Here is a 54704-nt window from a genome sequence, read left to right as displayed (position 1 = left end):
CGCTCGACCACTCCGGCCGGCACATTCTCCAGTTTGAGGTTCTGGGCGAACTCGGCCATCTGTTGAGAAATCATGCGCTCTCCTCCTTCGCTCTACAGAAGCGCCAGCGATAGCGCTGGCACATAGGTGATGATCAGCAAGGCCACCAAACGGATGCCGTAGAAAGGCAGCACGCCGCGGGCCACTTCATGGACCGGCGTCTTGGCGATGCCGCTCATCACGAACAGGTTCAATCCCACCGGCGGCGTGATTGTGGCGATCTCGGAATTGGCCACCATGATCACGGCGAAATGGACCGGGTCGACACCGACCGCCTGGGCCAACGGGAACAACAGCGGTGCGGTCAAAACGACCAGGGCCACCCCGTCGAGGAACATGCCCAGGATGAGCAGGAGCACGTTCACCAGCAGCAAGAACTGCCAGGCCGCCAGATCCAGCCCGGTGATCAGACTGATCAGGTTCGCCGACACGCCCATGCGGGCCAGGATGAACGCGACCAGGCTGCCGCCCATCACGACTGCGAAGATCATCGTCGTCTGCAACAGCGAGTTACGCGCGGCATCCCAGACGTCGCGAATACGCACGCTGCGATACACGAACACGCACAGGAACGCGGCATAGGCTGCGGCGAATGCCGAGACTTCGGTGGGCGTGAGATAGCCGCCATAGATACTGCCGATGATCAGCACCGGCATCAGCAGAGCAGCCGTGGCGCCCGGCAGTCGGCGACCGAAACCCTTGAAGTCCGGCGCTTGTGCGATATCCCCGTACTGATTCTTCCAGGACAGGTAGGCCACCGTGATCAACAGGAACGTGGCCTCAAGCAGCGCCGGCAGGATGCCGGCCACGAAGAGCTTGTCGACCGGCAGGCCGACGATCGAGCCGATCAGAATGAAGCTCAGCGACGGCGGAATCATGATTCCCAGCGTGCCGCCGACGGCCACGATGCCGGCAGCAAAGTGGGTCGGATAGCGCTCCTTCTTGAGCCCGTCGATCGTCGCCACGCCGATCGCCGCCGCAGAGCCCACGGAGCTGCCCGACACCGCGGCAAAGAACACGCTCGACAACATGACCGTGATCGCCAGCCCACCGCGTACCGCGCGGACGAGGCTGCCGATGAGCTCGATCATAAGACTGGCCAGATTCCCCTTCATCATCAGGTTGCCGGCCAGCACGAACATCGGGATAGCCAGCATGGGATAGCTGTTGACCGACTTGAAAGCCGTCTGGGCGACCACCGTGGCCGGCACGCCCGCCACGGTGAGCACCAGGCCACCGGTCACCAGGCCCAGCACCACCGCGACGTGGGTGCCGATCGCCAGCAGCAGCAGCATCAGGCAAAGCGCAATAAGAATAGTCATGCCTGCTCCGATTTGCGCGGATTGGACGACAGGTCGTCGCTCATTTCCAGAGGTACGTCATCGTGGTGAGAGTCCACGAATGCGTCGTGGCCCGACAGCACGCGGACCAGACCATGCAGATAGAACACGCCCCACATCACCGCCCCGACCGGCAGCACCAGGAACAACACCCAGAGCGGCAGATTCAGCGACGAATCGGTGAGCATGCCCAGCGAGTGGTAACGCTCGACCTGGGGAATGGCGGCATAGACCAGCAGACCGCAGAACACCAGACCTAGAAGGCAAGCCACAGCGCTGGCGAACTGACGAACCGGACGTGGACAATGCTCGACGACCAGATCGGTGCGGATGTGCTGGCCGGCATGGCCAGCACATCCCAGGGTGAGAAAGAACGCCCACAGCACCAGATAGCGCACCGATTCTTCGGCCCAGAAAAAACTGGTGTCGAAAAACGTTCGACCGATGCCTTCCATGAGCATGATGGTGGTCGCCCCGATCAACATGATCGTGGCGACCGTGAGCACGTATCTCTTTTCGAATCGCACGTACGACTCGAACAGTTTCAGAACTCTATTGCGTTCTTTGGACATACCGATCCCGTGGTTGAAGACTGAACGCGACTCGAAACCGCCCTGCGCTTACTGGCAGGACGAATTGAGCGCCTTGAGCTTGTCCACGGCGCCGGGGTATTCCTGGGCGAACTGATCGACCACCGGCTGCATCTTGTCGCGCCAGCGCTGGATCTCGGCATCGTCGGCCACGGTGTAGGTCCCGCCTTCGGATTCCATCTTCTCGATGAGCTTCTGATCCTTTTCGACCGTGCTGGTCCACTGGTCGTCGGCGATATCCTCGACGCTGTCACGCACGATCTCCGCGTCCTTATCGCTCAGGTTGTCGTACCAGGACTTGTCGACGACGACCGCATAGGTGGCCAGTTCGAAGCCCGGTACGAAATAGCCGTACTGGGCGGACGTGCCCAGCATGTCGGCCCAGCCCGCAGCCGAACTCAGGACGCCGTCGATGGTGCCCTGCGCCAGCGCCGTGCTCATTTCGGAGGCCGGCATGGAAATCGGGTTGGCACCGGTAGCCTTCATGGTGGCCAGATAGACCTTGCCGCCGATGACGCGCACCTTGGCACCCTGCATACCCTTCAGGCTCTTGATGTCCTTATCGCCGAACAGGAAGATCAGATCGGCCGCACGCAGCAGAGTCAGGACCTTCAAATTGCGCTTGTCGACGAACGAGGTAAGCATGTCGGAGACCTGCTGGCGATAGCACGCCTTCTGCATATCTTCGGTCTTGAGCGTGAACGGCAGGCTCAACACGCCGGTGCGCGGGTCGATCGTCTCGAGCCGTACTGCCACCGGCCAGACCATCTGTACCGCGCCGGTTCCCAGGGCCGCGAGCGCGTCCTGGTCGTTGTAGATCTGGCCCGACGGGAACACGATCGGATTGATCTCGCCGTCGGTCTTTTTCTTGATCGACTCGCCGACCTCTTCCATGTACTGGGTCTTCCAGTGCGTGGTGGCGACTTCATTGGTCATGACCATGTCGGCCGCCGGTGCAGTAGCCGAGAACGCGCAGGCAAGCGCAAACAGCAAGGACTTCGTCTTAAGTGGACGCATCGTGGATCTCCTCCCGATTGGATCGTGGATTGTCGTTGGTCGAACGAACCGCAGTTCGCCGCTTATCAGTCGTCTACGGCGTGGCCGCGGGCCGGAATGAGCGAGGAACGCTCGAACGTCAGAAATACGGTGCCGTCCTCTTTGAGCCCCGTGGTGCGCGTGACCACGATTCCCTGACCCGGACGCGATTTCGACTCGCGCTTGCTCAGCACCTCGGTTTCAGCATAGATCGTGTCGCCGGGGAAGATCGGTGCAGTCAGCTTGATCTCGTTCCAGCCCAGGTTGGCGATCGCCTTCCCGCTGATATCGCCGACGGTCATGCCGAGAACGATCGCCAGCGTCAGGCCGCTGTTGACCAGGTTGTTACCGAACTCGCTGGCACGGCCGTAGGACGCATCGCAGTGCATCGGATGATTGTTCAGGGTCAACAGCGAGAACTGGATGTTGTCCGCCTCTGTGATCGTGCGGCCCGGCCGATGTTCGTAGATATCGCCGACCGTCAGCTCGTCGAAGTAGCGACCGATCTGCTGGCGTACGCGGTTTTGTGTCTCGCTCATAACGTCCTGTTCTCCATGCATTCCATAAAGCGCGGCAGGCCGGAAAATCGAGACGGCCGAACCGGTTGTCGAACTGAATGTCCGTTTGTCCGGACAAATTAGAATGCATACCTCAATCGCTGTCAAACCAGCCTTTGGTCGTAGCCGCTCAAATGCGCTGCTGGTGCGACCGGCCGCCTATCGACGTGCGCCGTTCACGCTCAGGTCTGCGCGTAGTGACCGCGACACGGGATATAAGCCGACTTCGCAAGAATCCGTTATCGGTTCGCATCGACCCGCTCGCGGCGGACTCAGGACGTCGGACGGCAACCTTCCCGACCGTTGGCCGGCCGGCTCGGCTACCGTCGAGCCCCATACGATGGTTACTCCCGGCGAGTTCGACCTACGCGCATGCCATGAGATGCGAGTCCCGCCTCTGATTACCGGATGCCGGTGACGCAGGGGCCCGGCCAGGTCTGGACGCAGGGCAGACGATCAGGGCGATATCCGCAACGAGTCAGCGGCCAGCCGATACTTGCGGGATCAGAGAAAGCCGCTCGGCCGGTAGATGGGTTCTAGGTTCGATACTCGATGGGGCGATACGCCGGCCGGGATCGCGTTCGACCAACCACGATGGGCCAGTTCATGTGAGCGGGGTACGCTGCGCTACCGCTGGCAGACGACCGCTCGTCCGGCCCGACCACCCGACTGATAAGAGAATTTAGCGTCACCCATGCAGCGCGTTGCACGATAGGCAGGGATTCCCGCAATCCGGTGCGTACGCAAGCCAAAAAAAAAGCCCTCCATGCTTGGAGGGCTTTTCGTAATGGCGCGCCCGGAAAGATTCGAACTCTCGACCTTGCGGTTCGTAGCCGCACGCTCTATCCAACTGAGCTACGGGCGCTTTGATCTCAATACGAAGCTCGAAAGCTTCTATTCGCCTCAACTTATTGAATGACAATAATATTTGAGGCTTTTCTCTATCCCTCGCCTTGGAATAGCGCGTATTGTACGCGACGCTCCCAACCGGGTCCAGTCACGATTTGTGCGTCGTCTTCGACAGTGCTAACAATAGCGGCCGAACTCATCTCAAGGCCATTCATGAAGCACTATCTCGTTATTGCCGCACTCCTGTTGCTGCCTTCCATCGCTCTCGCCGACAAACAGTGCGAGAAAGATGCCGACGGTCAGGTCGAGTGTACACAGGTCAGCGAAGAACAACCCAGCCAACCGGGCGCCGTGCGAGAAGGCGACGACGCCGACAGCTCCGACGCCTCGTCGACACAGGACGACGACAACGAACCGTCGGTCGGCGACCAGACCAGCCAGTCTCGCGACCCAGGCATGAAATACTAGCGCCTGACCGACATGCTCCGGGTCCGAATCCGGCCCCGGAGCAATTCGATAATGGCGGAGAGGGAGGGATTCGAACCCTCGAAGAGGCTATAAACCCCTTACTCCCTTAGCAGGGGAGCGCCTTCAGCCACTCGGCCACCTCTCCTGAATCTCCGAACCGGCACGGGTAGCACCCGCGACCGATCGAGGCCGCGAATACTACCGAGTCGACCCGGCCGGGTAAAGCCCCGGCAGGCTTCAAGCCTGTCGGGAACCGCTCGGCGCGAGCAGCCCGGGCGGCTTACCGTCGGCGGTAGCGCCGTTTTGCGCACCGGCATCGACCGCTTCGACCGCGATGTCGCGCGGCGCTACCACTTCCAGCCGGACCTGACCGTCGCGGGCGGCGACCACTTCGACAACGATCTCATCGCCGATACGTATCGCCTGGCCCACGCGGCGTTCGATGATCGGCATGCGGGCGCATCAATCCTGTTCCGCCGTCGGCGTGAGCTCCGACTCGACTTTCTTGGGATCCTCGTCCAGATCGAACTCGTCATGCAGCGCGCGTACGGCCAGTTCGAGATACTTGGTCTCGATGACGATCGAGATCTTGATCTCGGTGGTCGAGATCATTCGGATATTGATGCTTTCGTCGGACAGCGCCTTGAACATCCGAGCCGCGACGTTGGCATGCGAGCGCATGCCGACGCCCACCAGCGATACCTTGGCGATACCGGACTGGCCCGAGACCTCGCGCGCGCCCAGGTCCTTCGCCGCTTTTTCGAGCAGCTCCTTGGCCGCATCGAAATCGCGGGTATGCACGGTGAAGGTGAAATCGGTCAGCGTGTAATCGCTCGACGAGTCGCCGGACACGTTCTGAAGAATCATGTCGACTTCGATGTTGTGCTCGCCGATGGGCCCGAGCAGCGCATACGCAATCCCGGGACGATCGGGCACGCCCAACACGGTCAGCTGCGCTTCATCCTGGGTGAAGGCGATACCGGAAATGATCGGTTCTTCCACTTGAGTCTCCAATGTGATGAGCGTGCCGGGGCCGTCGTCGAAGGTGGACAGAACCCGCAGCGGTACGCCGTACTTACCGGCAAACTCGACCGCGCGAATCTGTAGCACCTTGGAGCCGAGACTGGCCATCTCCAGCATCTCTTCGAAGGTGATGGTATCCAGCCGCCGGGCACTCGAAACGACCCGCGGGTCGGTGGTATAGACGCCGTCGACGTCCGTGTAGATCTGGCACTCGTCGCCGCCCAGCGCGGCGGCCAGGGCCACAGCCGTGGTATCCGAACCGCCGCGACCGAGGGTGGAGATCTGGCCGTGTTCGGTGATGCCCTGGAAGCCGGCGACCACTGCCACCTTGCCGTCATCCAGCACGGCGCGCAGATTGTCCGGCTCGATCTTTTCGATACGCGCCTTGGAATGCGAATCATCGGAGACGATCGGCACCTGCCAACCGGTGAACGACTGCGCATCCACGCCGGCATGACGCAGCGCCATCGACAACAGCGCAATGGTCACCTGTTCGCCGGTCGACAAAAGCACATCCATTTCGCGCGGGATCGGACGGCCGTCCAGCTCCTCGGCCAGCCCCTGCAGGCGATCGGTCTCGCCGCCCATGGCCGATACCACGACGACGACCTGATCGCCATTGTCCCGATAGCCTTTGATCTTCTGGGCAATACGCTTGATCTTGTCGACCGACCCGACCGACGAGCCACCGTATTTCTGAACAATCAATGCCATGGAGAAACCTCTGATTTGGTCATGAACGGATCGCGCTCACCTGCCCTGCAGGCCACGCGTCCAGGCGTTGCGATGAGTAGGGTATTGGGTTGGGAACCGGGCCGATCAGCGCGTGCTCGAAAGCACACCGCCAGCCGTTGCGGACGCTGCGACGTCAATGATCCTTGGTCTGCGATCGGCACCGTTGTCTCCCTGTCCCCTGCCATGCGCCGCGTCGGCCATACGACGCGTCAGCCGCTTGATGCTGGTCGGGCGCACAGATGCGCCCGTGGTCGCGGATCCGATCAGCCGATGCGCTGCCCGACCCATTCATAAACGCTTGCGAGCGCGTCGTCCAGTCGCGTGGCGTCCGTGCCCCCGGCCTGCGCCATGTCCGGGCGCCCGCCGCCCTTGCCGCCGACCTGCTCGGCCACGAAATTCACCAGGTCGCCGGCGGGCACGCGCTGGCTCTGGGTCTTGGCGACGCCCGCAATCAGGGCCACCTTGCCGTCTGCGGCCGCGCCGAGCACGACCACTGCATTGTCGAGCTGGCTCTTGAGCGCATCCACGGTTTCGCGAAGCACCTTCCGATCGGCGCCGTCCATCCGCTGGACCACGACCCGGGCGGTACCGATCTCACGGGCGCCGGCCGCCAGGTCCTGGCCCTGGCTGGATGCGAGCTTCTGATTGGCGGCCTCGAGCTGTTTTTCAAGCCCGGCGACGCGTTCGAGCATGCGATCCAGCTTGTCCTCGAGCTCGCTCGGCGACGCCTTGAGACGGGTCGCGACGCGATGCTCGCGTTCGCTGGCATCCTGAACCCACGCCAGCGCGTGTGCGCCGGTCACCGCTTCCAGCCGCCGGACGCCGGCCGCCACGCCGCGTTCCTCCGTTATCTTGACCAGCCCGATCTCACCACTGGCACGGGCATGCGTGCCGCCGCACAGCTCGACCGAATAATCGCCAAAGCGCACCACGCGCACTTCGTCGCCGTATTTCTCTCCGAAAAACGCCAGCGCACCTTCGGCGATCGCCTCGTCGTAGCTGCGCGTATAGAACTGGCCGGCAATGTTCTGGCGTACGCGTTCGTTGACCTGCGACTCGATGTCCGCCAACACGCCCGGGGCGACCGATTCGTAATGGGCGAAATCGAAACGCAGCCGTTCCGGGGCGACCATTGAGCCCTTTTGCCGGACATGCGTACCGAGCGTCTCGCGCAGCGCCGCATGCAGCAAATGAGTCGCAGTATGGTTGAGTTCGATCGCCTGGCGGCGAGCGCGCTCGATCCGGGCGTGCACCGTCGCCCCGGCCTGCACCTGGCCGGCCTCGACATGGCCGAAGTGTAAAAAGACACCCCGCTGCTTCTGTGTATCGGTCACGACAAAGCGAAAGTGGTCACCCTCGATCACCCCGGTATCGCCGAGCTGACCGCCCGATTCGCCGTAGAACGGTGTGCGATCGAGCACCACCACCCCTTCGTCGCCGTCGGCCAGCGTGTCGACCGGCGCTTCGTCGCGCACCAGAGCCACGACCGACGCGTCGGCCTCGGTGTGTTCATAGCCGAGAAACTCGGTGGCCTGACTGACTTCGACCCGCGCCTGATAATCGGCACCGAACTGACTGGCCGCGCGCGCACGTTCGCGCTGCTCGCTCATTTGGGCGTCGAAGCCGGCAGTATCCAGGGTCAGACCGCGTTCTCGGGCCACGTCATTGGTCAAATCGACCGGAAAACCATAGGTGTCGTAAAGCTTGAAGACCGTCTCGCCGGGTATTTCGGTGCCGGCCATGGCCTGGATGGCATCCTCGAGAATGCGCATGCCCTGCGCGAGGGTCAGGGCAAAACGCTGCTCCTCCTGTTCGATCACGCGCTCGATCTGGGCCTGCGACTCGGCCAACTCGGGGAAGGCCTCACCCATCAGCGAAACCAGCGGGGCAACGAGCCGATAGAAGAAACTGTCGGTGGCACCCAGCTTATGGCCGTGGCGAATGGCACGGCGCATGATCCGCCGCAGTACATAGCCTCGCCCTTCGTTGGCCGGCATCACGCCGTCGGTTATCAGAAAGGCCGTCGCCCGGATATGATCGGCGACGACCTTGAGCGATGCCTGCTGGGCTTCGGGCGCCTGCCCCTGGATACCCACCGCCTCGGCCGCGGCGGCGATCAATGTCTGGAAGGTGTCGATCCCGTAGTTGTCGTGCGTGCCCTGCATCACTGCAGCAATACGCTCCAGGCCCATGCCGGTGTCGATGGACGGACTGGGCAGGTCGCGCAATTCGCCGTCGGGTTGACGGTCGTACTGCATGAACACCAGGTTCCATATCTCAACATACCGGTCGCCGTCCTCTTCCGGCGTACCGGGCGGGCCCCCCTGTATATGCGGCCCGTGATCGTAGAAGATCTCCGAACAGGGTCCGCACGGGCCGGTATCGCCCATCGACCAGAAGTTGTCCTTGGCCCCGATGCGCGAAAACTGGCTTTCGGGCACACCGATTTCCTCGAGCCAGATCTGCTCCGCCTCGGCGTCCTCTTCAAACACCGTCACCCACAGCCGGTCGGCCGGTAGCCCCAGCTCCACGGTGAGAAAGGTCCACGCGAAGTTGATCGCCTCGCGCTTGAAATAGTCGCCGAAGCTGAAGTTGCCGAGCATCTCGAAGAACGTATGGTGCCGGGCGGTATAGCCGACGTTCTCGAGGTCATTGTGCTTGCCGCCGGCGCGCACGCAGCGCTGCGACGAGACCGCGCGGCTGTAATCACGGCGGTCGTTGCCAAGGAAGACGTCCTTGAACGGCACCATGCCGGCATTGGTGAACAGCAGCGTCGGATCGGAGGCGGGCACCAGCGACGCCGACTGGACGAAGCGATGCTGCTCACGCTCGAAAAATTCGATGAAGCGCGACCGCAGCGCGTTGGTGGACATCATGGTTAGCCACGTCTCCGCAAAACAGGCTCAAACAGCGCGATAGTCTAGCAGAGCCCACGGCCCGGACTGTACCGGCGCGTGGGCGCCACGCCACGCCGGGTTGTTGCAGACCGAACGCCGCTCAGCGCGCGCCGCCCGGACCCTGCCAATCAATCGAAATACGACCGCGCGCTGGCGATCTTGTCGTCGTTGCTCTGCGCACGATCGTTACGGCTGCCGAGCTTGACGGTCGTGAATACGCGCACGGCCCCCATATCGTGGATCGCCTGGTGACAGCGCTTGAACGCGGCGAATACGTCATCCCATTCGCCCTCGACGTTGGTGCCGTAAGCATGCAACTGGGGATTGAGTCCCGCCTGTCGCAGAATCGGCTCACAGGCTGCTACGTACCGGGAGACGGAGACCCCGACGCCCATGGGAATGACACACAGTTCGGCAGTGATCTTCATGACGATGCCCGGCGCTGAGGGTGACGATCGCCCATCATGACACCCGTGCTATGGCGCCATGCAAGCCGCGCTGCCGAAGTCAGTCGTCGAAGGCAGCACGCAGTTGGTCCGTGTCGAAGCCGCGGCGCTGGAGAAACCGCATCTGCTTGGCGCGCGTTGGAAAGTCAGTCGGCACATCGTTCCCGAAGCGCTTGCGCCGGACAGCATTCGCGAGTGCGAACCAGTCCACCGGCACGTTCTCGAATGCCATATCGATGACGCCGTCGCCGACGCCGACCGCCGTCAGTTCTGCCCGAATGCGCTGCGGCCCGATACCGCGCTCGCTCTTCGAGCGCACCACCGCCTCGGCATAGCGGGCATCCGAGAGCAGCCCGTCGTCGACCAGCTCATCCAGGACCGGCCCAATTTCGTCCGCCGCGTGCTCGCGCTTTCTGAGTTTGACGACGAGCTCGGCATAGGCATGTTCGCGCCGGGCAAGAAAATCCATCGCCCGCTTGCGGATCGCCAGTCGCTCGGCGGCCGCGGCTTCGGCGGGATCCAGCGCGGCGACCCCGGCGTCCGGGCCGCTGTTGCGATCGGCGCCGTGCGGGTCGGCGGTCACGAAACGGGTCGGATCAAAGAAGCCCGCGCTATGACAGCGCGGACTTCTGTATGGCGGTGCGCTTCACGACCGCGCCGTTATTTGCGCCCGCCAGCCTGGGCGGAGCCAAGCAGATCGGCGTCGGCGCCCGTGTCGGCCGGTGCGGCTTCGACGTCGTCGTCGCCTTTCTTCTTTTTCGCCGGCATCAGCTTCTCGCGCAGTGCGGTTTCGATCTCGGCGGCGATCTCTGGGTTGTCCTTGAGAAACTGACGGGCGTTGTCCTTACCCTGGCCGACACGGTCGCCGTTGTACGAGTACCAGGAACCGGCTTTCTCGACCAGATTGTTGGCGACACCCAGATCGATGATCTCGCCTTCACGAGAACTGCCCTGACCATAGAGTATTTCGAACTCGGCCTTGCGGAACGGCGGCGCCATCTTGTTCTTGACGATCTTGACCCGGGTTTCGTTACCGATGACTTCGTCGCCCTTCTTGATTGCGCCGATCCGGCGAATATCCAGACGAACCGAGGCATAGAACTTGAGCGCGTTGCCGCCGGTCGTGGTCTCGGGACTGCCGAACATCACGCCGATCTTCATCCGGATCTGGTTGATGAACATCACCAACGTCCCGGTGCGCTTGATGTTGGCCGTGAGCTTTCGCAGCGCCTGACTCATCAACCGCGCCTGCAGGCCGACATGCGAATCGCCCATCTCGCCTTCAATCTCGGCCTTGGGCGTCAGGGCGGCGACCGAGTCGATGACCACGATATCGACTGCAGCCGAGCGCACGAGCATGTCAGCGATTTCAAGCGCCTGCTCGCCGGTGTCGGGCTGGCTGATCAAAAGGTTCTCAATATCCACGCCCAACGCTTCGGCGTAGGTGGGATCGAGCGCATGCTCGGCATCGATGAATGCTGCCGTACCGCCGGCTTTCTGGGCCTCAGCGATCGCCTGGAGCGTCAAGGTGGTCTTGCCCGAGGATTCCGGACCATAGATTTCCACCACCCGGCCACGGGGATAGCCGCCAATGCCCAGCGCCACGTCAAGTGTGAGCGAGCCGCTGGATATCGCGGCCACGTTCACGGGTTCGGCATCGCCCATGCGCATTACCGATCCCTTGCCGAACTGGCGTTCGATCTGGCTCAGTGCCGCCGCCAATGCTTTTTTGCGATCTTCGTCCATAGTTTTGGTCACGTGCTGTGCGGGCGCTCGATCGAGTCAGGCCCGTGAATTCGATCCGTACTGCGGCCCTGCCCTGCGGTGCCGCCAGCGCCTTAGCGCCCGGTTGAAAGTCATTATTCCATACCCGCGACGTGGCTTTCAGCGCGCGCGAGCGACCAGTGAGAAAGCGTGCGATACGCCCCGGGATGTCCGTTGTGGCCACTGGCCACGAGACAGAACCGTGTGACCGCCCACCAAACCGGCTCCATGGGCAGAGAGACCGTCGCCGAATTCGACCGGATCACGCTGATATGCGGGCGAAAACGCGCCGAATCAAGCGCGTTCGGTGGGCGCAGCGCCGCGGCCAGACGCAACAGTGCGGGGGGCGGATCGGCACAGCCGATCCAGGTGATGCGTGGGCCGGCGAAATGGCCGACGCGATCGAGCGTCAGATCGAAGCGGGGCACATTCACGGCGCCGGCCCGCGCAGTCAGATCGGCCAACTCGTCGCCGCCGCAACGGCCGATGAACGCCAGCGTGAGGTGCAGCCGGGGCCAGGCCACGGGCCGGCCGGTCACCGATAAACCGGCCGCCCGCCGGGCCAGCCGTCGCGCGAGTGCAGGTGGTGGCCAGAGCGCGAAGAACAGCCGCATGTCGCCGGCATCGGTCATGGTGCGGTCGCAACATGCGCGATGGACCCATTCGCGACAGAACAGGCGGCCCACCGGCCGGCGCTCGGGCTAGCGACAGGGATCGACACGCTCGCGCAGCCCGACCAGCGCGGCGAGGACGCTGGCCTGCCGGACCTGGCCGCGGTCACCGTCGAACTGGTAGCGCACCACCTCGGCCATGCCGTCGCGTGCCATCCAGCCGATATAGACCGTGCCCACCGGTTTGTCCGCGCTCCCGCCGCCCGGACCGGCCACGCCGGACACGGCCACCGCCCAGTCGGCCGGACTATGAGCGAGCGTGCCCGACAGCATGGCCTCGACCACCGGAGCGCTGACTGCGCCGTGGGTGCCGATCAACCCGGCGTCCACGCCCAGCGTCTCGGCCTTGGCCGCGTTGGAATACGTTACAAAGCCGCGCTCGAACCAGTCCGAGCTGCCGGAGCGCTCGGTACAGGCCGCTGCTATCAGACCGCCAGTGCAGGATTCGGCGCTCGCCACGCGCTGACCGCGCGCGGGCAACAGGGTCGCCAACTGCTCGACAAGCGCGGCGATCGACTGACTCGGATCGTATGCTGCAATCATCAGTCTATTATGCACGGCACAGCGGTCTGCGCAGTGCGGTCGCGAGGTTAGGATGGCCGTGCCCTGCGTCATCCGCCGTCGATCTCTACAATCGCGTGGCGCGCGTTGCATCGACGCGGCGCCGGCCGGCTGTTGCCAGAAACAGACGCTAAGATTTCAACCCATGAGTACCAGAGCGATATGTCCCGATCCGTGAACCACGGCGCCCCCGATCCGGCGGACGACCGGTCGCATCACACACCGATGATGCGACAGTATCTGGCGATCAAGGACGACTATCCGCACATGCTGGTGTTCTACCGCATGGGCGATTTCTACGAGCTGTTCCTCGACGACGCGGTGCGTGCGGCCGAACTGCTCGATATCACGCTCACCGCCCGCGGCGAATCCGGCGGCCGCTCGATCGCCATGGCGGGCGTGCCCTATCACGCCGCCGAGTCCTATCTCGCCCGGCTGATCGCGCTGGGCGAGTCAGTAGCGATCTGCGAACAGATGGAAGCGCCGGGCACGCAGAAAGGTCCGGTTCGCCGCGAAGTCGTACGCGTGGTCACGCCCGGCACGGTCACCGACGATGCCCTGCTGGACGCGCGGCGCGCGAATCTGATCGTGGCGCTCGCCCCCGCCAGACGGGCGATCGGCATCGCAGTGCTGGAGCTTGCTCGCGGCGACTTCGCCGTCACCGAAGTCGCCGACGAGACCGCCCTGGCCGCCGAACTTGCGCGTCTGGCCCCAAGAGAAATCGTGGTAGCCGAAGGCACCTCTCTCGATCTGGCCGGCGTGGAGACTGCCATTACCGAACGTCCCGCCTGGCTGTTCGACGCAGTGAGCGCGCGCCGCAAACTCGAAGCGTTTTTCGATGTGGCCCAGCTCGATGCCTATGGTTGCGCCGATCTGCCGCGCGCGATCGCTGCGGCCGGTGCGCTGATCGACTATGTCGAGACCACGCAGCAGGCTGCCCTGCCCCATATCAGCAGCCTGCGTACGTATGCGATCACCGACACGCTCATACTCGACGGCACCACGCGGCGCAATCTGGAAATCGAGTTCAGCTCGACCGGCGACAGTCGCCACAGTCTCGTCGGCCTGCTGGATCGCTGTGCCACGCCGATGGGCGCACGCGCCTTGCGCCGCTGGCTGGCCGAGCCGCAGAGACAGTTCGATATCCTGCGCCACCGTCATCAGGCCATCGACACACTGGCTCAGGGCGCACACGCCGATCTTCACGAGCGGCTACGCGAGATCCCGGATGTTGAACGCATCGCGACCCGTATCGCGCTGGGTTCGGCACGCCCGCGCGATCTGTCCGGGCTGAGCCGCGCTCTGCAGGCGCTGCCCGATCTCAAGCAACGTCTGGCCGGACTCGATGCGCCTCTGATCGCTGCGCTCAACGAACAACTGGACACCGTGCCCGATGTCCGCGAGCTGCTCGTGCGGGCGCTGGTCGAGACACCGCCGGTGGTCGTACGCGACGGTGGCGTTATCGCCCGCGGCTACGACACCGAGCTGGACGAGCTGCGCGCGCTGTCGGCCAACGCCGACGGTTATCTGGCCGAGCTGGAAACACGCGAACGCCAACGTACCGGCGTCGAGACGCTCAAGGTCGGCTATAACCGCGTGCACGGCTACTACATCGAGATGGGGCGGACACACGCGGACAAAGCGCCGATCGACTACCAGCGTCGCCAGACGCTCAAGGCCGTGGAGCGGTATATCACGCCTGAACTCAAGGGCTTCGAGGACAAGGTACTCTCGGCCCGCGAACGCGCCCTGGCTCGGGAAAAAGCGCTCTACGCCGAATTGGTCGAGTCGCTGGCCGGCCACCTACCGCGGCTGCAGGCGATCGCGGCCGGGCTGGCCCATCTGGACGTCCTCTGCGGGCTGACCCGCTGCGCGCTGGACTATCGCTGGGTCGCGCCGACACTTGTCGATGCGCCCGGCATCCGAATCAAGGGTGGACGCCACCCGGTGGTAGAACAGTTCGCCGACCATCCGTTCGTGGCCAACGATACGGTGCTCGACGACGAATGCCGCCTGCTGCTCATCACCGGACCCAACATGGGCGGCAAATCGACCTACATGCGCCAGACAGCGCTGATCGTTCTGCTGGCCCATATCGGCAGCTTCGTGCCGGCCGATGCCGCGACAATCGGCCCACTGGATCGTATCTTCACGCGGATCGGTGCAGGCGATGATCTGTCGGCCGGGCAATCGACCTTCATGGTCGAGATGAGCGAGACCGCACAGATCCTGCATCATGCAACCGAGGCATCGCTGGTGCTGCTCGACGAAATCGGCCGGGGCACGTCGACCTACGACGGGCTGGCGCTGGCACGCGCGGTCGCCGAGCGGCTGGCACGACACAACCGTGCATATACGCTGTTCGCCACCCACTACTTCGAACTGACCCAGATCGCCGACCAGTGGCCGGCCAGCCAGAACGCCCATTTCGAGGTCGCCGACTATCGCAGTGGCGGCGAAGAGCGTCTGGTGTTCCTGCACGCCATCCGGCCCGGCCCGGCATCACGCAGCTTCGGCCTGCAGGTCGCCTCGCTCGCCGGCGTGCCTCGCGGCGTGATTCGCCAGGCCAAGAAACACCTGGACGAACTCGAAGCCCAGTCGCGCGCCGAAGCCGGGCCGCAGATGGGTCTATTCGAAGCCGCCGCGCCCGATCCGGCCGTGCCGGTCGAGGATGCGCTGCGCGACGCACTGGCCGAACTGGACTGTGACGATCTCACGCCCCGACAGGCCCTGGAAGCGCTCTATCGGCTCAAACGGGTAGCCGCGGAGGGGTGAAAGCCAGTCTAGGTCGGCGCGGCGAAATGCTGGATCAGCACCACCACGCCGATCAACAGGCCGATCAGTAGCACCGTGGCCAGCAGGCCGAGCAGGATGAAATGACTCGCCTTGCCACGCGTAAAATCGCGCTCCCGGTTGGCACTGGACTGGACCCCGAAAAAAGCCGCCAGCACGCTCATCCAGGACTGCCAGAGCGTGGGCGGTGCCGGCTCGTCGCAGTGCGAGCGGCCGTGTTCGTTACGTTCGTCGTGCATGGGCAGTCTAGGCGGTGTAGTTCGAGGCCATTTCGTTACTCAGCTTCAGATCCTTGCGCGTACGCTCGGTGATTGGGCCGGCGATCGCTTTTTCGATCTTGCCGCCGAGCAGCGGTACCTGCGCATCGATATCGAAAACCAGCGTCAGGCGCGAGGCGTTCTCGCCGCGCTCCTGCAGGCGCATATCGATGGCGATGTCCACCGGCGCTTTCTCGATATCGATATCGATCCGGCCAGTGCGATCCTCAAGCGTCCAGTGATCGGTCTGGGTCAGCAGGATTCGATCGCCGATCCGCTTCTTCAGAATATCGGGAAACGACAACTTGGTCGCGTCAAGCGCATGCCGCACGCTGATCTCGAATTCGCCGTCGCCCTGGCGGCTATCGAGCAGCTTGGGCGCACGTCCGCCCAGCCGCTCGTACTTGTCGAGATAATAGGATTCGTCGGTGAACATGCGCAGAATAGTGCCCGCGTCATGCGTGAAATCGAAGGTTTCCTCAAACTTCATAGGGTTTCCTTGAACGGGTGACCGGCGGCTGTTGCAAGGCCGCCGCAGACGGGCTCAACGGCTAACCCGCCGTCGATGTGCCCGTTTCAGTTTTGGTCTCGGTCCGGTTGTCGGCGTCGTGATAGAGATATTCGCCGAGCAGCGCGTGCGCATCGATTTCCGCATCCAGCACGGCCAGCAGCACGAACACGCCGCCCAGCCGCCTGTGCAGGAATACGATCTCGCGCGGCGGAATACGGAACCAGCGCGAAATCGCGGCATCCGACACCGCGCGGGACACCCGGAACGGCAGATCCGACTCGCCCCAGCGATAAGCGCCGTCGTCGGTCGTCAATTCGGCCGGAGGATGCGCCGAGAACGGCTCGATCATCAGCATGCCGACCTTGGCGAAGGCATCGAAGACATGTTGCGGCGAATCCCGGCGCAGCAGATTGATACCGATCGCGCCGTCGATCAAGCGCTGCGCATCGCCTTCATACGCACCGATGACGACGTCGTAATAAGAGCCGAGAAAGCGGGGCGCAAACTCGCGCGTGGCGCCGAAATCCAGCAGCACCATCTGATCCTGGCCATCGTCGTTGATCCGCACCTTGTAGTTGCCAAAGTGCGGGTCGGTCTGAACGATGCCCCAGATGAAGAACTCGCGACAGAACAGCTCGAGGGCTTGGCGACCGAGCGCGTTGCGTCGCGACTGTTCGAGTTGCTGAACGGCGTCGCTCTGAACGTGGTGGGCGCTCTCGTAGGAGGTGACCAGCACCGTCTCGGTGGAGTATTCGGGAAAGACTTCGGGCACCACGAAACGCGGGTCATGCGCCAGCCGCTGCGAGAACTCACGCGTCATGCGCAGCTCGCGGTCGTAGTCGACCTCGCGATAGATCATCTCGCGGACTTCTTCCATGATCGCGTTGAGCTCGACGCCTTTGGGAACGAGGCGCGCCAGCCGCACGATCTGGGTCAGGGTTCGGATATCGCTGTCGATGGCGTCGGCCAGCTGCGGGTATTGAATCTTCACGCAAAGCTGGCGCCCATCCGAACGGCGCGTCGCCCGATGGACCTGGCCAAGCGACGCTGCGGCGAGCGGCTCCGGATCTATATCGATCTCGGCCAACCGCTCCCGGCCGAGGCGCGCCCGGACCACCGGCTCGAGCTCCTCCCAGGCGACCGGCGGGCTGTCGTCCTGAAGACTGCGCAACACCTCGATGGCTTCCGGCGGCATGAAGTACTGTCCATAGACAGACAGCATCTGGCCGACCTTCATCACGCTGCCCTTGAGCTGACCGAGCTCGTCGGCCAGGAACTGGGCCTGGCGGATATAGAACTCGCGGTTGCGGCGTTCCTTGTCTTCCTTGCTCCGGAACAAGTTGCCCAGCGTGTGGCCGGCAAAGGATGCGCCCGCCATCACGCCCATGCGCGCCATCGCCGCATTGCGGTCGAACGAGCCCGTCTTGAGCTTGAGCGGCTTCTTCTTGCCGAGATCGTGATCTTTGGCCATAGCGTCGAGGTTAGCGTCAACCCGGAATGGGCCGAGTCTATCAGGCTTGCCGGCCCGGGATGGATCCGTGCAGCTACCCGGGTCGCCGGCCCGACGCACGCGCGCCGAGCAAAAAAAAGGGATCCGGCCTACACCGGATCCCTTGACCCTTCGACAAGGTCGAAGGTGCACGTCGACTGGTGGCTATGGGTGGATTTGAACCACCGACTCTCGCATTATGAATGCGACAGCCGAAACGTAAGTATCTGAATACAAACTAAACCGCTTGGGCGTCCGTTGCACGCCATGCCCATTGGTGCGTATCGGCGCTTATCCGTATCACCCACATCTCCCCGTCACCGCTTCGCGGCTTGGCGCGGGCGTGCTTCCCGAGCGATACTCAAAGCCCCTTATCTCAATGCACCACTTCCATGCCCCGCCGAGGCCGACACTTACGGCCGGCGCGCCGTTTTTGATGACACGCCGGCGCATGAGCGCGCGTCCAGGCCCTGGGCGTGGTTCGAGTCGTCGGCGGATGCACAGCGCACAGAAGCGCTTCAGGCGGGCGTGAGGGTCGGCGATCAGATCTCGGTGCTTGTCCGGACAGATCTGGAAGACACGGCCGATCGGGAGCGCGTCATCAGCGGCAGGTCGCGGCTGGTCACGGATCTGCGGGACGAGCCGATGCGGGTCGTCGAAATCGACATGCAGCACGTGACGCTACGCGATCGGTTCGGCGATCGGCATGTGTGCGAGTGGGGCCTCGGGCTGCGCTATAAGATCGGCTGACTATGGCTGCGGTGGCGCAACGCCGGCCAGCTGACCAATCACGCGCTCACCCGTCGTTTCGATATCCGCCTCGGCGGCTTGGCGCACGCTGCGCTTGCCGGCGAGGCGGATGTCGCGGATGGCGGCCATGGCTTGGGCGTAGCCGGTGGCGGTCGTTTCGATCTCGGCGGCGGCTTGTTCGGGGGTGATCTCGCTGTAGTCGGCGCCCGCCTGCACCTCGGGCGGGACGTCGTCGGGCGGGCTGCCGGCGGCGCGCCAGCGGGCGACGGCCTCGGCGGCCTGGCGGTATTCTTCGGCGACCAGATCGCCCGGGCTGACGAACCGGCGGCGGGCTTCGCCGGCGGCGACATCGATCCGGTCTAGCATGGTCTGACGCCGTGCTTCGGCCGGCGGCAGGGCCTGTATCGTGATCGTCTTCGGCAGTGCCGGGAACGGGGCCGTGGCGGTGATGCGGTATCTGCCGGGCGCGCTGAACGTCAGCTGCGCCGAGCCCGTGGCCGTCATCTGCTGCGGCTCTGGCCCGGCGACGTCGATTTGCGTGTCGTCCCGCATCTGGGACAACGTGACCGGGGTTGTGCCGTCTGCGGGCACCGTCGAGCGGCTCGGCGTGCAGGGCGTCGCCGAGCGTGTATTTCGTCGGCCCGTCTCGGGTTTGATCCAATGAACGGCATTCGACGTATCCGCGGGCACGGGGGCGGCAGATTCGTCGTCGAGGGCAAATCCAACGGCCCAGTCCGTTGGGCAATCTATTACCGTTCGAATCCATCCCTGCGGGTCGTGAATCGCATAATGCGGCATTTACATCCCCGCCGAATTTTTGAGCGCTTGCATGAACATGTAGCGGTTAAACGTCGCTCGCTCACCGTTGTCGACGTTGTTCGTCGTGTAGAACTCGGCCTCCAGGGCCACGGTGGCCGCCGATGTGCCCAACGTAATTTGTCGGCCGAAATTGTATGCGCCGCTGCGATTGATCGGCACGAGCGAGCTGCTGTTGCTGTTTGTCACCAGGATTTTTTCGATGATGTACTCGTACTCGATCGAGCCGTTGATGAGCAGGCGCACGCCAACTGACGCATTGCCAGTCCCCCACACCTCAAACTCGTAGTTAAATCCGAACGATACGAACGCCGGCGTCGCCGATCGCAATTTGCCCGCAGGCACATTGATCCTCGCAACTTCCGCCCAGACATCGCCAGCCTGGTTCGTTTTCGCATCCGATTTGTAACCGATGGGCACGACTACGGCGTTGCCCTGAATCATCAGCTCATCGATGATGTTGACCGTGCCCGCTTTAACGCTTGTAGCCTCGACATCACCGCGCGCCGTGATATCGCGGCCGACGAAGTTGCCGGCCTGGTCGACGTACCACTTCGCATTGCCGGATGTCTTCGACCCGCTGCCGCCCCACAGGGCGTAACTGCCTTGACCCGACAATTCAACACGGCCGGCGGTGCTGTTGGGCGCCGCAGTCGTCAGCCTATCGACCTGTAAAGTCCCTGTTTTAGTTGTGATCGCGCTCAGCTCGCCGGCGTTGAGCACGGCAATCATCGCCCGGTCGATATAGACATTGCCGTCCGACGTATCGACGATAAACGGCTGCACCTTGCCGGCGCCGAGGCGACCGATGCTGAAAAGGTCCACATCGAACGCGGCTTGCACTGTCGTGCCGTCGTTGCTGAGGCCGTAGCCGCCGATGTAGCGCGTGCCGTCGTTGTCGACTTGGAGCCGTACGGCGTACATCGACTCGATCTTGCCCGTGACGCTGTCGATTTCCGTCGATAGGGACTGATCGAGCGCGGCGATATCGCCGTCGAACTCCGAGCGTAGCGTTGTGCTCAGCTGGGCACGCGCCGATGCGTTGTCCGCTTGGGCGTCCTGCAGCTGGACGATCGTTGCGCGGCTGTTGATCTCGCTGTTTAGATCCGTGATGTCCGCCGTGATCTCGACTAGCTGGCCGGATTGCACGCTCAGATCATCACGCGCGCCCTGAATCGAGGTGAAATTGGTCTCAACGCGCTCGGCCAAGGCCGCAACGCCGTTTTCGGGGTCGTTGAATCGGGATCGCAGGATATCGACCTGGGTGCTGACGATATCGACGTTGTCGTTCGCGACTTCGGCACGCTGTACCGCGTACTGCCGGCGTACGGCATCGGCGGATTCCGTCTGCCCGATCTCGAACAGCGACGGCAACGCGTCGATCTGTACGTTGTCGAATGCGACGCGGGCCATTACTCGGTCTCGCTCTCGGCCGCGGGCTGTTCAGGTTCAGGCATTTCCAGGCGCAGGTCTATCCAACGACCCGCTGGAATATCCATTGGCTCGCCGCCGGCTACGAACGGACCATTCGCGACCGGCTCATACGTTCGAATCTCGATCGTGCCATCGTCGTGCTGATCGTATTCAACGTAACATTTCGGATTGTAGTTTGTGTCAAGCGGCGTCTTTATATACCAGCCCTCGCGGCGCAACCCTAGCGATCCGCGGACGATATAAATTCCTGTTGCAGGGTGTTCGCACGTGACGCCTGCTGCGTAACTATTCGCTGTTCCGGCCCCGGCCACGGCATAGCCGCCTCCAGTGGCATTATACGGTTTGGTAGCAACTCGAAATATAGGAGATGCGGGACTCAAATTCCCGTTACCGTCGACCGTTGTGTTGCGTGTTGTATAAGATTTATCCCAGCCGGTCCAACCGGCAAAAACCTTATAATTTGTCCACGTCTCTTGGTCGCCGGTAGACCATGCAGTAATTTTATAATTTCGATTCCCCGCATTAGCAATATGCGCGATTTGATACGTTGGCGTGTTTGACGGCGGACCATTGATTGGAGCTGGGTTTGTCCATCCGTACCAGCCGGGCGATTGCTGTAATAGGTCGTCCTGATCCGCCAGCAATTTAATGCCGGTTAAACGTGATGGAGTACCGTCGATCATTCGATAAATTGAGTCAGACAACAACATGTCACTATCCGACGCCGGGTCCATACCCGCCTCGACGGCAATACGCAACAGCGCGCGGCGCTTCCACTCCTCGAAGTTGATATCCAGTTGCGATGAGACGCCTTGCGCCGAATCAGCCGCAGGAACGTATTTGTGCCCGCCAAGGGCTTGATCGGCTACTTTGTTCGGGCTTGCGTCGTTATAAACAGCCATTAGCTATTGACCTCTAGCGGTGCATGCTCAATCGGTGTTTCGTCCATCGGACGGGCGATGGTGATACGGCGGTCGTAGTTGTCGAACCATAGCGGCACGGTGTCCGCGTAGGTCGGGGTGTCGGCGGCGATGAGCACCAGTTCGATGTAGTCGGCGGCGGCGGGCACGGGCAGGTCGTAGTCGATCGTGCCGCTGGCCGTGAGCGGGTCGCTGCGAGCGTCGCCGATGAACAGGGCCTCGGCGGTGTAGAAGCGGGCCATCATCTGCGCCTGGCCGGTGTCGACCGTGGCGCGCACGGAGCCAGTGACGTTCTGAACCGGGCGGATCAGCCGCCAGCACTTCGCCAGATACCAGTTCCCGGCATCGACATCGAGCGCGCCATAGGCCGCATCACCTGTACCGATCGGGGCTAGATACCCTGTTAGCTCATTGCCGCCACGCCAGCCGACGGGCAACACGGCATCGCCCGGCTCGTTCGTGTCGAACCCCAGTTCCAGCGTCTGCAGCCCGCTGGCGAACTGATCGCGGATTTCCTTAAACCGCTCGTCGAGCGCGCCCGGGTCGAACCCGGCGATGGTTTGTTGCAGCTCTTGCGAGAGCTCGGATTTCGTGATGCGTTCGTTCAGGGCGGCGATCACTTCTTCCGGGTTGTTGTCCGTGGTGGCCTGGACGGGATACCAGGCGCTGACGCCGTATACGTTCCGCGCTCGGATGTAGTAGTAGTACGTCGTGTTGTGCGATAGCTTGACGTCGGCCAGGCTGCTGCCCTCGCCCACCTGCACGGCGTTGCTTTCGATGTCGGCGGCGTCGAGGGCGACGTTCGAGCGCCAGAACTCCCAGACTGCGCCGGGGGCCAAACCGGCGGGCAGCAGCTGGATCGAGAACGCGCCGGTGATGATGTTCACGGCCGTGGGCGGCCCGGGCAGCAGCAGGCCGTTGACGTTGACGTTGTCGTACACCCAGGCGGACAGCCGGCCGAGGCCGTCGACGGCCCGGCCCCGCAGCATCCACACACCCGCGACGGCGTCTAGGATATCGGCGGATGTGCCGGGTCCGTTGCTGATCGTCCGCCAGTTGCTGTCCGTCGGCCCGCGGGCTTCTATGACGTGTGCCTGCACGCGCGCATCGGTACTCGGCGTGAGGCTGACGGTCAGCCCTTGGTGCTGCGTGCCGCCGGCGATATAGGTGTAGCTCTCGGCCGTCAGGTTCGTGGGCGGTGTGATCGGGCCGGTGGGGATGAGCGTGTCGGGCGGGGCCGGCAGGTAGATACCCTGCTCCACGCGGGCGTACTTCGCCGGATCGTGCTCAACGGCGGTGATCTGATAGCGCAGCTTGCCGTTGACGGCGCCGCTCTCGCGGTTGGCGACGACACGCCAGAGGCGCGGCGCAATGAGCGCGCTGGACAGCACCCACAGCCCCGCCTGCACCGGGGCTTTCGAGAACGGCTGCGCAAGCTGCACGGTGTCGCCGTCGAACTGCGTGATTTCGCGGCGTTCGATGCCGCCGGTGGGCAGCACGGCGTCGAGATACCACGTCTCGTTCTGGTCGATCGTGTCCGGCACCTTGTCCAGCGTGAGCGTGCTCGTGCCTGTGGATTTCAGACGTCCGCTCAGGCGCGCATTGGCGCGATCCGGATCTTGCTGCTCGATGATGTCGCCCGGGCGGGCCTTGGCGTGGTCGATCGCCGCGGTGTACGTGAGCGTCTCGCCTTCGTTGAGTTCGGTCTCGCGCGCCCACAGGCCGACGCGGCGGGCCTGGCCGCGGCTGTTGCAGCCGATCGCGTTCAGGTTCGCGGGCTTCCAGCCGAGGCGCTGTATGCGGCCTTCGTCTTCGACGATCTCGGGCGTCAGGCGGTCGTTGCTGTCCGGGTCGTTGAAGCTGACGAGCCAGGCGCTGTGCTGGCTCGAGCGCGACGCGCCGCTGTATTCGAAGCAGCCGTTCGGGCCTTCGATGACGTTCGCCGGGGTGACGAGCTGCACCGGATCACCCGGCATATCGGCCGTGGCCATCACCGTGTTCGTGCCCCAGTACGTCATGCCACGGAACACGCTCGCCAGCTGGGACAGCGCGTCGTAGACGCTCGTCTGGTCGGCAATCACCGTGTTGAAGGTGAACCTTGGCTCTTCGCCGCCGTAGCCGTCGTCGACCAGGGCGTCGCAGTACTGGGCGATCTGGTACAGCGCCCATTTGTCGACATACGGCAAGCCGGCGCCATAGCGCGTGTTCGTGGCGAGGTCGTAGTAGACCCAGGCGGGGTTATCCGTCCATGCCTGTTTGAATGTGCCGTCCCACAGGCCGCTGTATTCGCGGGTTTCCGGGTTGTAGTTCGACGGCACCGAGATGATCAGCCCGTAGACGTCGTACTTGCGCGCGGGGATCGTGTCGCCGAACTGGCGGGCGTCCACTTCAAGGCCGAACGCGGCGGTGTCCGGGTAGATCAGCTTGGCGTCGATGAGCTCGGTGTAGGAAGCCCAGTACGTGTCGTTGCGGACGTTGGACTGGTCGCTGTCTTCGGTGATGCGGCGTACGCGCACGTCCCACGGGCCGTCGCCGTCGAGCGGGATACGCTTGGAGCGCTGGTACGGAGATGTCGTCTTGCCCTCGATCTTGTCCTGCAGCTTTTCGGTCCAGCTGCCGCCGGCCGGTCGTACGTCTACGGCCCACTCGACGCTCGTGCCGCGCAGGTCGCCCGTTTTCGGGTCTTGATATGTCAGCGCCGGGATCTGGATGGTGACGATGACCGCGTCGACTTCCGTGTCGTTGATCGTCCGCACGGCCGGCGTATCCGCGCGGACCTGCGTGCTCACATCCTGCGGATTACCGACGTTGGGCTGGCGTGGGAACGGGTCTTGATCCGGGTAGCCGTAGCGATCCGTGCGGATCAGGCCTGCGAAGTTGAACGAATCATCCTCGTTCTGCACCGGCGTGTCGTCGAGAAACACGGAGCGGAAACCGTCGACGAGGCCGACGATCGGGCCTTCGCTGATCACGTCCACGATGCGCGCGGTCGAGTTCGAGCGCAGCGTGTTCGGGTCTTCCTGGGCGACGCGCCCGCCCCCGCCGCCGGATTTGCCGCCGCCCTTGGCGCCGATCAGCAGGTCGATTTCGTCGGCCACTGCGCTCATGCGAACGTCCTTATGTCGGGCACAAAAAAGCCGCCTCGCGGGCGGCCCGTGGGCGGTCAGGTGGTAGACTTACGGGTTGGCGACCGGCGTTCCGTCGTCGCCGTCACCGTCGAGCGGGATGTCTTCGGCGGACAAGCTGGCGCTGACGACGATCGAGCCGACGCGCATACGGCCGTAGACGAGCGGCACAGGCAGGCCCTGGGTGCTGGTATTCGTCGGCCCGTCGAATATGAATGACGGGCGCTGATCCGGGCGCTCGCGATCGCTGTAGCTGTCGACCTTGGGCTGTGTCGTGAGCATGCCGGTGATGCCAGTAAGAACCAGAGCGCCGCCCGCGTAAAGGCTGGCGCCACCGGTAAAAGGCGCCGCGGCTATCAGCGCGACACCGGCCACGATATTGAACACATCACCCGCGCCCTCGGCCACGGGCATGATGTGCACCTCTTTTGCCCGCCCGAGGCCGACGTGCACACCGTCCTCATCGAGGTCGTTCCGGGCCAGCAGCGGGCCGCGGAACACATGCCAGCGGCCGTCTTCCACCGCCTTGCGAAAGCCGGGGATCTGGGCGGCCAGCGCGCGGCACGCTTCGGCCGGGTCGCGCACGTCCAGAGCGAACGACTCGCCGAACTGGGCCAGGGCGCCGTGTAGGTAGATGGTGCGTAGCATGTCAGCTCCCTTCGTATCTCAGGATCATGCCGCCGCGGTCTTGGGCGATATGCGGCAGCCAGCGGTTGATCGGCTCGCGCCGTGACAAGGCTTTCGGCTGAACCGGACCGCCCTCCCGCGTCATCGGGTGATGCAGGCATTCGCCGCGTTCGAGCAGTATCCCGCCATGATTGGGCACCGGTGAGCGGATCTGCGTCAGCCAGACGTCGCCCGGCTTCGCCTCGGCATGGGCGATCTGCACGAACCCAGCGGGGCCGAACCATTCGCGGTACAGGTCGCCGCCCTGCTGCCACCAGAGCCAGGCGCGCGGAATCTCCATCAGATCGATGTCGCGTTCCGCCGCGTAGTAGTCGCGGATCAGCGAATAGCAGTCCGTCACCCCGTGCACGAACGGCCGGCCTTCCAGCGAGGGACGCTCGGTTCCGGCGCCCCACCATGTGATCGGCGTAGCCGCCTCGCCATTGGTGGCAACGATGCCCCACGGCACGGCCGTCGACAGCTGGCCGCGCATGTCCTGCTCGCTCGGGCAGGCCGGATAGTCCGGGTGGCTGTGCACGATCGCCCGCAGCCCTGCGGCCCGGGCGGCGGCCATGTCTTTCTTGCCTATCGCGAACGACTCGCGCGGCGATGGGTGCACGTTGCGCACCTCGTAACAGCCGGTTTCGTCTGTGATGACGAATACAGCCTCGTTCGGGTATGCGGCGACCGCCGCGGCGCGGATCGCGTCGGCGTGCTCGTCGAACATCAGCGGGCCATGAGCATGGCGGCGCCGGCGGATAGCGGCGGCCGCTCGGCCATTCGCTCGTTGACAAACGCTTCCATGGCCAGCCGATCGTCATCAAGCTGGTCCGATCGCGATATGACGCCCATGCCGTAGAAGCGGATCTTCGAAATCTGGTTGACGCCGTCGCCGGCCTGATTGTTCACGTACGCAGCGATTGCGCCCGCGCCGTAGTGCACACCGTTATCGGAATTGGCCGTGCCGGCCAACGCGCCGTTCTTGTACGCGCCGATGCCGTTCGAGTTTCGCCGGTAGCCGCTGAGCGTGTAATCGGTATCGACCGCCAGCCCGCCGAGCGAAACCGAGCCTCCGGCGCAAAAGAAGGCCTGCGCCGACCCGCTTGGCAGGTACGCGCGCTCGCGATAGTCGCTTAAGATGATGCCGCGAAACCCGGAATCGCCCGGCCGCTGGCGGTAACCTATGCTCACAACGAAGTCACGGTCCACGACGTTCGGGAACGTCATGTAATCGTCGGCGCCGTCGAACTCCAGCCAGTAGCGATACCCATCGGTCTGCAGCAAGGGTCGCCGGTTATCGGCAAGCGCCACAGCCTGATAACCGTTGCCCGACAGATCCTTGATGACGCGCACAGGATCTCCAGGCGCGGTCACCGGAACCGTCTTCGCTGAATCTTGCCACATCGTCGACATGTCGGCCGGGTCCAGCAGCAGGCCTTTGGCGAGGCTGCCCGTGACGGTGTACCGAGACAGCGCTGCGAGGCGAGCACTCATGACGTTTTCAGGCTCAGGCAGAACTGCGCGCTATTGCCGTACTCGACGCGCTCATGCGCCAGATAGTTCGCGACCGGGCTGGCCATGCCTTCCGGCGTGTATTTGTCAGCCGCCCACACCGCGAGCCGGATGTTCGCGCAGAAACCGTCGCTCTGCCACGGGTAACCCATGTAATCAGTCGAAATGTAACGGTCGTAGCCGCCAACTATCGTTCGAATGAATTCCAGAGAGCCGGGCTCAAAGGCGAAAGCGGCGTCCAAGCTCTTGTCAACCTTCCGGGTTTCTTGAAGCGCTTCGTCCCAGTCAGCAACAAGATTGCCGTCATCACGCAGAACCTTCGGGTGGTAGTACGTCGCGGCCGGCCACCATTTGCCGTTGATCTGCTGACAGGTACATTCGGTGAGCCAGCGGGCTTCGTCTGCCCAGCCTTCAAACCCCCATTCCGCGAGTTGCGCCGTCGTGTAGGCAACGAACCAGCCCATGAAATTGCTGTACGACCATTTATTGCCCTTGTTGTCGCCGAGATCATGATTCCAGATCGCGATGCGGCCGGCACGATCGGCCGTGCGGCGACGAAACTCGACTAGCGAATTGTCGATCATCGATCGGAAATAATCCGCGTACTCGGGACATACGAGCGAAGCAAACGCCACAGTACGAGTTGACCACGCGAGCGCCCGGGCCTGCTGATGCGTGTTGACCGTCAAACCTTTTTCGTAGCCGCGGAAATTCTCGTTCTGGCCCAGCACTTGAGCGTTCGCCCACAGAGCGAGCCGTTCGCGATAGATCGTGTCCTTGAACACGGTAGTCGCGACGCCGAAAAATAACGGACCGTGCGCTGCGTGCTGTGATGTATCGACAGGGTTGCTGGACTTGCCCAGCGTCTTGATCGGGTTACCCGGCTTGCCGATGTGCTGCCACAGGGTGCTAGCGTCCGGGTATTCGACAATCGACAGCGGCTTGAGCGTGTACGGGTCACGACGGCCAAACGGATAAACACAAGCCGCGTTCGCGTGATCGAGACAGACTTGAATATTCTGTGCAGTCGGCTCACGCCCGGCCTGTAGATCACACAGCAAGGGACCATCGAATCGCGTAACCGCGCCGATGCCGGGGTGCGGGCCGGTATCCCCCATGCCCTGCTTGAATCCGCCCGTGCCGTTGGGCCCCATGTGCGAAGCGTACTCTTTCGGGCTGATCGTGATCTGCCCGAGCCGGTCGACGTCCAGCGCAGGCAGCAGGTGCAGCGGTGCGTCGGGGTCGAGTTCGACGGGCTTGTAGCGCAGCACGTGATTGCCGCCGCCGGCGTAGATGGTGCGCGGGCCTTCGCACAGCGTCGAGCCGTCCGGGGCAATGATCGTCAGGTCTGCGCAGTCGATATCGGCCGGCGTGTTCATGATCGTGGCTTCGGGCGCGATCGCACCTTCCGGCCCGTGGTGAATCAGCAGCCACGATAGATCGTCGCGGCCGTTGTTCAAGCGATGCATAACGCCCGGCGGCACGTCAGCCTCGTACTCGCGCGTCGAGCCATCCGGCTGATTGATGACCGCGTGGACATGCACAGGATCGCCCTCGCAATCGGGCGTGACGACGCGACGCGTCAGCGGTTCGCGGTCGCCGACTGCGGGCGGGGCGGTGTCGGGCTTTTCTGGCCCCGCATCGGCCGGTGGCGTCTCGGCATCGAGCGGCGTCACGCCATATCGGGTGTGGAGCAGCGGATCGCGGCCGCTACTCTCCACGATCTTGATCGCTGCGGCGTAACGCCCGCCGCCCGGCTTGTACTGAAAGACCGAGCCCTTCCCCGGCGCGACGGCATCGAACACGCCCAAGTTTGTGCCATATACCGATACGAGCGCATCGCCGGCCCAGTTGTAGTACTGCCCGGTTGTCGGCCCGGAGAATGACACGCGATCACCGACCTCCACGGTCAGGTTCGCGGGCAGCATTTGCGGGCTGTCGTTGTCGGTGCTGTTGTCGGTCTCGTCATCCGGCGCCGGGTCTTGGAATGGGGTTTCGCTTTCGCTGCCCTCGCCTTCGTCCGGCGCGCCCGACAGTTGTCCGTGGATCTCGATACCCCGGGGCTCGTAGTGCGCAGCGTGCCCCTGCAGCACAGCCGTCGCTACACGCGCGGCGGCTTTGTGCTGGTCGCGGTGGGTCTGTTCGGACTCGACGCCGTCGATGATGACGACCCAATAACCGGATGCGCGCGAAACAAAATCGATGCTTTGCATGGTAATCACCAAGTGATGGCCTCAAAACGGGCCCGGGCAGTGGATGGGTCGATGGCGCCGCTATCGAGCGACGCGCGCACAGCGTTGATCTGGTCCGCTTTGGCTTGGCGACGGCCGATCAGGTCGCCGGCTTGTGTCGTGAATACGGCGGCGCGCGCTTCGACACGTGCCACCAGGTCGGCGATAGGCAGGCCGCGAGCGGCGGCGAGCCGCGTCAGCAATGGCGTGGACGGCTTGTTGATCGACAGCCCGCCCTTGCTTTTCCAGCTTCGCCACGCGGCGGCTTCGGCGACTTGAGTGGACCATGTGTCTATTTCTGCAGCCGGTGTGCCGGCCGTGGCGGCGTTCAGCGCGGCGGTGCAGGCGTCGTCGATTTCATAGCGCTTTCGCTGCTCGAGCTCGGACAGCGGGATAGGCTCGGCCGAGATATGCACCCGATCCGCGGTGACTACCGGCGCCGCCGGCCGCTGATACGCCCCAACCGGCTCATGCTCTACCGGCAGCCAGCCAAGCCCGGCGAGTCGGGCAGCCGGCAGGTTCGGCACACCGATAATATTGCGCCAGCTGGCCGGCAGCTCGCGCGGGCCGTCGACGATCTCGCCGTTCTGCACACGCGCGTACTGCATTACGCGGCCCGCCACGCCAGCATGGCGTCGACAGTCGTACCGGCGTCGTCAGTGCGCAGCACGATACGGGCCCGGCCGGATGCTGGGAACTCGGGCACACCGGCGACGCCCCAGTCCCAGGCGCTGGGCAACGTGACGGTATAAGCGCCCCAATCCACGGCGACGATCTCGAGCTGGCCGTGGTCTGGCCAGTTGACGACGCTTACGGTGATGTCTTGGCCGGCGGTGACGCGCCAGGTGTCGGCCGTGGCCGCATTGAGGGTGGCGGTGCCTGCGCTGGTATCGGCCTCGGCGAAGACAACGCGTGGTGGCGCCTCGCCATTGTCGCCTTTCGGCCCCTTGATGTTGCCTACCTGGTTCCACGCCATGGCATCAGCTCAGTTTGAAGACGTCGCCGCTGTCGGTGTCGAGGTAGTAGTCCCCGGCCGACGCGCCTGAAACAGTGCCCGGGGCGCCGGATCCATCGAACCATTTCGCCCCGTTCGCGCCATCGGCTCCGGGCGTTCCCTGCGGGCCGGCTGGAATGCCGAAATCGAACACGGCCGCGGTGCTGTTGCCGGTATTGCTGACGGTCGCGCTGGAGCCGGCGGCCAGCGTGCTGGTGTTGCCGACGTTGATGGTCGCCGCCGTTCCATCGGCGCCTGCGTTGCCAGTGTCACCTTTCGGGCCTGTTGCGCCGGTATCGCCTTTGTCTCCCTTCGGTCCCTGCTCGCCCTGCTCGCCCATCGGCCCGCGGAACGACACGCCGTTGCCATCGGCCGGGAAGTTCGACCCCGTCCAGATGTAGAGAAGGCCGTCCGATTCCACCAGATAGCCCTGGCCGGAGTCTTCCGCCCCCAGGCCAGTGGGCAGGCTGGCGTAATCGGCCACGCTGCCGGCGATCTGAATGCCGGCGCCGTCTTCACCCGGCGCCCCTTTCGGCCCCTGCTCGCCCTGGTCGCCCTTCGGGCCTTTGATGTTGCCTGTTACTGCCCATGCCATGTCGTGGTCCTCATTCGAGTTTGTAGATCGTGCCGCTGTCGAGGTCGAGATAGGTGTCGTTCGGCGATGCGCCCTGGATAGTCCCGGGCGCGCCGCGGCCCGTGAAGCGGATTTGCCCGGGGTCACCGGCCGGGCCCTGCGGGCCGGGCGCGCCCGGAATCGCGCCGGCCACCGCCCGGTCGGCGGCTTCCTGAGCTGCTTTGACCAGCGCGCGGAACGCGTCGAGCACATCGGCCTCGGCCCGTTCGGCCGTGGCGCTTTCGGTAATCAGACCGACCAGATCGGGCGCCGCGGTGTATTCGTCGATGACGACGTGTCGGGCCAGCGTGTGGCGGCTGCCGTTCAGCCGGATGGCGATGTTGTAGACGCCGGGCCGCAGCGTGATGTCGTAGCGGCCCAGTTCGTCCGTGAGCGTGCTGGCGCCGATGCCCTCGGCCACGTCGCCGGCGGTGGCCGCGGCGGTGAACCGGATTTCCGTATCGGCCATCACCTGGTCGGTATACGGGCGATACAGCGTGCCGCTGAGCGTATGCATGTGGGCTCCTATCGGTAGCGGCCGACGCCGGGGAATGCGCGCGTGGGCAGGTTGCCGTGCTGGCCGAAGCGCAGGCGGCAATCACTCAGCCGCTTGCCGCAGGCGTCCTCGGCCGGCGGCACGCTGTCGCCGGCGCGGTTGAAGCACGCGCTCCCGCTGTACGGGCAGGTCGCGCTCGTGTAGTCGAACGCGCCGGCCTCAGCGTTCCAGCGGCGGTAGATATGGGTACAGGCATCCCGCAGCACCTGCCGCGCCGGGATCTGTCGGCCCTGCTGGTCCATCTCCACGGCCAGGCTGAACTGCAGCTGCGTGCGGGTGTGCGTGGTTTTCTGCTCGAACACGTAATAGTCGACCGGGAACTGCGATTCCGGATCCGGGTCGCTGCCATCGTCGAGGTGCTTTCGATAGATGCGGTGGCGCTGAATCGGCAACCCGACGAGGTTGTCGGCTTCGATCACCAGCGACAGGAACGATACGGACAACGCCGATACGCTCAGCGTTGGCTGGGGCAGCGGGCCTTTGCCCGACCATTCGAACCCCTCGGCGGCGATCGGGAACGGTTGGTATTCGTACTCGTCCAGCAACGCCGGGCCGCCGTCGACCGCTTCCGGCACGAATCGCAGGATGCCGGCGTTCTCGCGCCGGGCGTCGATGACAAACAGCGTGACGATGGCGTCTTGGTGCAGCGACTGCACGTCTTCCGACTGAGGCATGCGTTACTCCGGCCAGTCGGTCGGCGCTTCGCCGAGCGGGGTGAAATTTTCGGTCAGCGTGGCGCTCGCGCTGGCGAACCGGGCCGACGTCGGCCGCTGGCCCGACCAGCTTCGGCAACGCCACTGCCGCTCCACTGAATCCCACGGCGGCTGCCAGAAAAACGGCTTGCCGCTCAGGTGTTCGCGAATGAAGGCGTCGAGCCGCTCGAACTCGGCGCGCGTCAGCAGGCTGTAGTTGATCGTGTAGTTGTCACGCAGCCAGTTGATGCCCGCCGGGCGAGTCTGCTCGTAGCCGTCGCCGAACTGGGCTTCGTCGACGTTCGCGCTGGGCTGGTATCCCGGGCCGAAGTCGATCGGGATATCGGGCAGGCGGTAGTACGGCATCGATTATCCCGTTCTCTTGACGTTCGAGAGCATTCCGCCGGGACGCATCTCATCGACCATTACGCTCTTCACCGCGTCCTTGAACGCACGCCCCATCTGATCACCCTGTCGGCGAGCCTCTTCGTCACTCATGCCCGGGCTGGCTTGAACCTTGATCGTGACCGGGATTGTGACGCTGCCGCTGGACTGCTGTTGCCCGCCGGAATTCTCCCGCTGCAGGTACTGCTTGAGGTCGACGTTCGTGCGCCGGTCGATCACGCGCTCACCACGGTCGAGCAGCCACGTGCCTTCGCGCGGCACGTTGTCGATGCCGTCATGCGCCTGGCCGGCCATGCTCACGCTGGACACCGCCGCCGACAGCACGCCGGTCTGTGCTGCGGTCGTGGCCACGGCCGGCAGGTTCGCGGGGAACGGCGCCGACGCCCAGGCTTTCGCGATGGCGTCCGACGACGACATGATGACGCTGGCCAGGTGGTAGGCCTTCTCGGCGGCGAACAGCGTGTTATAGATGCCGGACTGTCGGCCGGCGAACGCGCCGACGATATCGGTCAGGCTGCCGTACAGGTCTTCGTAGCCGGACTGGCGGGCCCGCGCCGTCTGCTCGTCGTAGGCGACCATGCGGCGCTGGTGGTCGGCCTCGAGCGCTTCGATGGCCGCGTCGGCCTCGGACTTCTGGTCTTGATGCGTGCGGGCGTATTCCTGGAACGCGGCCAGCCGCTGCTGGTATTTCTCTTCGTACTGGGCGCGCTCTTTATCCAGTCGATCGGCCTCGCCGAACGGGCCGTTATATTCCGGGTCCAAGCCCTGCATGCTCGGTAGGCCGGCCGTGGCCGACTCGGCGGCCATCTGCGCGGCCCGGCGCCGGCCGAACGCCTGCTGATCCTCGGGCAAGTCGGCGACCGACTGGCGGAGCTGGCTGGCCTGTTGCAGTTTCTCCCATTCGGGGAACAGCGACTGCACGGCGGCCTTCTGCGCGTTGAGCCGGTCGATCTCGGCGGACATCTGCAGCAGGTTCTGTTTACGGGCATCGCTGATGCCACGCAGCCCGCCCTGTTCGATGTCGTAACGGGTTTGTGCGACCTGGCTGCTCTCGCCGAACAACGCGATCTGCTGTCGCAGGCTGACGGCCGTCTGTTCGTAGGCCTGGTTCATGCGCTTGACGGAATCGACGCTAGTCGCTGCCGCGCGCTTACTGCTCTCGCCCAGCCCCTTGATCTGTGAATCGATATCGGCAATGGCTCGTTTATAGCGATCCAAGTTTTCCGGGTCGGCGGTGCCCATCGCGGTAACGAGCTTCTGCCGCGCAGCCTGCAGCTCTTTGAGCTTGACGGTCGCGCTGTCGTACTGATTCAACAGCGATGCGATCGCCTGATCGCTGCCGCCCGCGCCCCCGCCTGCCGCGCCGGCGGCCGTTTTGTCGCCGCGGAGCTCGGCTTCAAGGTTTTTCTTTCGCTTCTGAGCGTCTTCCAGGTTCTTTGAGTACCGCTGTATGTCTTCTTGGGCCTGGCGGAACGTCTGGCCGGCGGCATAAGCGTCACTTGCGGCCGACTCTGTCATCGTATTACGCGCCGCATCAAGCTGTTTTGCAGCTGCATTCGCTGCCTCTCGCGCCGAGTCGAGATTCATCTGCTGGGTGATGATTTCCGTATTCAGCTGCTCTCTGTTGAGGTCGCGTAATTTCTGCGTGTAGCCATCTACGGCATCAGCTGCCGCGTTTATCGGGCTCAACATCTGGCGCAGTTCATCGCGAAAGGAATACGCCGCGCCAGCCGCCAAGATAAAGACACCGACCGGGCCACCCAGCAGACCAACAACACTACTCAGGCCCCGCCCCGCTCGCGCGGCCAGGCTTGCCGTACGTGTGTAGTTGGCATTGGCCGCCGCCGCGCCCGCTGTCGCCTCGTTGAGTGCGAGACGGGACCGGGTAGCCTCGATCTGAGCCGCATTCACCGCTTTCAGGGCTGCCGTGTGACTCGACGTGCCGCGCGCTAGCGATGCCTGCAGGCGGGCGTTGATTAGCGATCGCTCTGCAGTCACGGCTTGGACTTCCGCGTAGCGCACCGCGGAGGCGGCAGCCATATCGTCGGCCCGAGCTTTCTCTATGACAGCAGAGCGCGCGCCGATGACGGCTTGGGTGCTGGTGGCTATGGACCCGAGGAAGCGGCCCGCAAATAGCGACGCGGCGGCCCCGCCACTGGCAACCACCAGGTCGATGTTATCCGCGATGCTGGCGAATCCCGACCGGGCCACTGTCATTCCGTCGAGCAGCTTGGGCGCGATCACCCGCCCCAACTCTGCGGCCGCTTGATCAGCAGAATTTGCGGTCAGCTGCATCTGTGCGCTGAACGACGTCGCGGCTACTGCCGCCTCTTTGTTCAAGGCGACGTTTTCGGCCCAGCCCAAGTTCGCGTCGCTGATGGCCTTGCCGAGCAGATCGGATCGTGTGGCGAGCGTGCCCAGCACCTGGCCGGCCCGGGTGCCGGTCAGGCCCATATCTTCCAACACGCCATTGACGTCGCCGCCGCTGGCCTGAATGCGGCCGAGCCCTTCGACGAACTGTTGGAACACTTGGGCCGATTTACCGTTGAAGAAAGCCTCGCGCAGCGATTCGCCGGTCTGGCCGGTGATGCGCTCCAACCGGGCCATTTCTTCACCGCCGTTCCGCAGCGCCGAGTTGATCGTCTGGAATGCCAGACCGACCTGCGTGCCGCCAGATTCAGCTTCCACGCCGACCGCCTGCAGCGCAGTCGATATACCCAATACGTTGGCGGCGCCGACCTCGTACTGCGCCGTGGATTGCGCCACGCGCTGAGCTACGCCGGTGATTTGGCTCTCCGTGGCGGCGTAGTTGTTGCCCAGCTGAACCACTGCGGCGCCCAGCCGATCGACGTTCTCTATCGGCTCACCGGTGACGGTCAGCAGACGTGCGAACGCCGTGGCGCCCTCTTCGCCCGCCAGGTCGGTGGCGCTGCCCAGCTTCGCGACAGTCTCGGTGAACCGCAGAATGTTCTGGCTGCCTTTCACACCGAGCTGGCCGGCGCTCTGGGCGATCTCGAGCAGTTGCGTAGTCGCCACCGGCACGCGGAGCGACATTTCCTGAATGTCGTCGCCCATAGCCCGCAGGTCGTCGCCGGCGATGTTCGTCGTCTTACCGACGCCGATCAGGCCTTTCTCGAAGTCTGCGAACTCGCTAATCGTCTTTCGCAGCACTACCGCGCCGGCCAGGCCGACGGCCGCCGTGCGCGTGTTGATGACGCTCGATCGCACGCGCTCGTAGCCCTGCGCCATCGTGAGCGCGGCGGTGCGGCTGTTGCGCGCGCTGCGCTCGTTGGCGGTGTCGAGCTGGCGTAGCTCGTCGCGCGTGGCGTGGACGGCACGGATGCCCCCCTGGGCGTTACCGTCAACAATCAGCGTTGTGCGGTATTCGCGGGCCATGGTGGATCCTCATTTCGGGCACAAAAAAACCAGCTCGCGGCTGGCTCGGGTCTAGTCGTTTTGTCGGCTTTTACTTACGCGGCCGCGTATATAAAACCGAGTTGTCCGCCCTTGGCGCTGACCATCATCATTCGCGCTTCAAAATCAGCCATGTCGGTCGATGTGAACGCAATACTGGTTACGAGCGCGATCTGCCTATCCAGAGCGCCGCGGCCGCCATCGGTCAGCCATTGATGCATCTTCTGTGATTTGTTGCGTCGCTCTTTGAGCTCGGCGTACACGTCTTCCGGCAGAATGCAGCCGTACACCCATCGATCGGTGATGCGTCCGTAAATGCCTGGCGTGCCACCGGCATGGCCGAGGTATCTGGTGTTCGTCACGCGAGCCAGCGACTGGTAATACGAGGGCTCGAATCGCAGCTCCCATTCGCTGGCGTCGGGGCGCAAAAGCAGCGCTATCAGGTCCGCGTTGCCCGCTGCCCTAATCCCGTTGCGGACAATAGCGTCGATTTGCTCGTCGCACCAAACCGAGAATCGAACATCGAGCCACTGTGCAAACCGTACCGCCAGTTTCGGATGAAGCCACGTGCCGCCGCCACGATCTTGACGTGCGCGACTGGTTTTTACATAGCAAGAATCCTTGCTATGTAAAATCGGCGAGGGTTGCCCGCTGTTCAGTTCTTCTAGGGCTCGAACATATTCGAGTGTATCCACGTTGCCCAACCAGCTGCGCACTCGCTTCCCAAACCGCGTTGCCGCTTCGGTCGCGTTGAACCATCCGTCTTCGCGAAAGCTGTACAGGTCGCCCTGAAAATCGTACTGAATGATATTGCTCATATCGCACTCCATGTTCACGCCTTGGGATAGATGCGCGATCAGGGGCGGAGGCGTACCCGCCCTTTTCAGGAGCTACCCTAGATCGCACAAAACAGATATCGCGCCCACAAAAAAGCCGCCTCGCGGGCGGCTGCTATGATTCCGTGATGAAAAACTTATTTATCGTGCTCGCATTGGCGGCGCCGATCGCTGTGGCGGCCAAGCCCAGCGAGCAGTCCTATACAGATCGATGGTGCACGGCGCGCGGTGGAGAAACAAAGGTGGTCCTGGCGGATCGAACCCGGCCGGATTGCGTTACCGATACACACGCAATTGAGGTCGATTTCTCGCGTAAATTCTATGAGGCGATTGGGCAATCGCTTTGGTACAGCTTCCAAACGAACAAGCGCGCCGGGATTCTATTGATTATCGACCCGGCCGATAAAAACCGGTATCTCTATCGGCTCAACAGCACGATCGATAATTACGATCTACCGATAGATGTGTGGACCGTAACGCAGTAAATTGCAGATCACCTTTGTTCGAACGCGATATCGTCTACCACGAATTCGCCGCCTCCTATATCGCGGGCCGTGCCCACGAATCGAGTCCTGATATTGGCGCCGAACGTGTTTTGCGAGTCTACGTACGACGCCACGACATATCTGCCGTCGGCCACCCTGGCTAAAGAAGCGTCGGAGTAAGGGCCAAAATTTGCGGTAGCTGGCGCTTTTAGGCGATTCAAAACCGCATCTTTGATAGCCAGATACGCTCTAGCTTTCAGTCGCGCATCAGACACCTGTTCAGGTATCGAATCATCTGGCGCCTGATCCAAATTGCCTAGGAGCGCGACGCCGCCGGCCATAAGCGCTGCTATTACCAGCACCATTGCCGACAATGCGGGCCAATTGATGGCCTCCTTAGCGCCGCCGCTATGGGCTTGATTAATGTCGTCGGCTGTCAGATAAGCCGGGTCACTGGATGAATTCTCGTTGTTATTGTTCATGCCCGCGCCGAACTTTTAACTATTGGTCGATAGCGCCAGGGCTTTCTCAATACGAGCGAGCCGCGCATTAATTTCTTGCGAGAAGTCTGTGGGCCGAACAGGATCCGCCAGCGATTCCTGCAGCCGCGAAACAATTTCGGCATTCATTGAGCGGCGATTATGCCTAGCCGCCTCCTTGATTTCCGAACGAAGCGCTTCCGGCAAGCGCAGGTTGTACTGAGGGTCGTCTCGGCTCATTGAATCGCTTCTACGTAGCACCGTGGTATTGACACGATCGCGAGGCGGCGGATACATTCCAGCTTCATACCACCGTAATACCGCTAACGAAGCCTCCGGCGCTGCAACGCCGAAGGCCCCAAACGTCCACTCCCGGCAAAGGAATCGTGAACATGAGTGATGTTACCACTTCAGTTGCAACCGACAATGTCCGTTCGCGTACAGGCGCCATGCCTAGCGACGTGGCCTTCCACGGACAGGCGATTTCGACCTTCAACGATAATGGCGTCATCCGTGTGGCCATGAAGCCAGTGTGTGAAGGCATCGGCTTGAACTGGCGCGCGCAATACAACCGCATCAAGCGTCACGCCGTTCTATCACCCTGCGTCGTCGTCATGACGACGCAGGTGGGTGCTCAATCGCGAAAGCTCGTCACACTGCCTCTCTCCAAACTCAACGGCTGGCTGTTCGGCGTCGATGCCAGTCGCGTACGGCCAGAGGTTCGCGACCGCCTTATCGAATATCAATCGGAATGCTTCGATGTTCTCGCGAACTACTGGAACGTCGGCGTCGCCATCAACCCGCGCGTGACCGATTCCACGATCGGCACGGATGGATTCAACGTACTTCATAACCTGGTAGCCCAGCGGACCAAGAAAATTGCCGGGCCTAGCACCCGCTGCGCGAAGTCTTACCTCTGGAGCATGGTCCATGCGCGCTTCAATGTGCGCCGGGCCGACCAGATCCCGGCCGACAGTCTTGAAGACGCCTGCAATTTCATTGCCTCGTGCACCCTCGATGGCGAATTCATCCCGGCGCCGAACAAGCAGCCCGCGCCCCACGATCCAACCGAATTTCTCAGGTCGGCCCTAGGCCCATCTATCGCCGGGCTTCGTGTCGACCATTCCGAGGGCCGGCAACGTTGGCTCGTATCGCTCGAAAGCGACCATCGAATACAGGTGAATCCTCTTTCGCCGTTCGTCGCCATTATTCGGCCAGACTCCGAGGCAGAGGTGCGAACGATCGTGGATGAATACATCCCTTATAAGATGCTGCCCTCGATCATATCGGCGGCCGCTGATCGGCTCTCCCGGATTGCTGAGCACCGCCTTATGCGTTGACCTGTACTACAGCGTCAGCCGCACGCGTACGGTTTCTGACCAGTCGTTTGTGTCGCCACTGGCCGACGGCACTCGCTTCGGGTTGGCGGTGACACTCTGCACCAGCACGCCCTGGTCGGTTTCGAACTGGGCGATACGCTGCGCGATGTCGGTGGCGAGTTTGTCGCGGGCCGCTCGCAAGTCGTCGACGGTGGATGATTTGGCCATGATCTAGTCCTTATTGAGTTCGTCCAGCGCGCCGCGTTCGATGTGCTGTATATGGTCGAGACACTGGGCCTGGTCCTCGACGCCACGCATCCGCATGACAGACTCGACGGCCGTGTATTCCAGCCCCTGGTGAATCACGGCGCCCGGGCCGGCGATGACGCGCCACTGCGTGCCGCAGGCGGCGAACACGTTCCAGGCCGCGAGGTGTTCGGGCCATAGGTCTACGCTGCCGGCGTCGCGCTGATGGTCGTCGATCGTCAGCCCGAACGCCGTGGCGTCGTCGTCGAGTGATTGACCCCGGCCGCCGCCGGCCCAGTAGCGGCCGAGGTCTGTCAGTTTTTTGTGGCGTGGGTGTCCCGGTTGCTCTGCGTGTCGCCCCAGCCCTGGATGAGCGGGCCGCGGATATACGGCACGTCCATGAGCAGGTCGACCAGATCGGCCGTTTCGACCGTCGACAGATCGCCCTCGACGTCGACCACGCGGTCCACGTTCTTGACGGCGATGATGTCGGCCCGCATCAGCTCGTCGTCGGTGGGCCGCTCATCGGCCGGCGTTTCCCAGAACTCGCGCATGGCCGTGGCCGAGCGCAGCCGGTACGTGACGAGCATTTTCTTGTTCGAGAACGACCCCTTGCCACGCGGCACGGGCACGCTCACTTCCTGCTCGACCTGGGCGACGGGTTTGAGTTTGATTCCAGACACGGGCGGCTCCTACTTGAACACCAGGGTGAACTCGTCGTCGCCCTGGTCGCGGATGTAGCGGGTGGTCATCTCGTACTGGGCGCGGCCGTTGTCGTCGCCCATGGACAGGCCCGACAGCTGCACTTTCGAACCGGACACTTCGACGATGTTGCCGGCGGTCTTGCCGTGGGTCATCGAGACCGGGGCCAGAATCACGCCTTCATGCGATTCCATGGCCGCGAAATAGTCCTGCACGTCCGGTCGCACGGCATCGATGGTGACCGAACCGGTGGTTTCGCGGTCGGTGATCTCGATGCTTTCGCAGTTGATCCGGTTGAAGTAGTTCACCGAATTGCCCTGTGTGACCGTCATGCCCGACATGCACGCGGCGTGGCCGTGCACACTGCCCACGGTGTTCTGCTTGTTCACCGGGATTTCGTCCGCCTGCTCGATGTCCGACAGGGTCGGCGCCGCTTGCGTCACTGGCCGCTTGTAGAACGACGTCAGGGTGAATTGCAGCGTAGGGAATGCGCCGCCGTTGGCGTTGAGCACGAACGTGCCGCGTGTGCCGACCATCGCCTGCAGTACGCCGTCCATGTTGTAGTACAGCGTCACCGACTCGGTGGCGTCGGTAACCGGCTGATAGGTAACCGACTCGCCGTCGGCGATGGTTTCGGACATGCCGCAGGCGCGCAGCAACGGGCCGAACACGGGCGGCGTGCCGGCTTCGCCGGAGCCGGCCAGCGGCACAGAGAACTGCAGCGACGTGTTCGGGCCGACGTTCACTTCGGCTCGGGCGCCGAACGTATCGGTGAGCCGGTCGCGGGTCTGCGTGTCGCCCTGGTACGGCGTCCAGGAGAAATCGCTGGTCGTGATCACGCGGCTGGCGCCGTCCGGCGAGGCGTCTTCGCCGTAGGTGGTTTCGATCTTCGGCAGGACGATTCGTTTACGCGTCAGCATCGGGCGTCTCCTTCTTGGCGGCGCCCTTCTTCGGCGCGGGTTTCTCGGTGGCCGTGTCCTTCTTCGCGGGCACGGCCTCGGCTTCGGGGCGATAGCCAGTGCGCTCTTCGAGCACAGGCTTGCCGTTGCGGACGCGATAGCGACCGCCGGATCGGATGGGCATGGATTGCTCCTGGGTTATTCGCCGAGGTGAAAAGCGATCAGTGGGCAGTGATGATCGAAATAGCCGGGCGGAAGGCGCGCACTGTCGAACACGTAGATAATGTCGTCGTCAAATGGCGCGCATAGATCGCTCGCGGCACGGCTGCCGTTAAGACGATGCGTTCGGAACGCAAGGTCACGCGTCGCGACGACTGCGCAAACGTCTTCGGCATCCGCCGCATTGGCCGCCGCGTACGTCTTGCCTGTTCGCGGCCCTAGATCCATGCGGCCGTGACATAGGCCAGCGTAGGCCGCTGGACCTAGAAGGTCTCGCAAGCGGGCCATCTCGTCGCGACGTTCGCGACTCAAATCCATGTATCGAGCGATCGCTTCTATATAAAGCGGCGTTGGGAACTCGCGCGGCGCTTTCATGGTTATGCACTCGGGTTGTTATTGCGTAGCCAGGTGTCGACGGACCAGCGCTGCTGGTATTCGATATACAGGCCGCCCAGCGGCGAGCGGCCGCCGGCCATCCGCTCGCCGCCGCGGTTGGCCATGGGTAGGTGCTGCTCGGTGGGCCCCCAGCCGAATAACGCTTCGCGCACGCGGTGGGCCACGTCGCGGAACTGCTCGCCGTTGACGACGAGATGCACGGCGTAGACAAACGTCACGCGCTGGCGCGGGCAGTTCGTCTCCGGGTCGGCGTTGCGGTCGGGGCCTTCGGCTTGCAGAAACACGTAGGCCGCCGGCGTCGTTTCATACAGCTGCTCGATAGCCGGCGCGTTCCATGCGTCGTCGATCACGGCGAACACGTCGCTGCACCGGTCTTTGAGGCGTTCGATCAGCGCCGGCTGGATGTCGGGGTTCTGCATCAGTCGTCACCCAGCAGATGGCGCAGGTTGCGGTCGAATTCTTTCGGCAGTTCGTCGCGTACGAGGTCTTGTGCGCCGCGGATCGTTTCCGGGTGGGCGACGAGGCCGGGGATGGACGGGCCGAACATGGGCACCAGCGTGCTGTCGTTCTTGTCTTGCTCACGCCGGCGGTAGATCCGGCCCTTGGCGAGGAAGCCGCCGGGGCGGACGACCTGGCGGCCTTTATCTTTCCGGACCCGCGCGGTGGCCGCGCGGCGACTGGTCTTGAATTTCTTTCCGCGGCGGCTCGTCGCGGTGATCGAGACGCGCTTGTCCTTGCCGCCGAATTTTTCGAGCGGGATCTTTCCGCCGGTGTACAACAGCGCCTTGGCGTCCTTTTCGTATTTCCGAACGGACAATGCAGACTTGATGTCTTTCGCCCGGATGGCGAACACGTCGCGTATGTCTCGCGATATGAATGTCGCGGCCTTGGCCGTCACGGCGCTGATGGCCCGACGCTTCGCGGTTTCGACGTGCCGCGCTGCGGCGCCCAGTTCTGACTTGAGGCGCTCCGAATCCTGTATCCGGTAGAACGTGGTCATCACGTCACCTCGAGCACGCGATCGTGGCCGTCGTCTTCCAGCGTGTGGATGACCTGCCACGACCGGCCATCGCGTTCGATGGTGTCGCCCCGCTCCGAGCTCGGCACCTGGCTGACCTGCACGGCCATGACCGTCACGCGACGGGCCACGCCGTCTTCATCGAACACTTCGTAGCTGCGATCGAGCACGGCCGTGATGTCGTGCACCACGCCGCCGGGCACGCGCGCGCCCCGATAGACCGCCCGCCCCTGGCTGAATGCCCGGGCGCCGGCGCGGGTGGTGAGGCGTTCGATGTTCATGGGGCTACCAAGCCACCGCGCAAATAGCGACGCCGGCCGCCATGCCAATCGCGCACGCGATGCCGATCAGTTCGCGCTCAGTTCGCTTTCGATACCAGCCGAAGCGCGACAGATATGGGAACGGCAAACGGGGGATTGCACCTGACATATCGGCTCCAATGAAGTGATGGGCGATCACAGAAAAGCCCGGCCAGACGGCCCGGCCGGGCTTTTGAGTCATCGCTCGGGTGAGCGATTACGCCGTGCCCCGCAGCAGCGTCTGCGGACGCGTGCAGTACGGCAGCGGGTTGGCCTGGACCTCGAACTTGCGATACCGGTTGTTGCCGGTGTCTTCGAGGTTGGGCACCACGTAGCGCGGCAGGCCCACGGTGTTGACCGTGTCGGCATAGTCCGCCGGGGCGTAGACGATCTCGAACACGCCGGGCACGCCCATCGGGAAGAATCGGCATTCGCCTTCGGCCAGGCCGACCTTGCCGTCATCGCTACCGCGGTAGTTGATGAAGTTGATACCGGCGAACTGGAACGACTGCCAGGTGTAGTCGTTGCGAAGGGCTGCGCCTTCCTGGAACCGCTCGTAGGCGCGCTCGACGTCCGGGTGGTTGATGAGCGCGTCGAAGAACGAATCTTCGGCGATGGCCCCCACACCGAACTGCATGCCGCCCGCCTTCATGTTCTTGCCCATGGTGCGGATCACTTCGGTGCACTTGGTGCGCACCTTGGTGGCGTCCGTATCCAGGGCGAAGTCGATGGCAGCGGGCTGCGAAACGCCGAATTCACTGAACAGGTCGTAGATCAGCGTGGTGCCGTCGGCGTCGTAGATTTTGCCCTGCAGTGCGCCAAGCATCAGGTGCTCTTCGGTGAGATCGAACTCCTGTGCAAGCAGTTCGGTGCGATCGATCACCAGATCCTGCACGGTCTGCAGCTCGTCGTCCGTGCCGAACGCGCGCACGTTCTGCACTTCGTCGGCCACAACGGTGGCGTTCTTGGCCAGATGCGGGATGCGAAGGTCGCGCAGATTGGCCTTGTTGGTCACCAGCTCGCCCGGGGGCGCGCCGCGCGGGCTCGTCGGGATCAGCTTGAGCTCGGTGCCCTTGCGCTCGATGGCGATGGTGGTGGTGGTCACGCCGCGCGAACGAAACAGGTTCATGTTGCGGATCATCGACGGCACGAAATCGCGCTCGTTGATGGCGGCGGTCAGCGTGGTGAGGCTGAATGCGTCGTTATCGAAAATGTTCATGCCGGGCATGAGTAGTTCTCCTGCGTTGGGTACAAAAAAACCGGCTCATGGCCGGCGATTGTGATTCCAGTGGGTATGGGTGGGCCGGCGGTTACCGGGCGACGATGCCTTTGGCGGCGAGTGCTTCCAGTGCGGCGGTCTTGTCCGCCTCCTCGATGCCGTCCGGCCAGACCAGCGCGTCGCGCTTCACTTCCGCATCGCGCGCGACGATCACGGCCTTGATGTCGCCGGCCGTGGCATCGCAGTTGTCGTACAGCACGGCCGTCGCGTCTTCATATCCCGCGGTCGAATCCGGATTGAGGCCGGCGTACTTCCCGGTGGTCGTAGATACGCCGAGCACGGTGCCGGCTTCGAGCGTTTCGCCGCTGGCGAGCGTGATGGTTTCGCGCGATCGAAAACCATTGGCCTCGCTGGCCAGAAATTCCGCCGTGTGGCGGCCTTCGGTGAGTACCGTCATATCGAACTCCTTGAGTGTTGGGAGTGGTGCTTACTTGCGCGTGTTGTGCCGTTTGTGGACCGCGCGCGCGCTGATACGCCCCTGGCCGGCCGCCTGGCTGGTTTCGGGCGGGTGTTGGTCGATTTCCTCGCCCGCCATGCGGGCCTGGGCTTCGACCATGAGCGCCGAGAGAGGCTCGGCGAACTGGGCGGTGGCGCTGCCGTGGGCAGCGACCGCGAAACGGTTGGCCATGTCGGCGGCGGCTTTCGGGTCGTCCGGGAAGGTCACGGCCATCTTGTCGCGGATGGCGTCCACGTCGGCCATGATGGCTTCGGCCTGTTCGGCGGTGACGCCGCGATCGCGCAGCGGCTTGGCCAGCGTGTCGCACTGGTGTTCGCTGCAGAGCGAGACCAGGGCGTCGAGGCTGGCCGGCGCCGGGCGGCCTCCTTTTATCGAAAGTGTCTCGACGGTTTCGGCTTCGCCGGCGTTGATTTCCGTCATCTGCTCGCCGGTGCCGGCCGCTTGCTTCTCGGCATCGTCGGCAGGCCGCAGCGTTGCACTGGCCTCGCCCTGCGGCAGCACCACGCTTTCGGCGTTGCCGTCTGTGTCGCGATTGATGGTAAAGCCGGCCGCTTCCAGCGCTTCAACACGCTCGGCGGGCCAGCTGGCGCAGTTCCATGCCAAAACCGGCTCGCCGCCGCTGGCCACGCTGAATCCGCCGATCACGCCGTTCGCGTCTACGTGCAGTTTGTGCTGCCCTTCAGCGCCCGCATCCAGCGTCGGTTCTTTGCGTTCCGCCGCAGCGGCCTTGTTGCTGGCCTTGTTTCGGCCCCATAGCGGTAGTGCCATAGCTTTCGCTCCGTTCTTGAGAGTGGCGCCGAACCGCGCCGGGGTAGATGCGCGCAGCGAGGCGCTGAACGCTTCGAGCACCTTGTCGGTGCGCATGATTTCGTCGAGCAGGCCGACATCGAGCGCGTCGCGGGCGTCGTAGACTTGGGCCTGTGTGTCGTAGACGGCTTGCGGGTCCATGCCTCGGTTGGTGGCCACCAGCTGCACGAACCGGTCGCGGGCGTCGTCCACGCCCTTTTGGAAGCCGGCTTGCACAGCGGATGGGATGGGCTCGAAGCTGTTGCCGTCGATCTTGTGGTCACCCGAGAAGATGTATGTGACGTTGAGCCCCATGCCCTTGATCATCTCGCTCTGGTCGACGTGCATCATCACGACGCCAATCGAGCCGAGCATGGCGTTCTCGGGCGCCACGATCTTGGTGCAGGCGCTGGCCAGGGCGTAAGCCGCCGAGCATGCCAGTTCGTCCACAACGGCCCAGATCGGTTTCGTCTGGGCGATCTCGGCGAGCTGCTGAGACAAGTTGAATACGCCGGCCGCCGACCCCCCGGGCGAATTGATGTCCAGTACGATGCCGAGCACGTCCGGATCCGCGGCGGCAGCTTCGGCCTTCATCTGGATCGAGCTATAGTTGGTCATGCCGGATTCGGGGTTGAGCCCGCCGAACTTGTCGTGCACCAACGTGCCGTCGACCGGGATGATCGCGATGCCGTCCATCTCGTGGTACAGCTTTCGCTGACCCCGCATGTACGACTCAGCCGTGGCGATCATGTCCGGCTGATGCAGTTCTGTGCCGTCACCCAGCGTGAGCGACTGGATGTTGAGCCGCGGCGCCAGCGCTGACACAAACACCTGCCCGTACGACGGCTCGACCATGTGCGGCGTGTTGAACAGCTGCGCCGCGATATGGGCGTGGTTGTAGCGGGTCATGCGCTTACTCCGGGCACAAAAATGCCGCCTCGTGGGCGGCAACTATTTGGCTATGTCTAATGGTTCAGCTGGTGACGTGCTTGCACGACCACATGACAGCCTCTTCGATCTTGGTTTTCGCCAGCGACAGCTCGCGGCTCTGGCCGATGCTGTCGAAGTACTCGAGCATGGCGAGCCCGTCATCCTTGATCTTCTGCATCTGCGCCTTCTCTTCGTCCGTCAGGACGCGGTACTTGTGGCGCACCGCATTGTTCGTGGTGCGGTCGTTGCTGGTGCTGTCTACGTGGTCGGCCATGGTGTTTCCTTGATCCGATATGAGTTGGAGAAAGCCGCGCGGAATAGCTTCGCCAGGTATGCGGTTCTTGCCGGCGGGCTTTACTGCCACATTGCAGTCCGGCAGGCCGGGTACGCGGTCGGCGACAATTACCAGTGCGGTGCCGCGATCGCGCCACTGTTGCAGGCGCCACGATGGGCCGACATAGAGATCGGGCTCGATTCGATACGTCTGTCTGCTCATGCGTTGGCGTCCTCTTCGCGTTCGGCTTCCTGCAACTTCGCCCCGTCCAGCCGCTTGCCGCTGTTATCGGTCCAGCGCGGATCGCTGTCGAAGCGCAGGCCGAGTTCGTCGGACTGCTCGGCCTCATCGGCCCAACGCTTGTGCACGTCGTCGATGTCTTCGCCCGTGCGCTCGTTGATAATGTCGCCCTGTGTGCGGAACCCGGACCGCACCGCTTCGCGATCGGCCTGCACGTCCTGCACGGGGTTGATGTAGCGCCACGCCTGCGGGACATGGTTTGCGCGCGTAAATGCGCGCGGGTTGGCGGCGAAGCCGGGCGCGGACAAACGGCCAACCTGAATGCCGGCCGGCATAAACCAGTGGGCCCAGATCACCCGGCAGGCCTGATGCACGACGATATGCTGCTGTTGCTGTTGCACGCGCCGGTGAAAGTCGTTGAGTATCACGCGCGCCAAGCGGTCGTTGATCTTCGAGAAATCGCCGGTCAGCACTTCGTAAGGCACTTCCATGCCGGCCGCATGCCGATGGAACTGCCATTTCAGAAATTCGCCGTATGTACTGCCGGCATCGGGCGGCGAGCTAAAGCTGATTTTTTCGCCTGGCGCCAAGCCCACGATTGAGCCCGGCTCCATGCTGATATCGACCGGGCCGGATTGCTCACCCTCGTCATATGCCTCGCCTGGGCCGGGCAGCTCGCCCTGGTCTTGCGCGAGGCGGTGCGGGAACGTGTCACTACCCGCCAAGTCTTCGTACGCGAAACCGGTGAACAGGTTTTGCACCTGCTGTTTCAATACGGCGGCGTCGTCGGACTTGTCGACGTCGTACATGGGCAGCAGAACGGGCGCCATCTTGATGATGCCGCGGCTTTGGCCCGGCCGTACCGGGTCGAACAGGTGAATGACGTCGCGGGCGGGGACACGCGTGAGCATGGAGCCGTCGACGCTCAGACCGGCGGTGATATCGCCCGGGTGCGACTTGTAGAACCAGTACGCGACGCGTTGGCCGAGCTTGTTGTACTGGATGCCGTGGCGGATGCGGTTGCCGTTGTTGCCCTGCATGCTGTAGTGGACGGGGCACATCTCGGCTTCCATCACCTGCAACTGCAGCGGCACAGACAGGCCGTCGCTCTCGCGGCGCGGCCGGCGACGGATGAAGCACTCGCCGCCCTGCAGCCATGCGTTGCAGGCCTGGGCTTGCAGGCCGTAGATACCGAGCACGCCTTCCGGGTCGCACTCCTGGCCCCATTCTTCGAACGCGAGCTGCGCCTCGCGCTGGAACGCCTTGTCGTCCGCCGTCGAGCGCGGCTTGATGCCTGTGCCGATGATGTTGCTCACCAGCTTGTTGATGCCGCTCTGCGCGTACCCGTTGTTGCGGTACTGCTGGCGCGAGCGGTTGCGCAGCGTCTGGGCATTGCCCGTGGCCGCGTCGTTGGGCCCGCTGCCGGAGGCCAGCCACCCACGCAGGCGCCGGCCCTGGCCGCCGGCTTCGTACGGCGTGGGCATGGCGCCGCCCACACGGCGGAACGCATTGCCGTTGTGGTCGACGATTGCGGACATATCAGTACACGCCCTTGCGGCTATAGACGGCGAACGTGCGCGGGCGGCGGCGGCGCGTCTGGCACGCCAGTTCGCGGCGGGCTTCGCCGATCAGTCGATCAAGCTCGTCAAGCGAGCGGAACGTCACGTCGCGGTCGCGGTAACGGATCCGCGTCGCGCCCGAGGCGCGGGCCTCTTCGAGCTCGTTCAGCCATTCCTGGCGCTGGACCTTCTCGGCTTCGGTCAACGCCATAGCTATTCGCTCCGCTCGCCGCGCATGGCGACGATGTGCCAGCCGGTTTCGGCGATCACGCTCTCGTCGATACGCTCGGCATGTTCATCGCGCATGAGTGCCAGCTGTTCGCGCAGCACCTCGGCCTGGTAGTGGGCCTTGCGATCGTTCGGCGTCATGGCGTCTGGATTGGGCGGCGCGGTATCGAATACCACGGGCTCGTCGGCCTCACCGAACAGCGGCCCGCGCGCATCGACGTTGTAGTCCATGGACGCCAGATCGCGGATCAGGTCGAGCGCTGCGTCGTCCGACATGGCCGGCGCGACGATGTTGATTCGAGTCATGGCTTGCGTCCTATGCCGGGGTCGCGTTGGTCGGTTTGCTGCCTACGATTTTCTGCCAGGCGTTTGCCCAGCGGCGCCATAGACGTCGGCGCCGCTTTACGCTCATGGCTCACCTGTTCAGATATCGGCTCTGCCGCCGCCGCGGCCGTCGGCGACGGACCGGGGCCATCAGCAGCGCGTGATTCTTGAGCAGAGGGTTGCTGTCCCAGGGCTTCGCCCAGTCGGGCGGGTTGTCCCAATCGATCGTGTCGCCGCCCAGGTGCGTGAGCACGGCCAGGTCGTAGGCGAGCAATATCATCGCTTCGTTGGCGGCGTGCGACGTGCGGCGCTCGTAGCGGCCTTTGTCGTTGCGCACCATCGACACGAGTTCGTCGTACCACCAGCCGCCGATGCCGTGATCGTCCTTGTCGGCTTTCTGCGCGGGTGTGTGCAGATAGTTTGGGCCCGGCTCTTCGCGCTGGAGCTGGCCGTACGTTTCCTCGATCAGCTGGTCCTTGTCGACGATCCACAGCGGGATGTCGCCTTTCGCGCCGGCCTTGCCGCGGCTTTCCGGGGCGGTGAGCCGCACGCGCTGTTGCTGTTTGTGCGTGGCGCCCTTGAGCAGCATCACGCGTTTGCTCTGGCCATCCCGCACGAGGCGGCGATACCAATCGTACGCCTGGCGCGTCACGCTGCTGTCGCTACCCGCGCCGCCGGATTCGCCGCCGGAGTCCACGCCGATCATCATGATGGGCATGCGTAGCGTGCGCTCGCCGGCCAGCGCGTAGGTGCGCGGCAGCACGTCGCGCGTGAGCACGTCCCAGTCTTCCGGCTGCGTGGCGGGACGGATCCGGGTCGGCTCGTCTTCGCCTTTCGGGCCGCGGTCTTCCTTGATGTTGAACCTGTCAATGACCCATCGCTCGCGATGCGCGCCGTGGCCATGCACCTGAACGACGAACCGTGAGTCCTTGCCGCCCTGCACGTCGATCGTGCAGGTGAGAAACCGCACGCCGGGCGGCACGACCTTGAGCCGTTCGACCGTGGCCCGGGCGGCCATGGCGCTGCCGCTGTGGGCCGCGACACGGCGCTTCGGAAAGAACGGCCGGCCCCAGTCCGTATTCACGACGGTCTGCAGCGTTTCCTGAGAGCCGGTACGTTCGTATGTCTGTTCTGCGCTGAGCAGCTTGGTGGCCAGGCTTTCCCATGTCTGGTAGCCAGCGGCTGGGCCTTCCATGGCGAATGAGGCGATGCGCGTCTTGCGCGGCGTGCCGTGCATTTCGCCGTCTGCATCCAGGGCGCAGCCTTCGGGCACCCATCGTGCGTTTTTGTTCAGCCGCTTCTTGTCGCTTTCGTCCGGCTCGTGATCGCAATGCGGGCACGCCGGCCGGCCGGTTTCCAGGTTCCAGTTTTCGTGCTCGGGGCGATACCACTCTCGGCAGCCGTCGCACTGCCAGTAGAGGCGGCGACGGTCGCCCTCGTTGAACAGGTTCACGATCCCGCGCAGCGGCGGGAACATGTGCGGCGTGTCGTGCGGCGGTTGCCAGTCCAGATGCTCGTTCGGGACGATGACGCCGGGGGAGCTTTCGCCCAGGGCCATGCCTCGGCTCAAAAACGTCTGCGTGCGCTTGCTGCCCATGGTGAAGGCGTCGCCCTCACCGTCGATGCTTGCGGCCAGCCGATCCAGATCCGTGAACGCGACGAACCGATATTCGCTGGCGGCGAACAGGTTTTTCGTGGGCCAGCGTACGGCCAGTAGGCTGCCGTCGCGAAAAATCTTGTTGTAGACGTTGTCGTCATGCGCCCGGGGCGATATCTGCTTCGCCATTTCCGGGCTGTTGCGCAGCTGGCGGTCCAGGCGGATCTTGCTGTATTCGTTCGCCTTCGTCTCGCTGATGTGGACGATCATCATGTCGCCCGGGTCGCAGGTCCGGCAGTAGCACTGCCACCCGTCGACCAGCGCCATCGATTTACCCGACCGCGACGGGCCGACAAATATCACGGCGTCGTAACGCCGGGACGCCAGGCAGTCCATCGGCTCGATCATGTACGGCGTCATGCTCGGCGACCACAGCCGCACGTTGCCGCTGCCGTCTACCACGTGCAGGTACTGCGCCGCCGCTTCCGATACGCGCATGCGCCGCGGCGGGCGTAGCAATTCGGCCACGTCGCGCCGGATCGCTGCCGCGCTGGCCGTGGTCATTCCGACGCCTCGATATAGACGCGGTCACGCATGGCGTCGATCTCGGCCACCACCGCTTCCAGCTGCTCGGCATTCAGCCCGCATTCGCGCTCGAGCACATCCGGCAAGCTATCGAGGCCGTTAACGATCGCCTTGACCAGCAACGCCTGTTCGGCGGCGACGTCGGCATCCGGCACCAGATGCCGCTGCGCCTTCTCGAACTCGAGCCGTTCGTTCTCCGACTGATACCACGCCTTGCGCGACTGCGGGTCGAGCGTGTCGGGGTCGAGCGCGTTACCGGTCGCGAAGTGATGCGCGAACAAAGCCGGCCCGGCGTCCTTCAACGCGTACAACGGCGCGTTGCCCTGCTTCGCTACCGGTCGAATATCGGCCTCGTTGAGGCGGTTCATGACCGTGTTGCGGTGCAAACCGAACGCTTTCGCGAGCTTCGAAGCGTTCCAGTTGTAGGCGTTCCGGATGTCCGCTGTATCGCCCACTGGAATACCTCAGCCGATGTGCAGTGCGTGCACCTCTTTTCCGTTGCGTGCCAAGTGATTGATTAGACTGCTGCTGCTGCCCTATGGGCTCGAAAATTAGGCGAAAATCGCGAGTCGGCCGATTCGTAAACAAGGCGCCAGAACCCAGGGGCCCCTCGCCCTAATATGCTGCATGGCGCATCTATTCAGCCGCCGCCGGCGCCAAGGCCGCGAGGCCCGCTCATGGTCAGCGTGGCAACGCGGACGGGTTCTTTCACAATGGCAGCCCGGATGACGTAGTCGGCGGGCAGCAGCGGCCATGGCCTGGGTGGATACCACAGCGCATTCTGAACCGGGCACAGCTTGCCGTGCAGCCCGCACAGCATCTGCTGGGTCTGCGTGATCGAGCGCTGCCGGCTGTCGAGCCCGCCGATGTCGCGCGTGTTGCGATCAACCTGTCCCTTAAGCGCCAGGGCGGCTTGAACGTCTTTACGCAGAGATGTGAAATCGCCTTTCGTGGCCGCTTTGTCCGCTTTCTCGCCGAGGATTCGGTAGGAATCGTTCGCGTTGCCGATCACAATCCCGACTATGAGGATCGCAACGCCGTACATAACTTGCCATGTACGATCGCTCATCGGGCCTGACTCACCGTCGCTCGCATATCTTCAATCAGCTTGTCTTTCAGTTTCCCCGCGTCGCGACAGGCCTCGATCAGCTCAAAGTTGCGCTTGCGGCTATCCCACCAGTGGTCGTCATCGATTTTTGGCGTGCGAGGCAGCCAGGACACTTCGTCTGGCCGATGATTATCCGACGGCACGGGCCGATTGAACGGCTGGCTATTGCGTATACGCGCCAGCGTATCGCGGCCGCCGGCGGCATACGCCTCTGCCCAGGCGTCATTGCGCCCCTCATTGAACGCGTCGGCGTAGTCCGCACGCGGCGCCTCAGGCGCCGATACCGCCGCCTCACGCATCGCACACCCGGCCAGCAGTGCCGCAGCCGCCATGATCAAAAGTAGCGCGCTAGTCCGCATCGCTGTCCGCCCCGCCTGTAGACCAGGCCTCGATCGCTCCCATACGAGCATCACAGTCCGAAATAGACGCCAGCAATGCCGGCACATAGTCCTCGATCAGATAGCCGATCGTGTCGCCGGCTCGCGCAGGACCCGGGCAGCCGCCTGCATACAGGGCCGCAGGCGGGCTGACACGCTCAATCGTTACCGGCGCTGGCGGACGGGTCGCGCATGCGGTCGATAGCACCGAGAGCGTCAGCAGGCAAACGCACGTCATGACAGGCTTGATACTCGTCGTCATGGCTCAATGCCTCCTGCAGATCGCCCCGCAGTTCATTCGCGCGCGCCTGCTCGGCCTCGCGCGCCGCCTGCGTCTCGCGCACAAGTTGTTCGGCCGCCGCGCGCTCGGACCGCAATGCAGCCACCGCCTGCTGCTGGGCCTCGAATGCCGTCTGCCATTGATCGTTGATCGCCTCGGCCCGAGCCTCGCCCTGCCATGCGCCGCGTAGCAGAAATCCGGTCGTGGCCAGCGCGGCGAGCAGGCCCAGAATGATGTAAAGCGGCAGGCCTCTGAGCGCGGCGATCACTTCTGGCTCCGCAGCGCCACGTGCTCAGTCCATGTGTTATTGCCGTAGTACATCCCGATCACCCCGGCGCACACCCAGATGATCGTCGTGACCACGCCGGTGTTGCCCTCTGGAATGGGATGCAGCAGAGCGAACACAGCAACAACCAGGATCACGGCCAGGCAGGCAAACGCCATCAGGCGCCGCCATAGCCAACGCCGCGGCGCATCGACTTGCTCGAACGTTGTCGAGTCGCTCATCCAACGGCCACCGACTCGACCAGGCGAACAAGCGGCCGCAGCAGCGTCAGTAGAACGTCGAGAGCGGCGATCGCGATCATCATGCGATGCGCCCGCCCGCCTGCTCGAACGCGCCCAGCAGCGTCGCCAGCTTATGCTCGCGCTGCTTGTAGCCAGCGCCGGGCATCGACGCCCATATGTTCGAGCAACGGCGAATCGCCGACTCAACGCGGCCGGCTATGATGTCGTCCAGCGCCCGCCGCTCTTTGAACTGGTGGATCGCATACCGGTCCTGCGACACCGGCCCGAAATCCGGCAGGCCCAGCAGGTCGCGATAGTGCGGCCAATACCGCACCAGGATCTGATACCGCCCCGCCGCCGACGAATACACGCCGTCCGAGTACTGGATCGCCTTGCGCTTCTCGAACGGGTGATCGTCGTAATCGGTGAACACCCACACGTTGCCCGGCAGCGAGCCGACCAGCACGCGATATCCGTCGTCGGCCAACGGGTCCGCCATCATCGCCGGGCCAATCTCGGCCCGGGCGATCATGTCCAGAAACGCCAGCACGTTCGCGCCGCCGGCCACCGATTCGTTGATGCGTGCCATGGCGACTCCTGAAATAAAACAGGCCCCGGGTTTGCCGAGGCCAATGCGAGATACCCCATTCAGGGCATCGGAGGAGATAAGCGCCCTCACCGTCGCGGCTGTGCCGAAGGTTCTATCGCGTTGCGTGTCCGCGATTGGGTATTGGGCAAATCGAAACAGGCTTTTGTATGCCGGCCAGATAGCGAGCATAAAAAAGCCCGCTCGTGGCGGGCTTAGGGTGTCTTGGGTGCGGGATGGGCTATCGGTAGAGCGTGGCGATCACCGCTTCCGGGTTATCGAGTGACAATTTTCACAGCGTGCCATATGAATATGCGCCCGCTCCGGAGCATTGTCAACATGTTGTGTGTGTCCGGCCGCAGGCCTACAACCTATTGTGATCGCGACCGGTCAAAGCGGCTATCGATCCTGAGGGCGACATGAACGACGCATTCATATTTGTAGGCAATCCGCGCTTGTCAGCGTCCTATACCTACAAATGTCGTCTAGTTGGTGTTGGGCGACAGCCTCAAACCATCTAGAACTTTTCGCGCGGC

63 protein-coding genes and 3 tRNA genes (1 of these 66 running past the window's edge) are annotated in these 54704 nt (G+C 63.6%); 5 read left to right on the top strand and 61 right to left on the bottom strand.

Annotation, left to right across the window (positions count from 1 at the left end):
• The 6 genes from T31B1_RS20010 to T31B1_RS19985 form a co-directional block, all read right to left on the bottom strand.
• On the bottom strand, positions 1 to 74 hold the 5' end (the start) of the coding sequence (locus T31B1_RS20010) for an MmgE/PrpD family protein (RefSeq protein WP_353251290.1). 1312 nt of this gene lie to the left of the window's left edge; 74 of the gene's 1386 nt are visible here — the first part of the coding sequence; its start codon is at positions 72 to 74; the stop codon falls past the left edge of the window.
• An 18-nt stretch (positions 75 to 92) separates the two neighbouring features.
• Complete coding sequence (locus T31B1_RS20005; protein ID WP_353251289.1) at positions 93 to 1361, bottom strand: TRAP transporter large permease; 1269 nt, start codon at positions 1359 to 1361, stop codon at positions 93 to 95.
• On the bottom strand, positions 1358 to 1951 hold the full coding sequence (locus T31B1_RS20000; RefSeq protein ID WP_353251288.1) for a TRAP transporter small permease: 594 nt from the start codon (positions 1949 to 1951) through the stop codon (positions 1358 to 1360). The genes T31B1_RS20005 and T31B1_RS20000 overlap by 4 nt, the downstream gene beginning before the upstream one ends.
• Positions 1952 to 1999: 48 nt before the next feature.
• The gene (gene dctP, locus T31B1_RS19995; protein WP_353251287.1) at positions 2000 to 2986 is read right to left on the bottom strand and encodes a TRAP transporter substrate-binding protein DctP; all 987 of its coding nucleotides are present in this window, start codon (positions 2984 to 2986) and stop codon (positions 2000 to 2002) included.
• A gap of 65 nt (positions 2987 to 3051) precedes the next feature.
• On the bottom strand, positions 3052 to 3543 hold the full coding sequence (locus T31B1_RS19990) for a MaoC family dehydratase (RefSeq protein WP_353251286.1): 492 nt from the start codon (positions 3541 to 3543) through the stop codon (positions 3052 to 3054).
• A gap of 806 nt (positions 3544 to 4349) precedes the next feature.
• A tRNA-Arg gene (locus tag T31B1_RS19985) sits at positions 4350 to 4426 on the bottom strand.
• Between the two features lie 197 nt (positions 4427 to 4623).
• Between T31B1_RS19985 and T31B1_RS19980 the strand changes: the two genes are divergently transcribed.
• Positions 4624 to 4878 carry a hypothetical protein gene (locus T31B1_RS19980; RefSeq protein WP_353251285.1) on the top strand — a complete coding sequence of 85 codons (255 nt, stop codon included), beginning with the start codon at positions 4624 to 4626 and terminating at the stop codon, positions 4876 to 4878.
• 52 nt (positions 4879 to 4930) lie between these two features.
• On the opposite strand, the gene T31B1_RS19975 is transcribed toward T31B1_RS19980, so the two are convergent.
• The 9 genes from T31B1_RS19975 to T31B1_RS19935 all read right to left on the bottom strand — a co-directional run bounded on the left by T31B1_RS19975 (position 4931) and on the right by T31B1_RS19935 (position 12957).
• Positions 4931 to 5023, bottom strand: a tRNA-Ser gene (locus tag T31B1_RS19975).
• Between the two features lie 92 nt (positions 5024 to 5115).
• Positions 5116 to 5331 carry a carbon storage regulator gene (locus tag T31B1_RS19970; protein ID WP_353251284.1) on the bottom strand — a complete coding sequence of 72 codons (216 nt, stop codon included), beginning with the start codon at positions 5329 to 5331 and terminating at the stop codon, positions 5116 to 5118.
• A gap of 9 nt (positions 5332 to 5340) precedes the next feature.
• Positions 5341 to 6615, bottom strand: coding sequence for an aspartate kinase (locus T31B1_RS19965; RefSeq protein WP_353251283.1), 1275 nt, complete (start codon positions 6613 to 6615; stop codon positions 5341 to 5343).
• 284 nt (positions 6616 to 6899) lie between these two features.
• On the bottom strand, positions 6900 to 9512 hold the full coding sequence (gene alaS, locus T31B1_RS19960; protein WP_353251282.1) for an alanine--tRNA ligase: 2613 nt from the start codon (positions 9510 to 9512) through the stop codon (positions 6900 to 6902).
• Between the two features lie 149 nt (positions 9513 to 9661).
• Positions 9662 to 9961 carry an MTH1187 family thiamine-binding protein gene (locus tag T31B1_RS19955; RefSeq protein WP_353251281.1) on the bottom strand — a complete coding sequence of 100 codons (300 nt, stop codon included), beginning with the start codon at positions 9959 to 9961 and terminating at the stop codon, positions 9662 to 9664.
• Positions 9962 to 10040: 79 nt separating this feature from the next.
• Positions 10041 to 10562, bottom strand: coding sequence for a regulatory protein RecX (locus tag T31B1_RS19950; RefSeq protein ID WP_353251280.1), 522 nt, complete (start codon positions 10560 to 10562; stop codon positions 10041 to 10043).
• Positions 10563 to 10639: 77 nt separating this feature from the next.
• Complete coding sequence (recA, locus tag T31B1_RS19945; protein ID WP_353251279.1) at positions 10640 to 11725, bottom strand: recombinase RecA; 1086 nt, start codon at positions 11723 to 11725, stop codon at positions 10640 to 10642.
• 113 nt (positions 11726 to 11838) lie between these two features.
• A complete protein-coding gene (thpR, locus tag T31B1_RS19940; RefSeq protein ID WP_353251278.1) occupies positions 11839 to 12375 on the bottom strand; it encodes an RNA 2',3'-cyclic phosphodiesterase in 537 nt (178 codons plus the stop codon).
• Positions 12376 to 12444: 69 nt separating this feature from the next.
• A complete protein-coding gene (locus T31B1_RS19935) occupies positions 12445 to 12957 on the bottom strand; it encodes a CinA family protein (protein WP_353251277.1) in 513 nt (170 codons plus the stop codon).
• 180 nt (positions 12958 to 13137) lie between these two features.
• Between T31B1_RS19935 and mutS the strand changes: the two genes are divergently transcribed.
• Positions 13138 to 15750 (top strand): DNA mismatch repair protein MutS, encoded by a 2613-nt coding sequence (gene mutS / locus T31B1_RS19930; RefSeq protein ID WP_353251276.1) that lies wholly within the window; start codon positions 13138 to 13140, stop codon positions 15748 to 15750.
• Between the two features lie 8 nt (positions 15751 to 15758).
• Here mutS and T31B1_RS19925 read toward each other — a convergent pair whose 3' ends face one another.
• The 4 genes from T31B1_RS19925 to T31B1_RS19910 all read right to left on the bottom strand — a co-directional run bounded on the left by T31B1_RS19925 (position 15759) and on the right by T31B1_RS19910 (position 18292).
• Entirely contained in the window at positions 15759 to 16007 is a 249-nt protein-coding gene (locus tag T31B1_RS19925) for a DUF2970 domain-containing protein (RefSeq protein ID WP_353251275.1), read from the bottom strand.
• Positions 16008 to 16014: 7 nt separating this feature from the next.
• Complete coding sequence (locus tag T31B1_RS19920) at positions 16015 to 16515, bottom strand: DUF2505 domain-containing protein (protein ID WP_353251274.1); 501 nt, start codon at positions 16513 to 16515, stop codon at positions 16015 to 16017.
• A 61-nt stretch (positions 16516 to 16576) separates the two neighbouring features.
• Complete coding sequence (locus tag T31B1_RS19915; RefSeq protein ID WP_353251273.1) at positions 16577 to 18007, bottom strand: ABC1 kinase family protein; 1431 nt, start codon at positions 18005 to 18007, stop codon at positions 16577 to 16579.
• A gap of 177 nt (positions 18008 to 18184) precedes the next feature.
• Positions 18185 to 18292 (bottom strand) — tRNA-Leu (locus T31B1_RS19910).
• On the opposite strand from T31B1_RS19910, the gene T31B1_RS19905 reads away from it, so the two are divergent.
• Positions 18293 to 18775, top strand: coding sequence for a hypothetical protein (locus T31B1_RS19905; protein WP_353251272.1), 483 nt, complete (start codon positions 18293 to 18295; stop codon positions 18773 to 18775).
• Here T31B1_RS19905 and T31B1_RS19900 read toward each other — a convergent pair whose 3' ends face one another.
• The 16 genes from T31B1_RS19900 to T31B1_RS19825 all read right to left on the bottom strand — a co-directional run bounded on the left by T31B1_RS19900 (position 18776) and on the right by T31B1_RS19825 (position 36971).
• Positions 18776 to 19327 carry a hypothetical protein gene (locus T31B1_RS19900; protein WP_353251271.1) on the bottom strand — a complete coding sequence of 184 codons (552 nt, stop codon included), beginning with the start codon at positions 19325 to 19327 and terminating at the stop codon, positions 18776 to 18778.
• Between the two features lie 246 nt (positions 19328 to 19573).
• Complete coding sequence (locus T31B1_RS19895) at positions 19574 to 21004, bottom strand: phage tail tip fiber protein (RefSeq protein ID WP_353251270.1); 1431 nt, start codon at positions 21002 to 21004, stop codon at positions 19574 to 19576.
• A complete protein-coding gene (locus T31B1_RS19890; protein ID WP_353251269.1) occupies positions 21004 to 21927 on the bottom strand; it encodes a phage tail fiber protein in 924 nt (307 codons plus the stop codon). The genes T31B1_RS19895 and T31B1_RS19890 overlap by 1 nt, the downstream gene beginning before the upstream one ends.
• Complete coding sequence (locus tag T31B1_RS19885; protein WP_353251268.1) at positions 21927 to 25052, bottom strand: TipJ family phage tail tip protein; 3126 nt, start codon at positions 25050 to 25052, stop codon at positions 21927 to 21929. Before T31B1_RS19885 ends, T31B1_RS19890 begins: the two co-directional genes overlap by 1 nt.
• Positions 25053 to 25121: 69 nt before the next feature.
• Positions 25122 to 25718: a tail assembly protein gene (locus T31B1_RS19880; RefSeq protein ID WP_353251267.1), complete on the bottom strand. Its 597-nt coding sequence runs from the start codon at positions 25716 to 25718 to the stop codon at positions 25122 to 25124.
• A 1-nt stretch (position 25719) separates the two neighbouring features.
• Positions 25720 to 26463 carry a Mov34/MPN/PAD-1 family protein gene (locus T31B1_RS19875; protein ID WP_353251266.1) on the bottom strand — a complete coding sequence of 248 codons (744 nt, stop codon included), beginning with the start codon at positions 26461 to 26463 and terminating at the stop codon, positions 25720 to 25722.
• Entirely contained in the window at positions 26463 to 27230 is a 768-nt protein-coding gene (locus T31B1_RS19870; RefSeq protein WP_353251265.1) for a hypothetical protein, read from the bottom strand. Before T31B1_RS19870 ends, T31B1_RS19875 begins: the two co-directional genes overlap by 1 nt.
• Entirely contained in the window at positions 27227 to 29461 is a 2235-nt protein-coding gene (locus T31B1_RS19865) for a hypothetical protein (protein WP_353251264.1), read from the bottom strand. Before T31B1_RS19865 ends, T31B1_RS19870 begins: the two co-directional genes overlap by 4 nt.
• Before the next feature lie 5 nt (positions 29462 to 29466).
• A complete protein-coding gene (locus tag T31B1_RS19860; RefSeq protein ID WP_353251263.1) occupies positions 29467 to 29895 on the bottom strand; it encodes a hypothetical protein in 429 nt (142 codons plus the stop codon).
• A gap of 191 nt (positions 29896 to 30086) precedes the next feature.
• Positions 30087 to 30455, bottom strand: a complete 369-nt coding sequence (locus T31B1_RS19855; protein WP_353251262.1) for a hypothetical protein — start codon at positions 30453 to 30455, stop codon at positions 30087 to 30089.
• A gap of 4 nt (positions 30456 to 30459) precedes the next feature.
• Positions 30460 to 31068: a collagen-like domain-containing protein gene (locus T31B1_RS19850; protein WP_353251261.1), complete on the bottom strand. Its 609-nt coding sequence runs from the start codon at positions 31066 to 31068 to the stop codon at positions 30460 to 30462.
• A gap of 10 nt (positions 31069 to 31078) precedes the next feature.
• Positions 31079 to 31555: a hypothetical protein gene (locus tag T31B1_RS19845; RefSeq protein WP_353251260.1), complete on the bottom strand. Its 477-nt coding sequence runs from the start codon at positions 31553 to 31555 to the stop codon at positions 31079 to 31081.
• Between the two features lie 56 nt (positions 31556 to 31611).
• The gene (locus T31B1_RS19840; protein WP_353251259.1) at positions 31612 to 32316 is read right to left on the bottom strand and encodes a phage minor tail protein L; all 705 of its coding nucleotides are present in this window, start codon (positions 32314 to 32316) and stop codon (positions 31612 to 31614) included.
• A gap of 3 nt (positions 32317 to 32319) precedes the next feature.
• The gene (locus T31B1_RS19835; protein WP_353251258.1) at positions 32320 to 32700 is read right to left on the bottom strand and encodes a phage tail protein; all 381 of its coding nucleotides are present in this window, start codon (positions 32698 to 32700) and stop codon (positions 32320 to 32322) included.
• Between the two features lie 3 nt (positions 32701 to 32703).
• Positions 32704 to 36135, bottom strand: a complete 3432-nt coding sequence (locus T31B1_RS19830) for a phage tail tape measure protein (RefSeq protein ID WP_353251257.1) — start codon at positions 36133 to 36135, stop codon at positions 32704 to 32706.
• Positions 36136 to 36209: 74 nt separating this feature from the next.
• Positions 36210 to 36971 carry a KilA-N domain-containing protein gene (locus T31B1_RS19825; protein WP_353251256.1) on the bottom strand — a complete coding sequence of 254 codons (762 nt, stop codon included), beginning with the start codon at positions 36969 to 36971 and terminating at the stop codon, positions 36210 to 36212.
• 146 nt (positions 36972 to 37117) lie between these two features.
• Here T31B1_RS19825 and T31B1_RS19820 point away from each other — a divergent pair, with 146 nt between their 5' ends.
• Positions 37118 to 37474, top strand: a complete 357-nt coding sequence (locus tag T31B1_RS19820; protein ID WP_353251255.1) for a hypothetical protein — start codon at positions 37118 to 37120, stop codon at positions 37472 to 37474.
• A gap of 8 nt (positions 37475 to 37482) precedes the next feature.
• On the opposite strand, the gene T31B1_RS19815 is transcribed toward T31B1_RS19820, so the two are convergent.
• The gene (locus T31B1_RS19815; protein ID WP_353251254.1) at positions 37483 to 37956 is read right to left on the bottom strand and encodes a hypothetical protein; all 474 of its coding nucleotides are present in this window, start codon (positions 37954 to 37956) and stop codon (positions 37483 to 37485) included.
• A 15-nt stretch (positions 37957 to 37971) separates the two neighbouring features.
• On the bottom strand, positions 37972 to 38193 hold the full coding sequence (locus tag T31B1_RS19810; RefSeq protein ID WP_353251253.1) for an Arc family DNA-binding protein: 222 nt from the start codon (positions 38191 to 38193) through the stop codon (positions 37972 to 37974).
• A 152-nt stretch (positions 38194 to 38345) separates the two neighbouring features.
• Between T31B1_RS19810 and T31B1_RS19805 the strand changes: the two genes are divergently transcribed.
• The gene (locus T31B1_RS19805; protein WP_353251252.1) at positions 38346 to 39293 is read left to right on the top strand and encodes a phage antirepressor N-terminal domain-containing protein; all 948 of its coding nucleotides are present in this window, start codon (positions 38346 to 38348) and stop codon (positions 39291 to 39293) included.
• A gap of 6 nt (positions 39294 to 39299) precedes the next feature.
• Here the strand turns inward: T31B1_RS19805 and T31B1_RS19800 are convergent, their stop codons facing one another.
• The 24 genes from T31B1_RS19800 to T31B1_RS19690 all read right to left on the bottom strand — a co-directional run bounded on the left by T31B1_RS19800 (position 39300) and on the right by T31B1_RS19690 (position 54360).
• A complete protein-coding gene (locus T31B1_RS19800) occupies positions 39300 to 39500 on the bottom strand; it encodes a hypothetical protein (RefSeq protein ID WP_353251251.1) in 201 nt (66 codons plus the stop codon).
• Between the two features lie 3 nt (positions 39501 to 39503).
• Positions 39504 to 39755, bottom strand: coding sequence for a DUF1799 domain-containing protein (locus T31B1_RS19795; protein ID WP_353251297.1), 252 nt, complete (start codon positions 39753 to 39755; stop codon positions 39504 to 39506).
• 77 nt (positions 39756 to 39832) lie between these two features.
• Positions 39833 to 40201 (bottom strand): hypothetical protein, encoded by a 369-nt coding sequence (locus T31B1_RS19790; RefSeq protein WP_353251250.1) that lies wholly within the window; start codon positions 40199 to 40201, stop codon positions 39833 to 39835.
• A gap of 9 nt (positions 40202 to 40210) precedes the next feature.
• On the bottom strand, positions 40211 to 41140 hold the full coding sequence (locus tag T31B1_RS19785) for a phage tail tube protein (protein ID WP_353251249.1): 930 nt from the start codon (positions 41138 to 41140) through the stop codon (positions 40211 to 40213).
• Complete coding sequence (locus T31B1_RS19780) at positions 41127 to 41303, bottom strand: hypothetical protein (protein ID WP_353251248.1); 177 nt, start codon at positions 41301 to 41303, stop codon at positions 41127 to 41129. Before T31B1_RS19780 ends, T31B1_RS19785 begins: the two co-directional genes overlap by 14 nt.
• A gap of 14 nt (positions 41304 to 41317) precedes the next feature.
• Complete coding sequence (locus tag T31B1_RS19775; RefSeq protein WP_353251247.1) at positions 41318 to 41713, bottom strand: hypothetical protein; 396 nt, start codon at positions 41711 to 41713, stop codon at positions 41318 to 41320.
• A 2-nt stretch (positions 41714 to 41715) separates the two neighbouring features.
• Positions 41716 to 42153, bottom strand: a complete 438-nt coding sequence (locus tag T31B1_RS19770) for a phage tail terminator protein (RefSeq protein WP_353251246.1) — start codon at positions 42151 to 42153, stop codon at positions 41716 to 41718.
• Positions 42153 to 42734: a hypothetical protein gene (locus T31B1_RS19765; RefSeq protein ID WP_353251245.1), complete on the bottom strand. Its 582-nt coding sequence runs from the start codon at positions 42732 to 42734 to the stop codon at positions 42153 to 42155. The genes T31B1_RS19770 and T31B1_RS19765 overlap by 1 nt, the downstream gene beginning before the upstream one ends.
• The gene (locus T31B1_RS19760) at positions 42734 to 43033 is read right to left on the bottom strand and encodes a head-tail joining protein (RefSeq protein WP_353251244.1); all 300 of its coding nucleotides are present in this window, start codon (positions 43031 to 43033) and stop codon (positions 42734 to 42736) included. Before T31B1_RS19760 ends, T31B1_RS19765 begins: the two co-directional genes overlap by 1 nt.
• Positions 43034 to 43268: 235 nt before the next feature.
• Positions 43269 to 44279, bottom strand: coding sequence for a major capsid protein (locus tag T31B1_RS19755; protein WP_353251243.1), 1011 nt, complete (start codon positions 44277 to 44279; stop codon positions 43269 to 43271).
• Positions 44280 to 44361: 82 nt separating this feature from the next.
• Positions 44362 to 44727, bottom strand: a complete 366-nt coding sequence (locus T31B1_RS19750) for a head decoration protein (protein ID WP_353251242.1) — start codon at positions 44725 to 44727, stop codon at positions 44362 to 44364.
• Positions 44728 to 44757: 30 nt separating this feature from the next.
• Positions 44758 to 46482 carry a S49 family peptidase gene (locus T31B1_RS19745; protein ID WP_353251241.1) on the bottom strand — a complete coding sequence of 575 codons (1725 nt, stop codon included), beginning with the start codon at positions 46480 to 46482 and terminating at the stop codon, positions 44758 to 44760.
• A 64-nt stretch (positions 46483 to 46546) separates the two neighbouring features.
• Positions 46547 to 46999 (bottom strand): Acb2/Tad1 domain-containing protein, encoded by a 453-nt coding sequence (locus T31B1_RS19740; RefSeq protein WP_353251240.1) that lies wholly within the window; start codon positions 46997 to 46999, stop codon positions 46547 to 46549.
• Positions 46996 to 48555, bottom strand: a complete 1560-nt coding sequence (locus T31B1_RS19735) for a phage portal protein (RefSeq protein ID WP_353251239.1) — start codon at positions 48553 to 48555, stop codon at positions 46996 to 46998. The genes T31B1_RS19740 and T31B1_RS19735 overlap by 4 nt, the downstream gene beginning before the upstream one ends.
• A gap of 1 nt (position 48556) precedes the next feature.
• Positions 48557 to 48787, bottom strand: coding sequence for a phage head-tail joining protein (locus T31B1_RS19730; RefSeq protein ID WP_353251238.1), 231 nt, complete (start codon positions 48785 to 48787; stop codon positions 48557 to 48559).
• Between the two features lie 2 nt (positions 48788 to 48789).
• Positions 48790 to 49110 (bottom strand): hypothetical protein, encoded by a 321-nt coding sequence (locus T31B1_RS19725; RefSeq protein WP_353251237.1) that lies wholly within the window; start codon positions 49108 to 49110, stop codon positions 48790 to 48792.
• Positions 49111 to 49219: 109 nt separating this feature from the next.
• Positions 49220 to 51289 carry a terminase gpA endonuclease subunit gene (locus T31B1_RS19720; protein ID WP_502951059.1) on the bottom strand — a complete coding sequence of 690 codons (2070 nt, stop codon included), beginning with the start codon at positions 51287 to 51289 and terminating at the stop codon, positions 49220 to 49222.
• Positions 51286 to 51765, bottom strand: a complete 480-nt coding sequence (locus T31B1_RS19715; RefSeq protein ID WP_353251236.1) for a DUF1441 family protein — start codon at positions 51763 to 51765, stop codon at positions 51286 to 51288. Before T31B1_RS19715 ends, T31B1_RS19720 begins: the two co-directional genes overlap by 4 nt.
• A gap of 185 nt (positions 51766 to 51950) precedes the next feature.
• The gene (locus tag T31B1_RS19710) at positions 51951 to 52379 is read right to left on the bottom strand and encodes a hypothetical protein (RefSeq protein ID WP_353251235.1); all 429 of its coding nucleotides are present in this window, start codon (positions 52377 to 52379) and stop codon (positions 51951 to 51953) included.
• Entirely contained in the window at positions 52376 to 52756 is a 381-nt protein-coding gene (locus T31B1_RS19705) for a hypothetical protein (protein WP_353251234.1), read from the bottom strand. Before T31B1_RS19705 ends, T31B1_RS19710 begins: the two co-directional genes overlap by 4 nt.
• A gap of 10 nt (positions 52757 to 52766) precedes the next feature.
• Positions 52767 to 53033 carry an Rz1-like lysis system protein LysC gene (lysC, locus tag T31B1_RS20095; RefSeq protein WP_502951057.1) on the bottom strand — a complete coding sequence of 89 codons (267 nt, stop codon included), beginning with the start codon at positions 53031 to 53033 and terminating at the stop codon, positions 52767 to 52769.
• The gene (locus tag T31B1_RS19700; protein ID WP_353251233.1) at positions 52954 to 53343 is read right to left on the bottom strand and encodes a hypothetical protein; all 390 of its coding nucleotides are present in this window, start codon (positions 53341 to 53343) and stop codon (positions 52954 to 52956) included. Before T31B1_RS19700 ends, lysC begins: the two co-directional genes overlap by 80 nt.
• Positions 53340 to 53582 carry a hypothetical protein gene (locus tag T31B1_RS19695; RefSeq protein WP_353251232.1) on the bottom strand — a complete coding sequence of 81 codons (243 nt, stop codon included), beginning with the start codon at positions 53580 to 53582 and terminating at the stop codon, positions 53340 to 53342. The genes T31B1_RS19700 and T31B1_RS19695 overlap by 4 nt, the downstream gene beginning before the upstream one ends.
• A 79-nt stretch (positions 53583 to 53661) precedes the next feature.
• Entirely contained in the window at positions 53662 to 54360 is a 699-nt protein-coding gene (locus tag T31B1_RS19690) for a glycoside hydrolase family 24 protein (protein ID WP_353251231.1), read from the bottom strand.
• Positions 54361 to 54704 lie beyond the last annotated feature (344 nt).

The sequence above is a fragment of the Salinisphaera sp. T31B1 genome (assembly GCF_040361275.1).
In the GTDB taxonomy this organism is placed as follows: domain Bacteria; phylum Pseudomonadota; class Gammaproteobacteria; order Nevskiales; family Salinisphaeraceae; genus Salinisphaera.
This window is presented reverse-complemented; position numbering and strand designations above follow the sequence as displayed.

Bases quoted from the DNA above. Each gene is read 5' to 3' on its own strand.
- T31B1_RS20005 (WP_353251289.1), bottom strand. From the start codon at position 1,361: ATGACTATTCTTATTGCGCTTTGCCTGATGCTGCTGCTGCTGGCGATC.
- T31B1_RS20000 (WP_353251288.1), bottom strand. From the start codon at position 1,951: ATGTCCAAAGAACGCAATAGAGTTCTGAAACTGTTCGAGTCGTACGTG.
- dctP (WP_353251287.1), bottom strand. From the start codon at position 2,986: ATGCGTCCACTTAAGACGAAGTCCTTGCTGTTTGCGCTTGCCTGCGCG.
- T31B1_RS19990 (WP_353251286.1), bottom strand. From the start codon at position 3,543: ATGAGCGAGACACAAAACCGCGTACGCCAGCAGATCGGTCGCTACTTC.
- T31B1_RS19980 (WP_353251285.1), top strand. From the start codon at position 4,624: ATGAAGCACTATCTCGTTATTGCCGCACTCCTGTTGCTGCCTTCCATC.
- T31B1_RS19970 (WP_353251284.1), bottom strand. From the start codon at position 5,331: ATGCCGATCATCGAACGCCGCGTGGGCCAGGCGATACGTATCGGCGAT.
- T31B1_RS19965 (WP_353251283.1), bottom strand. From the start codon at position 6,615: ATGGCATTGATTGTTCAGAAATACGGTGGCTCGTCGGTCGGGTCGGTC.
- alaS (WP_353251282.1), bottom strand. From the start codon at position 9,512: ATGATGTCCACCAACGCGCTGCGGTCGCGCTTCATCGAATTTTTCGAG.
- T31B1_RS19955 (WP_353251281.1), bottom strand. From the start codon at position 9,961: ATGAAGATCACTGCCGAACTGTGTGTCATTCCCATGGGCGTCGGGGTC.
- recA (WP_353251279.1), bottom strand. From the start codon at position 11,725: ATGGACGAAGATCGCAAAAAAGCATTGGCGGCGGCACTGAGCCAGATC.
- thpR (WP_353251278.1), bottom strand. From the start codon at position 12,375: ATGACCGATGCCGGCGACATGCGGCTGTTCTTCGCGCTCTGGCCACCA.
- T31B1_RS19935 (WP_353251277.1), bottom strand. From the start codon at position 12,957: ATGATTGCAGCATACGATCCGAGTCAGTCGATCGCCGCGCTTGTCGAG.
- mutS (WP_353251276.1), top strand. From the start codon at position 13,138: ATGTCCCGATCCGTGAACCACGGCGCCCCCGATCCGGCGGACGACCGG.
- T31B1_RS19925 (WP_353251275.1), bottom strand. From the start codon at position 16,007: ATGCACGACGAACGTAACGAACACGGCCGCTCGCACTGCGACGAGCCG.
- T31B1_RS19920 (WP_353251274.1), bottom strand. From the start codon at position 16,515: ATGAAGTTTGAGGAAACCTTCGATTTCACGCATGACGCGGGCACTATT.
- T31B1_RS19915 (WP_353251273.1), bottom strand. From the start codon at position 18,007: ATGGCCAAAGATCACGATCTCGGCAAGAAGAAGCCGCTCAAGCTCAAG.
- T31B1_RS19905 (WP_353251272.1), top strand. From the start codon at position 18,293: ATGCCCATTGGTGCGTATCGGCGCTTATCCGTATCACCCACATCTCCC.
- T31B1_RS19900 (WP_353251271.1), bottom strand. From the start codon at position 19,327: ATGCGGGACGACACGCAAATCGACGTCGCCGGGCCAGAGCCGCAGCAG.
- T31B1_RS19895 (WP_353251270.1), bottom strand. From the start codon at position 21,004: ATGGCCCGCGTCGCATTCGACAACGTACAGATCGACGCGTTGCCGTCG.
- T31B1_RS19890 (WP_353251269.1), bottom strand. From the start codon at position 21,927: ATGGCTGTTTATAACGACGCAAGCCCGAACAAAGTAGCCGATCAAGCC.
- T31B1_RS19885 (WP_353251268.1), bottom strand. From the start codon at position 25,052: ATGAGCGCAGTGGCCGACGAAATCGACCTGCTGATCGGCGCCAAGGGC.
- T31B1_RS19880 (WP_353251267.1), bottom strand. From the start codon at position 25,718: ATGCTACGCACCATCTACCTACACGGCGCCCTGGCCCAGTTCGGCGAG.
- T31B1_RS19875 (WP_353251266.1), bottom strand. From the start codon at position 26,463: ATGTTCGACGAGCACGCCGACGCGATCCGCGCCGCGGCGGTCGCCGCA.
- T31B1_RS19870 (WP_353251265.1), bottom strand. From the start codon at position 27,230: ATGAGTGCTCGCCTCGCAGCGCTGTCTCGGTACACCGTCACGGGCAGC.
- T31B1_RS19865 (WP_353251264.1), bottom strand. From the start codon at position 29,461: ATGCAAAGCATCGATTTTGTTTCGCGCGCATCCGGTTATTGGGTCGTC.
- T31B1_RS19855 (WP_353251262.1), bottom strand. From the start codon at position 30,455: ATGGCGTGGAACCAGGTAGGCAACATCAAGGGGCCGAAAGGCGACAAT.
- T31B1_RS19850 (WP_353251261.1), bottom strand. From the start codon at position 31,068: ATGGCATGGGCAGTAACAGGCAACATCAAAGGCCCGAAGGGCGACCAG.
- T31B1_RS19845 (WP_353251260.1), bottom strand. From the start codon at position 31,555: ATGGCCGATACGGAAATCCGGTTCACCGCCGCGGCCACCGCCGGCGAC.
- T31B1_RS19840 (WP_353251259.1), bottom strand. From the start codon at position 32,316: ATGCCTCAGTCGGAAGACGTGCAGTCGCTGCACCAAGACGCCATCGTC.
- T31B1_RS19835 (WP_353251258.1), bottom strand. From the start codon at position 32,700: ATGCCGTACTACCGCCTGCCCGATATCCCGATCGACTTCGGCCCGGGA.
- T31B1_RS19830 (WP_353251257.1), bottom strand. From the start codon at position 36,135: ATGGCCCGCGAATACCGCACAACGCTGATTGTTGACGGTAACGCCCAG.
- T31B1_RS19825 (WP_353251256.1), bottom strand. From the start codon at position 36,971: ATGAGCAATATCATTCAGTACGATTTTCAGGGCGACCTGTACAGCTTT.
- T31B1_RS19820 (WP_353251255.1), top strand. From the start codon at position 37,118: ATGAAAAACTTATTTATCGTGCTCGCATTGGCGGCGCCGATCGCTGTG.
- T31B1_RS19815 (WP_353251254.1), bottom strand. From the start codon at position 37,956: ATGAACAATAACAACGAGAATTCATCCAGTGACCCGGCTTATCTGACA.
- T31B1_RS19810 (WP_353251253.1), bottom strand. From the start codon at position 38,193: ATGAGCCGAGACGACCCTCAGTACAACCTGCGCTTGCCGGAAGCGCTT.
- T31B1_RS19805 (WP_353251252.1), top strand. From the start codon at position 38,346: ATGAGTGATGTTACCACTTCAGTTGCAACCGACAATGTCCGTTCGCGT.
- T31B1_RS19800 (WP_353251251.1), bottom strand. From the start codon at position 39,500: ATGGCCAAATCATCCACCGTCGACGACTTGCGAGCGGCCCGCGACAAA.
- T31B1_RS19785 (WP_353251249.1), bottom strand. From the start codon at position 41,140: ATGCTGACGCGTAAACGAATCGTCCTGCCGAAGATCGAAACCACCTAC.
- T31B1_RS19780 (WP_353251248.1), bottom strand. From the start codon at position 41,303: ATGCCCATCCGATCCGGCGGTCGCTATCGCGTCCGCAACGGCAAGCCT.
- T31B1_RS19775 (WP_353251247.1), bottom strand. From the start codon at position 41,713: ATGAAAGCGCCGCGCGAGTTCCCAACGCCGCTTTATATAGAAGCGATC.
- T31B1_RS19770 (WP_353251246.1), bottom strand. From the start codon at position 42,153: ATGCAGAACCCCGACATCCAGCCGGCGCTGATCGAACGCCTCAAAGAC.
- T31B1_RS19765 (WP_353251245.1), bottom strand. From the start codon at position 42,734: ATGACCACGTTCTACCGGATACAGGATTCGGAGCGCCTCAAGTCAGAA.
- T31B1_RS19760 (WP_353251244.1), bottom strand. From the start codon at position 43,033: ATGAACATCGAACGCCTCACCACCCGCGCCGGCGCCCGGGCATTCAGC.
- T31B1_RS19755 (WP_353251243.1), bottom strand. From the start codon at position 44,279: ATGCCCGGCATGAACATTTTCGATAACGACGCATTCAGCCTCACCACG.
- T31B1_RS19750 (WP_353251242.1), bottom strand. From the start codon at position 44,727: ATGACGGTACTCACCGAAGGCCGCCACACGGCGGAATTTCTGGCCAGC.
- T31B1_RS19745 (WP_353251241.1), bottom strand. From the start codon at position 46,482: ATGACCCGCTACAACCACGCCCATATCGCGGCGCAGCTGTTCAACACG.
- T31B1_RS19740 (WP_353251240.1), bottom strand. From the start codon at position 46,999: ATGAGCAGACAGACGTATCGAATCGAGCCCGATCTCTATGTCGGCCCA.
- T31B1_RS19735 (WP_353251239.1), bottom strand. From the start codon at position 48,555: ATGTCCGCAATCGTCGACCACAACGGCAATGCGTTCCGCCGTGTGGGC.
- T31B1_RS19730 (WP_353251238.1), bottom strand. From the start codon at position 48,787: ATGGCGTTGACCGAAGCCGAGAAGGTCCAGCGCCAGGAATGGCTGAAC.
- T31B1_RS19725 (WP_353251237.1), bottom strand. From the start codon at position 49,110: ATGACTCGAATCAACATCGTCGCGCCGGCCATGTCGGACGACGCAGCG.
- T31B1_RS19720 (WP_502951059.1), bottom strand. From the start codon at position 51,289: ATGACCACGGCCAGCGCGGCAGCGATCCGGCGCGACGTGGCCGAATTG.
- T31B1_RS19710 (WP_353251235.1), bottom strand. From the start codon at position 52,379: ATGAGCGATCGTACATGGCAAGTTATGTACGGCGTTGCGATCCTCATA.
- lysC (WP_502951057.1), bottom strand. From the start codon at position 53,033: ATGACGTGCGTTTGCCTGCTGACGCTCTCGGTGCTATCGACCGCATGC.
- T31B1_RS19695 (WP_353251232.1), bottom strand. From the start codon at position 53,582: ATGAGCGACTCGACAACGTTCGAGCAAGTCGATGCGCCGCGGCGTTGG.
- T31B1_RS19690 (WP_353251231.1), bottom strand. From the start codon at position 54,360: ATGCTCGCTATCTGGCCGGCATACAAAAGCCTGTTTCGATTTGCCCAA.